The sequence below is a fragment of the Williamsia limnetica genome (assembly GCF_003217475.1).
Taxonomy (GTDB): Bacteria; Actinomycetota; Actinomycetes; order Mycobacteriales; family Mycobacteriaceae; genus Williamsia; species Williamsia limnetica.
Window position 1 is genome coordinate 519,044 of record NZ_QJSP01000001.1, and the last position, 54,627, is coordinate 573,670.

At 65.7% G+C, this 54,627-nt stretch carries 55 protein-coding genes (1 of these 55 running past the window's edge); 29 read left to right on the forward strand and 26 right to left on the reverse strand.

Annotated features, from left to right (window positions below):
* Positions 1-14, forward strand: the final stretch of a protein-coding gene (locus DFR67_RS02465) for a glycosyltransferase family 87 protein (RefSeq protein ID WP_245937667.1). It extends 1,264 nt beyond the left edge of the window; the window shows 14 of its 1,278 coding nt (coding positions 1,265-1,278); its start codon lies beyond the left edge, outside the window; its stop codon occupies positions 12-14.
* A gap of 1 nt (position 15) precedes the next feature.
* Here the strand turns inward: DFR67_RS02465 and hemQ are convergent, their stop codons facing one another.
* The 3 genes from hemQ to hemE are packed head-to-tail and all read right to left on the reverse strand — an operon-like array spanning position 16 to position 3,179.
* Positions 16-711, reverse strand: a complete 696-nt coding sequence (hemQ, locus tag DFR67_RS02470) for a hydrogen peroxide-dependent heme synthase (RefSeq protein ID WP_110467912.1) — start codon at positions 709-711, stop codon at positions 16-18.
* Positions 712-771: 60 nt separating this feature from the next.
* The gene (locus DFR67_RS02475; protein WP_110467779.1) at positions 772-2,133 is read right to left on the reverse strand and encodes an FAD-dependent oxidoreductase; all 1,362 of its coding nucleotides are present in this window, start codon (positions 2,131-2,133) and stop codon (positions 772-774) included.
* Positions 2,130-3,179, reverse strand: coding sequence for a uroporphyrinogen decarboxylase (gene hemE / locus DFR67_RS02480; RefSeq protein WP_110467914.1), 1,050 nt, complete (start codon positions 3,177-3,179; stop codon positions 2,130-2,132). The genes DFR67_RS02475 and hemE overlap by 4 nt, the downstream gene beginning before the upstream one ends.
* Positions 3,180-3,297: 118 nt before the next feature.
* On the opposite strand from hemE, the gene DFR67_RS02485 reads away from it, so the two are divergent.
* Complete coding sequence (locus tag DFR67_RS02485) at positions 3,298-3,891, forward strand: DUF3000 domain-containing protein (RefSeq protein WP_110467915.1); 594 nt, start codon at positions 3,298-3,300, stop codon at positions 3,889-3,891.
* A gap of 10 nt (positions 3,892-3,901) precedes the next feature.
* Entirely contained in the window at positions 3,902-5,215 is a 1,314-nt protein-coding gene (locus tag DFR67_RS02490) for an HRDC domain-containing protein (protein ID WP_110467780.1), read from the forward strand.
* 22 nt (positions 5,216-5,237) lie between these two features.
* Here DFR67_RS02490 and dxs read toward each other — a convergent pair whose 3' ends face one another.
* The 3 genes from dxs to DFR67_RS02505 all read right to left on the reverse strand — a co-directional run bounded on the left by dxs (position 5,238) and on the right by DFR67_RS02505 (position 10,696).
* Entirely contained in the window at positions 5,238-7,205 is a 1,968-nt protein-coding gene (dxs, locus tag DFR67_RS02495; protein WP_110467781.1) for a 1-deoxy-D-xylulose-5-phosphate synthase, read from the reverse strand.
* A gap of 96 nt (positions 7,206-7,301) precedes the next feature.
* A complete protein-coding gene (locus DFR67_RS02500; RefSeq protein WP_110467782.1) occupies positions 7,302-8,678 on the reverse strand; it encodes a class I SAM-dependent RNA methyltransferase in 1,377 nt (458 codons plus the stop codon).
* Entirely contained in the window at positions 8,675-10,696 is a 2,022-nt protein-coding gene (locus DFR67_RS02505; protein WP_110467783.1) for an APC family permease, read from the reverse strand. The genes DFR67_RS02500 and DFR67_RS02505 overlap by 4 nt, the downstream gene beginning before the upstream one ends.
* Before the next feature lie 164 nt (positions 10,697-10,860).
* On the opposite strand from DFR67_RS02505, the gene DFR67_RS02510 reads away from it, so the two are divergent.
* Both DFR67_RS02510 and DFR67_RS02515 read left to right on the forward strand, forming a co-directional pair.
* Positions 10,861-11,529 carry a potassium channel family protein gene (locus DFR67_RS02510; RefSeq protein WP_110467784.1) on the forward strand — a complete coding sequence of 223 codons (669 nt, stop codon included), beginning with the start codon at positions 10,861-10,863 and terminating at the stop codon, positions 11,527-11,529.
* A 25-nt stretch (positions 11,530-11,554) separates the two neighbouring features.
* Complete coding sequence (locus tag DFR67_RS02515; protein ID WP_110467785.1) at positions 11,555-12,226, forward strand: potassium channel family protein; 672 nt, start codon at positions 11,555-11,557, stop codon at positions 12,224-12,226.
* Here the strand turns inward: DFR67_RS02515 and DFR67_RS02520 are convergent.
* Both DFR67_RS02520 and DFR67_RS02525 read right to left on the reverse strand, forming a co-directional pair.
* A complete protein-coding gene (locus DFR67_RS02520; protein ID WP_110467916.1) occupies positions 12,201-12,851 on the reverse strand; it encodes a DUF3159 domain-containing protein in 651 nt (216 codons plus the stop codon). The genes DFR67_RS02515 and DFR67_RS02520 overlap by 26 nt on opposite strands.
* Before the next feature lie 109 nt (positions 12,852-12,960).
* Complete coding sequence (locus DFR67_RS02525) at positions 12,961-13,332, reverse strand: OB-fold nucleic acid binding domain-containing protein (RefSeq protein WP_110467786.1); 372 nt, start codon at positions 13,330-13,332, stop codon at positions 12,961-12,963.
* 110 nt (positions 13,333-13,442) lie between these two features.
* On the opposite strand from DFR67_RS02525, the gene DFR67_RS02530 reads away from it, so the two are divergent.
* A complete protein-coding gene (locus DFR67_RS02530) occupies positions 13,443-14,162 on the forward strand; it encodes an alpha/beta fold hydrolase (protein ID WP_110467787.1) in 720 nt (239 codons plus the stop codon).
* 18 nt (positions 14,163-14,180) lie between these two features.
* On the opposite strand, the gene DFR67_RS02535 is transcribed toward DFR67_RS02530, so the two are convergent.
* Together DFR67_RS02535 and dut are read right to left on the reverse strand one after the other, a co-directional pair.
* Entirely contained in the window at positions 14,181-15,026 is an 846-nt protein-coding gene (locus tag DFR67_RS02535; RefSeq protein ID WP_110467788.1) for a DUF3710 domain-containing protein, read from the reverse strand.
* 1 nt (position 15,027) lies between these two features.
* Entirely contained in the window at positions 15,028-15,531 is a 504-nt protein-coding gene (dut, locus tag DFR67_RS02540; protein WP_110467789.1) for a dUTP diphosphatase, read from the reverse strand.
* 31 nt (positions 15,532-15,562) lie between these two features.
* Here dut and DFR67_RS02545 point away from each other — a divergent pair, with 31 nt between their 5' ends.
* Positions 15,563-16,087 carry a DUF3093 domain-containing protein gene (locus tag DFR67_RS02545; RefSeq protein WP_245937681.1) on the forward strand — a complete coding sequence of 175 codons (525 nt, stop codon included), beginning with the start codon at positions 15,563-15,565 and terminating at the stop codon, positions 16,085-16,087.
* 74 nt (positions 16,088-16,161) lie between these two features.
* Here DFR67_RS02545 and DFR67_RS02550 read toward each other — a convergent pair whose 3' ends face one another.
* Positions 16,162-16,461 (reverse strand): DUF4193 domain-containing protein, encoded by a 300-nt coding sequence (locus DFR67_RS02550; protein WP_020107433.1) that lies wholly within the window; start codon positions 16,459-16,461, stop codon positions 16,162-16,164.
* 429 nt (positions 16,462-16,890) lie between these two features.
* Here DFR67_RS02550 and cei point away from each other — a divergent pair, with 429 nt between their 5' ends.
* Positions 16,891-17,571 (forward strand): envelope integrity protein Cei, encoded by a 681-nt coding sequence (gene cei, locus DFR67_RS02555; RefSeq protein ID WP_110467791.1) that lies wholly within the window; start codon positions 16,891-16,893, stop codon positions 17,569-17,571.
* Positions 17,572-17,593: 22 nt separating this feature from the next.
* Here cei and DFR67_RS02560 read toward each other — a convergent pair whose 3' ends face one another.
* Positions 17,594-18,454, reverse strand: a complete 861-nt coding sequence (locus DFR67_RS02560) for an inositol monophosphatase family protein (RefSeq protein WP_110467792.1) — start codon at positions 18,452-18,454, stop codon at positions 17,594-17,596.
* A gap of 155 nt (positions 18,455-18,609) precedes the next feature.
* Between DFR67_RS02560 and ppgK the strand changes: the two genes are divergently transcribed.
* Together ppgK and DFR67_RS02570 are read left to right on the forward strand one after the other, a co-directional pair.
* A complete protein-coding gene (gene ppgK, locus DFR67_RS02565) occupies positions 18,610-19,404 on the forward strand; it encodes a polyphosphate--glucose phosphotransferase (RefSeq protein WP_110467793.1) in 795 nt (264 codons plus the stop codon).
* A 141-nt stretch (positions 19,405-19,545) separates the two neighbouring features.
* Positions 19,546-20,928: an RNA polymerase sigma factor gene (locus DFR67_RS02570; RefSeq protein WP_110467794.1), complete on the forward strand. Its 1,383-nt coding sequence runs from the start codon at positions 19,546-19,548 to the stop codon at positions 20,926-20,928.
* Positions 20,929-20,959: 31 nt separating this feature from the next.
* Here the strand turns inward: DFR67_RS02570 and DFR67_RS02575 are convergent, their stop codons facing one another.
* On the reverse strand, positions 20,960-21,844 hold the full coding sequence (locus DFR67_RS02575) for an alpha/beta fold hydrolase (RefSeq protein WP_110467795.1): 885 nt from the start codon (positions 21,842-21,844) through the stop codon (positions 20,960-20,962).
* Between the two features lie 137 nt (positions 21,845-21,981).
* Here DFR67_RS02575 and DFR67_RS02580 point away from each other — a divergent pair, with 137 nt between their 5' ends.
* Positions 21,982-23,061, forward strand: a complete 1,080-nt coding sequence (locus DFR67_RS02580) for a DUF5685 family protein (protein WP_110467796.1) — start codon at positions 21,982-21,984, stop codon at positions 23,059-23,061.
* A 17-nt stretch (positions 23,062-23,078) separates the two neighbouring features.
* Here the strand turns inward: DFR67_RS02580 and DFR67_RS02585 are convergent, their stop codons facing one another.
* A complete protein-coding gene (locus DFR67_RS02585; protein WP_110467797.1) occupies positions 23,079-23,645 on the reverse strand; it encodes a hypothetical protein in 567 nt (188 codons plus the stop codon).
* A gap of 122 nt (positions 23,646-23,767) precedes the next feature.
* Between DFR67_RS02585 and DFR67_RS02590 the strand changes: the two genes are divergently transcribed.
* Positions 23,768-24,976 (forward strand): sensor histidine kinase, encoded by a 1,209-nt coding sequence (locus DFR67_RS02590; RefSeq protein WP_110467798.1) that lies wholly within the window; start codon positions 23,768-23,770, stop codon positions 24,974-24,976.
* Positions 24,973-25,692, forward strand: a complete 720-nt coding sequence (locus DFR67_RS02595; protein ID WP_110467799.1) for a response regulator — start codon at positions 24,973-24,975, stop codon at positions 25,690-25,692. The genes DFR67_RS02590 and DFR67_RS02595 overlap by 4 nt, the downstream gene beginning before the upstream one ends.
* A gap of 5 nt (positions 25,693-25,697) precedes the next feature.
* Here DFR67_RS02595 and DFR67_RS02600 read toward each other — a convergent pair whose 3' ends face one another.
* Entirely contained in the window at positions 25,698-26,051 is a 354-nt protein-coding gene (locus DFR67_RS02600; RefSeq protein ID WP_110467800.1) for a DUF952 domain-containing protein, read from the reverse strand.
* A gap of 17 nt (positions 26,052-26,068) precedes the next feature.
* Positions 26,069-27,052, reverse strand: a complete 984-nt coding sequence (locus DFR67_RS02605; protein WP_110467801.1) for an EamA family transporter — start codon at positions 27,050-27,052, stop codon at positions 26,069-26,071.
* Between the two features lie 265 nt (positions 27,053-27,317).
* Between DFR67_RS02605 and DFR67_RS02610 the strand changes: the two genes are divergently transcribed.
* On the forward strand, positions 27,318-27,524 hold the full coding sequence (locus DFR67_RS02610; RefSeq protein ID WP_110467802.1) for a DUF7455 domain-containing protein: 207 nt from the start codon (positions 27,318-27,320) through the stop codon (positions 27,522-27,524).
* A gap of 92 nt (positions 27,525-27,616) precedes the next feature.
* Here DFR67_RS02610 and DFR67_RS02615 read toward each other — a convergent pair whose 3' ends face one another.
* Complete coding sequence (locus DFR67_RS02615; protein WP_245937683.1) at positions 27,617-29,290, reverse strand: DEAD/DEAH box helicase; 1,674 nt, start codon at positions 29,288-29,290, stop codon at positions 27,617-27,619.
* Positions 29,291-29,388: 98 nt separating this feature from the next.
* Here DFR67_RS02615 and DFR67_RS02620 point away from each other — a divergent pair, with 98 nt between their 5' ends.
* Complete coding sequence (locus DFR67_RS02620; protein WP_110467804.1) at positions 29,389-30,705, forward strand: YihY/virulence factor BrkB family protein; 1,317 nt, start codon at positions 29,389-29,391, stop codon at positions 30,703-30,705.
* Between the two features lie 12 nt (positions 30,706-30,717).
* Here the strand turns inward: DFR67_RS02620 and DFR67_RS02625 are convergent, their stop codons facing one another.
* Positions 30,718-30,954, reverse strand: coding sequence for a DUF3039 domain-containing protein (locus tag DFR67_RS02625; protein ID WP_084838687.1), 237 nt, complete (start codon positions 30,952-30,954; stop codon positions 30,718-30,720).
* Between the two features lie 110 nt (positions 30,955-31,064).
* Here DFR67_RS02625 and DFR67_RS02630 point away from each other — a divergent pair, with 110 nt between their 5' ends.
* From DFR67_RS02630 to DFR67_RS02640, 3 genes are all read left to right on the forward strand, one after another.
* Complete coding sequence (locus tag DFR67_RS02630; RefSeq protein ID WP_110467917.1) at positions 31,065-31,409, forward strand: DUF3099 domain-containing protein; 345 nt, start codon at positions 31,065-31,067, stop codon at positions 31,407-31,409.
* Positions 31,406-32,965: a DUF7782 domain-containing protein gene (locus tag DFR67_RS02635; protein ID WP_110467805.1), complete on the forward strand. Its 1,560-nt coding sequence runs from the start codon at positions 31,406-31,408 to the stop codon at positions 32,963-32,965. Before DFR67_RS02630 ends, DFR67_RS02635 begins: the two co-directional genes overlap by 4 nt.
* Positions 32,966-33,067: 102 nt before the next feature.
* Complete coding sequence (locus DFR67_RS02640; RefSeq protein WP_110467918.1) at positions 33,068-34,036, forward strand: sigma-70 family RNA polymerase sigma factor; 969 nt, start codon at positions 33,068-33,070, stop codon at positions 34,034-34,036.
* 106 nt (positions 34,037-34,142) lie between these two features.
* Here DFR67_RS02640 and DFR67_RS02645 read toward each other — a convergent pair whose 3' ends face one another.
* Positions 34,143-36,860 carry a bifunctional acetate--CoA ligase family protein/GNAT family N-acetyltransferase gene (locus DFR67_RS02645; RefSeq protein ID WP_110467806.1) on the reverse strand — a complete coding sequence of 906 codons (2,718 nt, stop codon included), beginning with the start codon at positions 36,858-36,860 and terminating at the stop codon, positions 34,143-34,145.
* Positions 36,853-38,130 carry an acetoin utilization protein AcuC gene (locus tag DFR67_RS02650; protein ID WP_110467807.1) on the reverse strand — a complete coding sequence of 426 codons (1,278 nt, stop codon included), beginning with the start codon at positions 38,128-38,130 and terminating at the stop codon, positions 36,853-36,855. Before DFR67_RS02650 ends, DFR67_RS02645 begins: the two co-directional genes overlap by 8 nt.
* A 305-nt stretch (positions 38,131-38,435) precedes the next feature.
* Here DFR67_RS02650 and DFR67_RS02655 point away from each other — a divergent pair, with 305 nt between their 5' ends.
* Positions 38,436-39,119, forward strand: a complete 684-nt coding sequence (locus DFR67_RS02655) for an iron-dependent transcriptional repressor DtxR (RefSeq protein ID WP_110467919.1) — start codon at positions 38,436-38,438, stop codon at positions 39,117-39,119.
* A 12-nt stretch (positions 39,120-39,131) separates the two neighbouring features.
* Positions 39,132-40,124 (forward strand): UDP-glucose 4-epimerase GalE, encoded by a 993-nt coding sequence (galE, locus tag DFR67_RS02660; RefSeq protein WP_110467808.1) that lies wholly within the window; start codon positions 39,132-39,134, stop codon positions 40,122-40,124.
* Between the two features lie 12 nt (positions 40,125-40,136).
* Here galE and DFR67_RS02665 read toward each other — a convergent pair whose 3' ends face one another.
* Both DFR67_RS02665 and DFR67_RS02670 read right to left on the reverse strand, forming a co-directional pair.
* Complete coding sequence (locus tag DFR67_RS02665; protein WP_110467809.1) at positions 40,137-41,474, reverse strand: DUF4192 domain-containing protein; 1,338 nt, start codon at positions 41,472-41,474, stop codon at positions 40,137-40,139.
* A 118-nt stretch (positions 41,475-41,592) separates the two neighbouring features.
* A complete protein-coding gene (locus DFR67_RS02670) occupies positions 41,593-42,282 on the reverse strand; it encodes a hypothetical protein (protein ID WP_146240347.1) in 690 nt (229 codons plus the stop codon).
* Between the two features lie 160 nt (positions 42,283-42,442).
* Here DFR67_RS02670 and DFR67_RS02675 point away from each other — a divergent pair, with 160 nt between their 5' ends.
* Genes DFR67_RS02675 through DFR67_RS02685 form a run of 3 tightly spaced genes read left to right on the forward strand, consistent with a single transcriptional unit; the run spans position 42,443 to position 45,271 of the window.
* Positions 42,443-43,579 carry an SPFH domain-containing protein gene (locus tag DFR67_RS02675; RefSeq protein WP_110467811.1) on the forward strand — a complete coding sequence of 379 codons (1,137 nt, stop codon included), beginning with the start codon at positions 42,443-42,445 and terminating at the stop codon, positions 43,577-43,579.
* Positions 43,580-43,583: 4 nt separating this feature from the next.
* On the forward strand, positions 43,584-44,795 hold the full coding sequence (locus DFR67_RS02680; protein WP_110467812.1) for a TFIIB-type zinc ribbon-containing protein: 1,212 nt from the start codon (positions 43,584-43,586) through the stop codon (positions 44,793-44,795).
* Complete coding sequence (locus tag DFR67_RS02685) at positions 44,777-45,271, forward strand: hypothetical protein (protein WP_110467813.1); 495 nt, start codon at positions 44,777-44,779, stop codon at positions 45,269-45,271. The genes DFR67_RS02680 and DFR67_RS02685 overlap by 19 nt, the downstream gene beginning before the upstream one ends.
* Positions 45,272-45,296: 25 nt before the next feature.
* On the opposite strand, the gene DFR67_RS02690 is transcribed toward DFR67_RS02685, so the two are convergent.
* A complete protein-coding gene (locus tag DFR67_RS02690) occupies positions 45,297-45,923 on the reverse strand; it encodes an MBL fold metallo-hydrolase (protein WP_110467814.1) in 627 nt (208 codons plus the stop codon).
* Positions 45,920-47,008, reverse strand: coding sequence for an S-(hydroxymethyl)mycothiol dehydrogenase (locus DFR67_RS02695; RefSeq protein WP_110467920.1), 1,089 nt, complete (start codon positions 47,006-47,008; stop codon positions 45,920-45,922). The genes DFR67_RS02690 and DFR67_RS02695 overlap by 4 nt, the downstream gene beginning before the upstream one ends.
* 273 nt (positions 47,009-47,281) lie before the next feature.
* On the opposite strand from DFR67_RS02695, the gene DFR67_RS02700 reads away from it, so the two are divergent.
* From DFR67_RS02700 to DFR67_RS02715, 4 genes are all read left to right on the forward strand, one after another.
* A complete protein-coding gene (locus DFR67_RS02700) occupies positions 47,282-48,265 on the forward strand; it encodes a proteasome assembly chaperone family protein (protein ID WP_110467815.1) in 984 nt (327 codons plus the stop codon).
* A gap of 27 nt (positions 48,266-48,292) precedes the next feature.
* Positions 48,293-50,800, forward strand: coding sequence for a DEAD/DEAH box helicase (locus tag DFR67_RS02705; protein ID WP_110467921.1), 2,508 nt, complete (start codon positions 48,293-48,295; stop codon positions 50,798-50,800).
* A gap of 61 nt (positions 50,801-50,861) precedes the next feature.
* Positions 50,862-51,503 carry a DJ-1/PfpI family protein gene (locus tag DFR67_RS02710; RefSeq protein WP_110467816.1) on the forward strand — a complete coding sequence of 214 codons (642 nt, stop codon included), beginning with the start codon at positions 50,862-50,864 and terminating at the stop codon, positions 51,501-51,503.
* Entirely contained in the window at positions 51,500-51,943 is a 444-nt protein-coding gene (locus DFR67_RS02715) for a MarR family winged helix-turn-helix transcriptional regulator (RefSeq protein WP_110467817.1), read from the forward strand. The genes DFR67_RS02710 and DFR67_RS02715 overlap by 4 nt, the downstream gene beginning before the upstream one ends.
* 10 nt (positions 51,944-51,953) lie before the next feature.
* Here the strand turns inward: DFR67_RS02715 and DFR67_RS02720 are convergent, their stop codons facing one another.
* Complete coding sequence (locus DFR67_RS02720) at positions 51,954-52,892, reverse strand: hydrogen peroxide-inducible genes activator (protein ID WP_110467818.1); 939 nt, start codon at positions 52,890-52,892, stop codon at positions 51,954-51,956.
* Positions 52,893-52,989: 97 nt separating this feature from the next.
* Between DFR67_RS02720 and DFR67_RS02725 the strand changes: the two genes are divergently transcribed.
* Both DFR67_RS02725 and DFR67_RS02730 read left to right on the forward strand, forming a co-directional pair.
* Positions 52,990-53,577: a peroxiredoxin gene (locus DFR67_RS02725; RefSeq protein ID WP_110467819.1), complete on the forward strand. Its 588-nt coding sequence runs from the start codon at positions 52,990-52,992 to the stop codon at positions 53,575-53,577.
* Between the two features lie 2 nt (positions 53,578-53,579).
* Complete coding sequence (locus DFR67_RS02730) at positions 53,580-54,110, forward strand: alkyl hydroperoxide reductase (RefSeq protein ID WP_110467820.1); 531 nt, start codon at positions 53,580-53,582, stop codon at positions 54,108-54,110.
* Between the two features lie 127 nt (positions 54,111-54,237).
* Here DFR67_RS02730 and DFR67_RS02735 read toward each other — a convergent pair.
* Positions 54,238-54,627 (reverse strand): transposase (locus tag DFR67_RS02735; RefSeq protein WP_146240348.1); only part of this gene is annotated, 390 nt, incomplete at its 5' end.

Sequence of the window (54,627 nt, forward strand, 5' to 3'; positions counted from 1 at the left end):
CGGCCGGGGTATAGCTCAGGGCAGAGCGGCGATCAGCTGGTCGACCTCGACGCGGGGCCCCGTGAAGAACGGGGTCTCCTCGCGCACATGCATCCGGGCTTCGGTGGCGCGCAGATCACGCATCAGGTCGACGATCCGGTGCAGCTCGGGTGCTTCGAACGCCAGCAACCACTCGTAGTCGCCCAACGCGAACGACGACACCGTGTTGGCACGAACATCCTTGTAGCCGCGGGCCTGCTTCCCGTGGTCCGCCAGCATCTGACGACGCTCGGCGTCGGGTAGCAGATACCACTCGTACGACCGCACGAACGGGTACACGCAGATGTACTTGCCCGCCTCTTCGCCTGCGAGGAAAGCCGGGACATGGCTCTTGTTGAACTCTGCGGGTCGGTGCAGCGCCACATTGCTCCACACCGCGGTGCTCGCTTTGCCCAGGACCGTGGTCCGGCGGAAGTCGGCATACGCGGCCTGGATCTGCTCGACCTCTTCCGAATGCCACCAGATCATGAAATCGGCGTCTGCGCGCAGGCCCGAGACGTCGTAGATCCCCCGAACCACCACGCCTTTGTCGGCCAGCGATTCGAAGAACGACCGCGCATCGGTCACTGCCGCGGTCCGGTCATCTCCGAGTTCCCCAGGGCGCACGGAGAACACAGAGAACATCAGGTAGCGGACGGTGGCATTGAGTTCGGCATAATCGAGGCGGGTCATGGATTTCATACTGCCACCCGAGGCGGGCTCGACCTGCGTGCAGGTGGACCTGTCAGAGCCTCATCCCGCGAGATCGGCGACGAGCAGGCGAGCGACGGTCTCAGCACGCCCGATGCATGCAGGTACCCCCACGCCGCTGTAGGTCGCGCCTGCCAGCACGAGCCCGGTGGGCCGGTCCCGATCGACCGTGGCGACGAGATCGGCATGTCCCGGGGCGTAACGCGGAATACCTCCGGGCCAGCGTTGCACCACGGCGTCCCGAAGCCGCGCACGTGCGTCGCCCTCTCCGGTCAGCGCCATCACGGTACTCAGATCGGTTGTGGCCCAATCGATCAACTGCCGGTCATCCACGCCGGACACTCCGGCGCCGTAGCGGCCGAACGATGCCCGGACCAGCGCGCCACCGGTGGCGAGATGGTCCCATTTACGAGAACTGAAGGTGAATGCTTTTGCGCGGACCACGGTCTCGTCCCCGGCCACGAGGACACCCGACAAGTGCGGTAGCTCGACGCCGGTGTCGAGGGCCATCGCCACCACCGCAGAACCCGATACGTCGACCCCGGCCAGCGGGTTCGCGATCTGGTCCACCGAGGCGAAGATCTCTGCGGTCACCGGCGCCGGTAGGGCGCACACCACACCGTCGAACGATTCACCATCGACCGACCAGCCGCGGTTCGTCCGGCGGACCTCGCCCACCGAGGTGCCCGAGCGTACTGTCGGCGCCCCCTGCCGCAGGAGTTCGTCCACCAGCACCGGGTATCCCCCGCGCAACGCACCGAACACCGGACCCACTCCGGCCGCGGCCCCCAGCAGCCCCGTGACGGCTGCCGACAGACTGGGGGCACCCGCATCCAGACGCATCGCCAAGGCCGGCATCACCGCCCGCAATCCCAGATCATCAGAGCGCGCCGAGTACACACCCGACAGCATCGGATCGACGCTACGGTCGACCACCGATCGTCCGAAGCGGTCTCCGACCAGTTCGCCGATCGAGATGTCCTGACCGGCCCGCCATCGCAGTGCACGACTGGGTTCAGTCGCCATCAATCGCATATCACCGGGCTCGACGAGGTGGGACACGGTCGCCGGGTCGGCGGGGATGCCCATGAGCGTGGGCCGCGCCACCGGATGCAGCGTCGCCTGCGACAAAATATTCGGTCCCAGGGTCCCCGGATGCACCAGCAGACCGGTCAGGCCCAGCTCGTCGACCAGTGCAGTGGCCTCCGGTCGCCGCACGAGGAAGGCCTCGGCCCCGACGTCGACAGACGTTCCACCGACCTCGGCGGCGTGCAGGGTCCCACCGAGAAGGTCTGACTTCTCGATCAACTCGATCACAGCCGAGTCGCCGAGCAGCCGGCGCAGGCGATACGCCGCGACCAGCCCTGAGATGCCGCCCCCCAGAACCGCAACCCGTGGGGTCACAGGGAGTGCACCAACTCCACCACCCTGGTCAGCACCGTCGGATCGGTCGGGGGCAAGACACCATGGCCGAGGTTGAAGATGTGCCCGATCGCGCCGGCGTCAAGGGCCCGGTCGGCCTCGGCGGCGATCCGGCGGACCTCACGCTCGACGACCTCCCACGGCGCAAAGAGGGTTGCCGGATCCAGATTTCCCTGGAGAGCCTTTCCCGGGCCGACCCGGCGGGCGGCCTCGTCGAGCGGGATGCGCCAGTCCACACCGACCACGTCGGCACCGGCGGTACCCATGTCGTGAAGCAACTCCCCTGTCCCGACGCCGAAATGGATACGGGGTACGTCGTAAGCAGCCAACTCGGCGAAGACCCGCGCCGAGTGGGGCCGCGCGAACGTGTTGTAGTCGGCCACCGACAACGCACCGGCCCAGGAATCGAACAGTTGAAATGCGTCGACACCGGCGTCGAGCTGGACCTTCAGGAACGCGATCGTGATGTCGGCGAGCTTCCCGACCAGTTCGTGCCAGACGGCAGGATCGGAGTACATCAGCGCCTTGGTGTTCTCGTAGTTGCGGCTCGGGCCACCCTCTACGAGATAGGACGCGAGGGTGAACGGCGCACCCGCGAACCCGATCAGGGCCGTGTCCCCGAGCTCTGCCTTGAGCATCGTCACCGCACGCGAGACCGCACCGACGGCGTCCGGGGTGAGCAGGGGGAGCCTGCGAATGTCTTCTCTGGTGCGAATGGGCTCGGCGATGACCGGGCCGACCCCCGACACGATGTCCAGGTCGACGCCCGCGGCCTTGAGCGGGACGACGATGTCGGAGAAGAGAATCGCGGCGTCGACACCGTGCCTGCGTACCGGCTGCAGCGTGATCTCGCAGACGAGTTCGGGATCGAAGCACGACTCGAGCATCCCGCGTCCCACGCGGATCTCGCGATATTCCGGCAGGGAGCGGCCTGCCTGCCGCATGAACCACACGGGGCGACGATCGGGTCGCTGCCCGCGGGCGGCCGCGACCAGCGGCGAGAGGGCGCGGGCATGTTGTTGAGTCATCATCCGACATGCTGCCATGACCACGCCCCTGGCCGTGAAGGCCCACCGCCTGCGGCGACCGCAGATCGACTCGGCGCGCCTCCGCAGCGTCGGCACGGCGGGGCCCTACGGTCGAATGGTGACCACATCCGGAGCGTCGACCGAGCCTGCGGTTTTCCGCAGCGCGATCGAATCGATGCATGCGGCCAAGGTCCGGTCAGAGATCGAACTCGGCAGCATTCGTCCCCCTCAGCGCCTTGCGCCCTACAGCTATGCCGTCGGCGCCGAGGTGACCCAACCAGAAGCCGACGACGTCGCCACCGATTCCGACGGCACCGCATTCGGCCGCCTGATCCTGCTCTACGACCCCGACGGTCACGAGGCCTGGAACGGAACGATGCGGTTGGTGGCGTTCATCCAGGCCGAGGTCGAAGCCGTGCTCGCTGCGGACCCACTGCTACCCGAGGTGGCCTGGAGCTGGTTGACCGAGTCCCTCGAGAAGTCCGAGCACGTGGAGATCACTGCGCTCGGGGGCACTGTCACCTCCACCACGTCGGTACGCTACGGCGACATCTCCGGGCCCCCACGAGCACACCAGCTCGAATTGCGGGCGTCATGGACAGCCACCACCGATGAACTGAACGGCCATGTGGAGGCGTTCTGCGAAGTGCTCTCCCTCGCCGCGGGCCTGCCACCATCCGGTGTCACGCGGCTCGGGTTCGCCGAAGCGTGAACCCATCCACATGACCGAATCAACCGAGCCTCCGCCGCCGGCTGACGTCGGCACCTCCCCCATCGACGACGATGTACCCGCGGTCGGCGATGCACCTGCGGTCGATGACGGTCCCCCGCCGATACCTCTCACCGAACCGGCCGACGGCGTTCCGCCGGTGCTGACCACCCCCGCCGAGTTCGCCGAGGCGGGCCGCGTACTCGCTGCGGGCACCGGACCCATCGCCCTCGACACCGAGCGGGCCTCGGGCTTCCGGTACTCCGGGAGGGCCTATCTCATCCAGATCCGGCGGACCGGCAGCGGTTCGATGCTCATCGACCCGATCGATCATCCCGACGCCCTCGGCCCGATCGCAACGGCGCTCGACGGCCCGGAGTGGATTCTCCACGCCGCAGACCAGGACCTGCCGTGTCTGCGCGAGCTGGGCTTCCGGTGCGCCGCGCTCTATGACACCGAACTGGCAGGCAGGTTGCTCGGGATCCCCAAGGTGAATCTCGCGGCGATGGTGGAGCACTTCCTCGGGCTCGGTCTCGTCAAGGGTCATGGCGCCGCAGACTGGTCGCGACGTCCACTTCCGGCCGATTGGCTCAACTACGCGGCCCTCGACGTCGAGGTCCTCATCGAACTCCGAGACGCGGTACAGGCCGCTCTGGTCGAGGCCGGTAAAGAGACCTGGGCGGCGCAAGAGTTCGCTGCCGTCTTGGCCAGGCCTGAACCCGCGCCGCGTCCGGACCGGTGGCGGCGTGTGTCGAAGATCCACACGATCAAATCGCCCCGCACCCTGGCGGCAGTTCAGCAGTTGTGGATTGCCCGCGAGGATGTCGCACGTCGACGCGACGTGGCGCCGGGCCGGATCCTGCCTGATTCGGCCATCGTCGCGGCAGCGGTTGCGGATCCGAAAACCCTGGACGAGTTGTACAAACTGCCCGTCTTCGGAGGCCCGCGCCAACGCCGGCAGGCCGGGCGGTGGATGTCGGCACTCGAGACGGCGCGGCGCCTACCCGACTCCGAGCTCCCCCCTCGACGACCCCCGAGTACCGGGCTGCCCCAGGTCAATCGGTGGGAAGCCAAGTCGCCCGAGGCCGCAGCGCGGCTGACCGCAGTGCGTGCGGCGCTGACAGCGCTGGCCGGCGAGGTGAACACCCCGGTGGAAAACCTGCTGCAGCCCGAACTCGTCCGACAACTCTGTTGGGACGACGTACCGTCGGCAACTCCAGAGGCCGTCGCCGCGCGGCTCGCAGACGGTGGCGCACGGCCCTGGCAGATAGAAGTTACCTCAGCCGTGATCGCCGGCGCCCTCGCGGCAGCCCCACCGGCGGAATAAGAAAGTCCGCGCCGCGAGGCGTCTACTCAGGAAGGGCCTGTTGATCCGAGGCCTGCCTCGAGTCCTTCTCTCCGCGGCCTAGTTCGTTCTCATCCGATGACGACAATGGCGGTTGCATACCCGACACCATCGCTGTGATCGCACGAGCGACGTCCTGGGCGGTGAGGCCGAGTCGGTCGAGGATCTGGTTACGGGAGGCGTGTGCGAGGAACTCCTGCGCGATGCCCACGTCGCGAACCGGTGTCACCACCCCGGCATTGCGCAGTTTCTCGGATACCGACGAGCCCACGCCGCCGTGGACTCCACCGTCTTCGACGGTGACGACGAGGCGGTGTGCGCCGGCCAGTTCGACGATCGATTCCGGCACGGGCAGTACCCACCGGGGGTCGATCACCGTGGCCCCGATCCCCTGTTGGGCGAGGCGGGCGGCAGTGTCGAGGGCGAGTGAGGCGAAGGGACCGACAGCGACGATCAGCACATCGGCGTCATCGCCACGTGAGGGCTTGAACAGGACATCGATGCCGTCCTCGAGGCGTTCGATGGCTCGGATGTCCTCGGGCACCGCACCCTTGGGGAAACGAAGCGCGGTCGGCCCGTCGTTGACGTCGAGGGCTTCGGCCAGCTCTTCACGCAGCCGCACCGAGTCCCGCGGGGCCGCGACCCGCATCCCCGGCACGATCGCCATGAGTGAGAGATCCCACATGCCATTGTGACTGGGCCCGTCCGGACCGGTGACACCCGCGCGGTCGAGGACGAGTGTCACGGGTTGCCGGAGCAGCGCCACATCCATCAGCAACTGATCGAACGCGCGATTGAGGAACGTCGAGTAGACCGCGACCACCGGATGGAGTCCGCCCAGAGCCAACCCGGCTGCCGAGGTCAGCGCATGCTGTTCGGCGATCCCGACGTCGAACATGCGGTCGGGAAAGCGTTCACCGAACGCTGCGAGACCGGTCGGACCGGCCATGGCTGCGGTGATCGCGACAACGTCCTTGCGACGGCTACCCGCCTCGATCAGTGCCGCCGAGAACACCGATGTCCAGTCGGGCGCGGGCACGCTGGTCGATTTGCCGGTGGCCGGGTCGATGATCCCCGTGGAGTGCATCTGATCGGCAACGTCGTTCTCCGCGTGGTGATAGCCCATGCCCTTGCGGGTGACGGTGTGCACGATGACCGGCCCCCCAAAGGATTTGGCGCGTTGCAGTGCGCTCTCCAACGCCGTCTGGTCGTGTCCATCGACGGGACCGACGTACTTGAGGCCGAGGTCTGTGAACATCGCCTGTGGGGCGATCGCGTCCTTCAGGCCGGTCTTGAGCCCGTGCAACGCCGAATACGCCAACTCACCGAACAGCGGGAGCTTGAGCACAGCACGTCGGCCTTCGTCGAGCACACGCTCGTACCCCGGTTGTAGTCGTAGCCCCGACAGGTGGCGGGCGAAGCCGCCGATCGTCGGCGCATACGAACGGCCGTTGTCGTTGACCACGATCACCATCGGGCGATCGCCGCCTGCGATGTTGTTGAGCGCTTCCCAGCACATCCCACCGGTCAGGGCGCCGTCGCCGACGACCGGGACCACGTGGCGGACCTCGCCCGCCAACTCGAACGCCTTGGCCAGACCATCCGCATACGACAGGGCCGCCGAGGCGTGCGACGACTCGATCCAGTCGTGCTCGCTCTCTGCGCGTTCCTGGTAGCCGGTCAATCCGTCGCGCTGGCGGAGGGTGTCGAAACCGCCTTTACGTCCGGTGACGATCTTGTGGACGTAGCACTGGTGGCCGGTGTCGAAGAGGAGAGCGTCGTGCGGTGAGTCGAAGACCCGGTGCAGGGCCAGGGTCAACTCGACGACGCCGAGGTTCGGTCCGAGATGCCCGCCGGTCGCCGAGACCTTGGCGATCAAGAAATCACGGATCTCCTGGGCCAGCTCTTGAGTCTCCGGGAGGGTCAACTCGCGCAGATCGGATGGCGAATTGACCGAATTCAGCACGCTCATCTCTTCGGTGTCCTCTCAGGTGGGCGGCGAAGCGGAGGAACTACCGAACCGCCGCGATGCACCCGCCGGGCTGCGGCGGACGCGTGGCTACCCAGTCTACGGACCTGTCGCCGGAGCGGAGGACGGGCGCAGCAGTGCGATGGCCTCCATGTGGTGGGTCAGCGGGAACGCGTCGAAGCCGACCAGTGTGACGACTTCGTACCCACCACGCACGTAGTCGCCCAGGTCACGTGCGAACGTCGCCGGGTCGCAGCCGACAGCCACCACGAAGGCCGGGGCCGCGGCCACCACCTGTTCGACGACCTCGCGGCCCGCACCTGCTCGCGGTGGATCCAGGATCACGACGTCGGGGGCGGGCAGCGTTGCGAGCGTGGTGGCCACATTGCCGCGGTGAACCTGCACGCGGTGATCACCGGCGAAGGTCACCTCGGCGGCGCTGACGGCCGCCGCGTCTGCCTCGACGATGTGAACCCGGGCCGTCCCTCGCGCGTCGTCGTTCTCGTCGATCACGGCACCGGCCAGCACACCGGCGCCGCCGTAGAGATCCCAGACGACCACCGACCGCGGCAGGCCCGCGTCTCGCAGCATGGTTCGAACCGCCGTGCTGTAGCCGTCGGCAGCACGGCGATGGGCCTGCCAGAAGCCTGTGATCGGCAGCTCCCAACTGCGTCCGGCGACGACACGCCGCACCGTGGGCCCTCCTTCGAGGATCGACTCGTCGCGAGCGGTCGAACGCTGGGCACGGTCGCGCTGGACCTTCCGTCGGCCACCTGATGGTGTCCGCGAGCGGCGCACCCTGCGCACGTCGCCGGCCGTGGTGAGACCGGCGATCGAGGCGATGTGGCGGACCCCGTCGTCGCCCGCGGTGATCACCAGGTCGGCCCCCGGTTCCAGACCCTCGAGCAGATCGACCCCGTCGAGCAGACCGGGAAGCGGTTGCGCACAATCGAGTCGCCGGATCACCGAATGGGACTGATAGGCATGCATTCCTGCGATACCGGCGCTGTCGACGACCAGGCGCTCGCGGACCCGCCAGCCGGTTTCCGGTTCGGCACCGGCGGCGGGGTCGAGCGAGAGCATCTCGCCCTCCCACTGCACGCCACCCATACGACTCAACAACTCACCGAGCACGCCCGACTTCAACTCGCGCGCGTGGGATCCAGTCGTGTGTGAAAGGTCACAGCAACCGGCGCCGCCGTCGGGTGCACCGGCAGGGCAGGCCGCGACGATGCGGTGATCTGACGCCTCGACGATCTCGACTATCTCGGCGCGGACGAAGCCCTTTCCCCGGTCCTCGGAGACCCGCACCCGCAGGCGTTCGCCCGGCAGGGCGTGCCGGACGAACACGACTCGGCCGTCGTGGCGACCGACACACACGCCACCGTGCCCGAGCCGTTCGGTGGCGAGTTCGAATTCGTCGCCGAGCCAGCTGTTCTCGCTCGTGCGTTTCCGGGCTTCCGGGGTCTGGCTCACAGTGGTTCAATCCGTTCGCCGGGTAGCGTTCCCACCCCGCGACGGGTGTCTCCCGGGGCGATGTAGGTACGGTCGCGTTTGCGTCGATCAGACGAACTGAGCTGCCATGGGACCGACGTCACCATCACGCCCGGCTCGAAGAGCAGCCTGCCTTTGAGGCGCAACGCCGACTGGTTGTGCAGGATCTGCTCCCACCAGTGCCCCACCACATACTCGGGGATGAAGACCGTGACCACATCACGCGGCGATTCACGGCGCAACCGGCGGACGTAGTCGATGACCGGTCGGGTGACTTCTCGGTACGGGGACGCGATCACTTTCAGGGGGACGGTGATGTCACTGTCCTCCCACTGCGCCACGAGCTTCCGGGTGTCCCGGTCGTCGACGTTCACGGTGACCGCCTCGAGCTTGTCGGGACGGGTGGCACGGGCGAAGGCCAGCGCACGTCGGCTCGGCAGATGCAGGGTCGAGACCAGCACGATCGAATGGGTGCGACTCGGTAGCACAGCCTCGTAGTCGGAATTGTCCAACTCGGCCTGCACCGAGGCGTAATGGCGGTGGATGAGCTTCATGAGTCCGAAGATCGCCACCATCGCGACTATCGCGATCCACGCTCCCGCAAGGAACTTCGTGATCAGGACGATGATCAGCACCGAACCCGTCATGAGCAGGCCGATGGTGTTGATGATGCGGGACCGGATCATCCGGGCACGTGCGTTCGGATCGCGCTCGGTCTTCAGATGCCTGGTCCAGTGCTTGACCATGCCGATCTGGCTCAGGGTGAACGACACGAACACGCCGACGATGTAAAGCTGGATCAACGCGGTGACCTCGGCACCGAAGGCGACGATGAAGGCGATCGCCGCGGCCGCCAGGAACAAGATCCCGTTGGAGAAGGCCAAACGATCGCCGCGGGTGTGCAGCTGTCGCGGCAGGTACCGGTCCTGGGCCAGGACCGAACCGAGCACCGGGAACCCGTTGAAGGCGGTGTTGGCGGCCAGGACGAGGATCAGCGCGGTGACCACGGTCACGAAGTAGAAGCCGGGTGTGAACCCGCCGAACACCGCGTGGGCGATCTGGGCGATCAGCGACTTCTGCTCGTACCCCTCCGGCGCCCCCAGCAGATCCCTGGCCGGATCCGATACGTACTTCACGCCGATTTCCTTGGCCAGCAGGATGATGCCCATCAGCAGGACAATCGAGATCGAGCCCAGCAGCAACAGGGTTGTCGCGGCATTGCGGGACTTGGGTTTCTGAAAGGCAGGCACTCCGTTGCTGATCGCTTCGACCCCGGTCAGCGCGGCGCAGCCGGAAGAGAAGGCGCGTGCGATGAGGAACACGAAGGCGATCCCGATCAGATGGTCCTGTTCCGCCTTGATCTCGTAGCCTGCCGTTTCCGAATGGATGTCGTCTCCGAAGACGTATACGCGGAGGAAACCCCAGGCCAGCATCACCACCATGCCGACGATGAATGCGTAGGTGGGGATGGCGAATGCAGTCCCCGATTCGCGCAGGCCTCGCAGGTTGATCGACGTCAGCAGAACGATGGCGACCACGCAGAAGAGCACCTTGTGGGTCTGCACGAACGGTACCGCCGAACCGATGTTCTCAGCCGCTGAGGCGATCGACACCGCCACGGTCAGCACGTAATCCACGAGCAGTGCGCTGCCGACCGTCAGCCCGGCGGTCGGCCCGAGATTGGTGGTCGCGACCTCGTAGTCGCCGCCACCCGAGGGGTAGGCATGCACGTTCTGCCGATAGCTGGCCACCACGACCACCATCACGAGCGCAACGGCGAGACCGATCCACGGCGTGTACGTGTACGCGGACAAACCGGCCACCGACAGGACGAGGAAGATTTCCTGGGGTGCGTACGCGACCGATGACATCGCGTCCGAGGCGAACACCGGCAGCGCGATCCGCTTGGGCAACAACGTATGACCGAGGGTGTCACTTCGGAACGGTCTGCCGAGCAGCAGTCGTTTTGTGGCCGTAGAGGCCTTGGACACCTTTGACACCAGGCAAACAATAGGGCCTGCCGTGCCGTATAGCTACGTGGGTGGCGGTAGCGTTCACCAGAGTGCCGAGACGAAGCGAAGCGGAGCTCGACCAGAGAGCCGATATGAGGCGCAGCGGAGCTTGATGGTGGTGCCGACCCGGATGATGTCAGCGAGGAGTTCTCATGCGTGTGGTGGTGATGGGGTGCGGCCGCGTCGGGGCGAATCTGGCCGTGAAGTTGCAGGTTGCGGGCCACGACGTCTCGATCATCGATCGGGATCCGACTGCCTTTCGCCGGCTCCCGGACGACTTCGGCGGCACCACGGTCAAAGGTGTCGGATTCGATCAAGAGGTGCTGCGACGCGCGGGCGTCGAGGGAGCAGACGCCTTCGCCGCGGTGTCTTCCGGTGACAACTCGAACATCATCGCCGCCCGGGTGGCACGCGAGACCTTCCACGTCCCCAAGGTCGTCGCACGGATCTACGATGCCAAGCGGGCCGCCGTCTACGAGCGACTCGGCATTCCGACGGTCGCGACCGTCCCGTGGACCACGGATCGGTTCATCTCTGCGCTCGGTGAGGCCGATGCCGACGAGGTCGCCTGGACGGAGCCGGCAGGAGAGGTCGCGATTGTCCGGCTGACCGTCCACGAGTCGTGGGTGGGGACGTCGGTGACGCTGTTCCAGGAGAACACCGGTTCACGTGTGAGCTTCATCAACCGACTCGGACTGCCCTTGCTGCCAGGTCCCAAAGCGGTTCTACAGCAGGATGACCAGGTTTTCGTGGCGGCGCTGGTCGACAATCTCGAGAAAGTCCGCTCGGTCGCCGCCGGTGTCGCGCCCGAGACCGACTGACCCCGCAGATACGTAGGAGAACAACATGAAGGTCGCCATAGCCGGTGCCGGCGCGGTGGGACGTTCGATCGCTCGCGAACTCATCGCGAACTCCCACGACGTTTTGCTGCTCGAACGCAACCTCGACCACATCGACGAAGAATCGGTACCGGGTGCCCGATGGGTCAGCGGCGACGCCTGCGAGCTCGACAATCTCGAGCGGGTGCAACTGCACAAGTTCAACGTGGTCATCGCGGCCACGGGTGACGACAAGGCAAACCTCGTGGTCAGTCTCCTGGCCAAGACGGAGTTCGCCGTCGCCCGGGTTGTTGCGCGGGTCAACGACCCGCGCAACGAGTGGTTGTTCGACGATGACTGGGGTGTCGACGTCGCTGTGTCGACCCCGCGAATGCTGGCGTCGCTCGTCGAGGAGGCGGTCTCAGTGGGCGATCTGGTCCGGCTGATGACCTTCCGGCAGGGTCAGGCCAACCTCGTGGAGATGACCCTCCCCGACAACACCCCGCTGGCGGGCAAGCCGGTCCGCAAGCTGAAATTGCCCAGGGATGCAGCACTCGTCACCATCTTGCGGGGCGGCAGGGTGATCGTCCCGGTGCCCGACGATGCAGTGGAAGGTGGGGACGAACTCATCTTCATCGTGCCCGCGGAGGCCGAGGGCCAGCTGCGGGCGGCGATCATCGAGCCGGCGGCTCCGGCGTGATTTCGACCGCTGGGGGGCCAGGTGCGTCGCGGGCAGGATCGGACCGGTCGCTGTCCTCGTTCTTCTGAGCCCAGCGGACCAGCAGCACCGTGGCGATGACGGCGGCCGCGGTCAGCGGCCATCCCATCGCGATTCTCGCTATCGCGAGGGCTCCGGTCTCATCGTGGTCGTAGAGGAACGACTGCACCAGATAGCGGACTCCGAACAGCACGGCCCAGATCGCGGTCGCGATGTCGTAGGCGATGAGGGTCCGGCGATGTTTGCGCCAGGCTGTTCCGTTGCCGTTCAGGGCATTCCAGATGACCCCGACCAGCGGCCAGCGCACCAGGATCGACAGTACGAAAACTCCCGCGTAGAGCAGCGTGGTCCAGATCCCGAACAGGAAGAAACCCTTGGCGTCCCCGGTTCGGTGCGCGATGAACGCGCACACCCCCACGCCGATCACGCCTGAGATGGCCGGCTGGATGGGTTCGCGCCGGACCAACCGGACAATGAAGATCAGCAACGACACGCCGAGTGCGGCATAGATCGCCACCGTGAGATTCCAGAGTGAATTGGCGGGTACGAAGACCAGGATCGGGATGGACGAATAGATGAGGCCGGAGACCCCGCCCATCTGCTCCATCACGGTGAGCGCGGCGGGATCGACGTCTTTGGGCGCAGGGTCGTCGCCGGGTAGCTCGGGACCGCCGGACGACTGCGAATCCGCTCCCTGATCAGCTCTCGAAATCAATTCAGCTCTCACCGAGCAATTCGTAGTACGGATTGAACATGATCTTGTGACCGTCGTGCTCGCCGATCCGCCCACGAACGGTCAGGGTCCGGCCGGGTTCGATACCAGGAATCCGGTTGCGGCCGATGAACTTGAGGGTGACGACGTCGGTGCCGTCGAAGAACTCGGCCACGATGCCCGTCTTCATACTCTTCGAACACGTCTCCACGGAGCGCAGTTCACCATGCATGGTGACCTCGTCTCCGGCCGTACAGTCACAGGCGCGCTGGGCACCGGTCTGTTGCGACTGCTTCGAGATGGTCTCCGCATCGAGCTGCTCGAGGTCCTCGGTCAGCCTGCGGGTGAGGCGTTTGAGATATCCGCCTGCAGTCATTGCGCTACGCACCTTCCCGATCGCTCGGGCTAGTAGTTGTCACGGGTCTGTGCTCACGCCAGAGTAGACCTCTGCCCACCTGACTTCCACCCGCGATGCAAGATCATTGCATGCCGCGACGCCAGCCCCCGTCTCCGACCCGCCGCGCCGTCGAAACGGTGATCGTGGCCCTCCCCGGGACCGGTTCCGACGCCGATTTCGCGGCCAGGGCCTTCGCGAACACCGACCTGCCCGTCATTGCCGTCGATCCGGACGGCACCGGCTTGATCAGCGGTTATCGCCGGGCACTGGACGACGCGGCGCGCAGATGGGGCCCGATCGTGGCCGCCGGGGTCTCGATCGGCGCCTGTGTGGCCGTGCACTGGGCGATCGACAACCCCGAGCAGTGTGCGGGCGTGCTCGCGGCCCTCCCCCCGTGGGTGGGCGACCCCGCCACCGCACCGGCGGCGCACAGCGCGCACCTGACGCTCGATCTGCTGCACCGGCTGGGTCTGGAGGAGACGATCACGTCGATGGAGCAAGGAAGCCCGCCGTGGCTGGCGGCAGAATTGGCCCGATCGTGGCGGGCTGTCGGAGACCAGCTCGAGCCGATTCTCGCCGAGGCGGCGACGTACCACGCTCCGACGACGGAAGCGATATCGCGACTGCGGGTACCGCTGGCGATCACCGCGGCCACCGACGATCCCGTACATCCTTATGCGGTCGCGCAAACGTGGCGGGCACACGCCCCCACCGCAACACTCGCCGACATCACCTTGGCCGAGCTGGGCGCCGATCCTTCCGTCCTCGGTCGCCGGGCGCTGGAAGGCTGGCGATCGCTCTGTCCGTGACGGACGGACCGGGTCCGACTAGCGCTGTGGACGGTTTCGGAGTTGCTGCATCGCCGACCCACTCGAGACCGGGCCGGTCTTCTTCTGCTCTGGTTCGGCGTCTGGCTCCGGCGCAGGCGCAGGCGCCGGGGGCTGCGTGCCCTGGACCCGAACTGTGGCCTGGGCCGACTGGGCCTGAGCGCCACTGTCATTGGGTGCGGGCGCTGCCGATGCGGCCATCTGGCCAGAATCGGCCATCTCCTGTTGGGCTGCGGCAACCTGCTCGGCGAGCACAGGAGGCAGCACGATCGGCAGCGGGGTCCGCGGCGGGTGCGGATCGTCACCGCGACGCACGACCGTCTCACTGACCACCGCACGCGCCACCTTCGCCAGCGCCTCCGCGCCTGCTGTCGGGGCGCTCGCCACGGCCCTGATCATCCACCGGTAGCCGTCGACGCCGATGAACCGGTGAACACCACCGGGCACCGTGGCGACGACCTCGCGGCCCCAGAATCCCGTTTCGATCGCCGTCTCGGCGCCTTCGGTCCGCAGGGATTCGGTCAGCTCGACGACCACGTCGCGCCACTGCCCGCTCGACTTGGGTGCCGCGAAGGCTGCGACGGTGATACGCCCGTGCGGGGTGACGAGATACACCGACTGTGGCTGATGGTCCGCCGACATCTCCACGGTGACCTGACCGCCCTCGACGACGGGGACCAGTACCGACCCGAGGTCGAGATGGGAGTTCTCGAAACGTGACTCGGGCGCCAGGTCCCCTATGTCGTAGGGCCCCTGGCCACTACCGATGACCTGCGGTCCGGACTCTTCCGGGGCGCTCGGCGCATTCTTGCCGCCTCTGCGGCCACGACCTCGCTCACGTGCCATCTCAACTACCCTCCGGCGCGCCAGCGCCCAATATTGCGTGTCCGCCACTGGAGCCGTATCCGCCGGCCCCTCGGCTCGTGTCGTCCAATTCATCCACCTCGACGAAGTCAGGCAACTCGACCCGTTGCACCAGCAATTGCGCGATGCGGTCACCCCTGCTGATCGAGATCGGGGTGTGCCGGTCGAGGTTGATCAGGCAGACCTTGATCTCCCCGCGGTATCCCGCATCGACCGTGCCCGGCGTGTTCACGATCGACAGACCGGCACGCGCGGCGAGGCCGGAACGAGGATGGATCAAACCCACTGTCCCCACCGGTAGCGCGATCGCGATCCCGGTCGGGACCAGTTGCCTGCCACCCGGTTCGAGTACGAGGTCAACGGCACTGGAGAGGTCGACACCGGCGTCGCCCGGGTGTGCGCGAGCGGGCACGTCGAGACCTTTGTCCAGACGCCGCAACGCCACGGTCGATACATCGGCGGGGGTGCTGCAGGAGTCGGTTGCCACATCGGAAGACTACGCTGGCGCCGTGCCACCTCTGCCATCACCCGACCCCGCCGGAGACCCGTCCGGCTCACCGGCGACCGCTGCTGCGGGCCAATTCGACGAACGCCTCCACGTACCACTGTGGTGGTGGCTGGGTGCGGTCGTGATCACCGGGATCCTCGGCTACGAGATCCAGCTCTCGTTGCACGAGAGTTCGCTGAGCTGGATCGCCTACGCCGTTCTGGCGCCATTGGTGGTCTGGATGCTGTGGTCCATGGGACGAACCCGGGTGTGGGTGTCCGGGGATGAGTTGTACGCACACAAGGCGCATCTGCCGATCGCGATGATCGCCCGCGCTGCGGTCATCCCGGCCAGCGCCAAGAGCGCCGCGATGGGACGACAGCTGGATCCGGCCGCATTCCTCGTCCACAAGTTCTGGGTGAAAACGATGGTGCTGTTGGTGCTCGACGACCCCGACGATCCGACGCCGTACTGGTTGGTCAGCACTCGTCACCCGGAAAAGCTGGTGGCCGCGCTGGGCTTGCCAGACGCGGCCACCGAGGCTCCGGGCCGATAGTTCTTGCCACCGCGCATCCGCGCGGCACGAGGGAGAATCCGATGACTGGCGGATCCGACCTCGCTACTGCGTGATCAGGCGCAGTCGACGCAGATCCGGGAGTTCCCGTTCTCCGTCGCCAAACGGCTGCGGTGATACACGAGGAAGCAACTGGTGCAGGTGAACTCGTCGGCCTGCTTGGGGATCACCCGCACCGAGAGTTCCTCACCCGACAGATCGGCGCCCGGGAGTTCGAACGATTCGGCGGTGTCGCCTTCGTCCACATCAACCGAGGCCGCCTGTGCCTCACTTCGTCGCGCCTTGAGTTCTTCGAGCGAGTCCTCGGAGACCTCGTCGGATTCGGTACGCCGCGGCGCATCGTAATCAGTTGCCATAATTCCGCCTTATGTAGAAGCACCTGCGACTTCGGGTTCCCGATGTGAGCGGGTTCCAAAAGTCCCAACAAGCCGCGCACTTCCCCTTTTGCAAAGTCCGCGACAATGCCTTTGGGACAACGACCCATCTCGGGGTATTCGTTGCCACTGCCAGGCATGGATTTTGTGATTTTCGCCACAGTTGATCGGTAGTCCGAATTTCAGGCTGTCCAATCCGAGGCGGCCGAAGCCTAGCCCAGCTGCCTCTGAGAGTCAACAACAACCGGGACACCAGAACATTCCCGAAGCGGGATGTGCGACGGCGGTCGGTGAGAGACGACCCGTCGACACCGGCTGCCACCGACTGCCGGTTGGCGCCGTAAGCGGGCGGCATACGTTTACAGTTGACTCGCTCGTGCACATCTCCGGCGGAAGGCATCTCGAGAACCCATGGTTTCCCAGATCACCTATGGCTATCCCACCGATGACCGTGGCCGACCCTTCCGCCGCCGGCGCTACCTCCCGGCGATCATCGTCGCCGTGGTCCTCACCCTCATCGCCGCAGTCGTGTGGATCAGTGCGTTGTCGACCTCCGAGGCAACCGCTGCGCCCACCGACTGCCCGTCGCCTCCCGCGCCGTCGGCGGCGCCCGACTCCGCCGCGCCCGCCGTCGGAACCACTGCAGGCCGAGACGAGATGCTGCAGGTACCCCCAGCGGCCCTGGCGAGCTTCCAGATTCGCGTCCTGAACGCAACCGACGAGCAGGGTATGGCCCAGACGGTTCTCGACGATCTGACCTCTCTGGGGTTCCAGGCCGCCCCCGAGGCCGCCTACGGCGACGACACCCTGTACCCGGACCAGAACTTGAACTGCTTCGGGCAGATCCGCTTCGGCGACGCCGGCAAGGCTGCTGCGGCAGCGTTGTGGATCGCGGCCCCGTGCACCGAACTGATCAACGACGGACGCCCCGGCAACGGGGTTGATCTGGCGATCGGCGAACACTTCAGCGAATCCGAGCAGAACCAGGATGCGCTCGCGGTCCTGGACACCCTTCGCGCGGCCAACCCACAGGATCCCAACACCGGCGCCGACCCTGCGGTCATCGCGGCCGTCCACGAAGCATCCTGCTGACGACGCCTACGGATTGGGCGGGTCAGACGGGAATAGGGTCCAGCGCGCCCAGGTCGGTGAGCAGGGCGGTCAGCTCGCGGGCGATGCCCGGTGCCATCGCCAGGGTCACGTCTCCCTGAGCACTCCGTGAGGTGGGTGCGGGTAGCCGCACGACGGCGCCCGCTTCCTCGGCGATCAACGAGCCCGCAGCCCAATCCCATGGGCTCAGCCCGTGCTCGTAATGGGCGTCCACCGCTCCGCTGGCGACCATGCACAGGTCCAGGGCCGCGGATCCGATTCGCCTCACGTCACGGATGTGCGGCAACAGCGAGGCAATCAGTGAGCCCTGGATCGACCGCCTGGACGAGGCGTACCCGAAGCCCGTCGCGATCAGCGCCAGCCCGACGTCGTCGATGCCGTTGCAGGTCAGCCTGACAGGCCCACGACCGTCATCGGAGAACGCGCCACCACCGCGGGTTGCCGAATAGGTGATCGCGCGCGCCACGTCGACCACGGCGCCGGCGACCGTGCGGCCGTCCACCTGGGCACCGACCGATACGGAGTAGGCGGGGATGCCATAGAGGAAATTGACGGTGCCGTCGATCGGGTCGACCACCCATCGCACTCCGGCGGGGACGGCGATCGAACCACCCTCCTCCTCGCCGAGGACCGCATCACCGGGCCGCAGCTCCGCCAGCAGGCCACGCACCAGCGCTTCGGATTCGGTGTCGACGACCGTGACCGGATCGGTGTCGGTACTCTTCGTCGACACGGCCTGCGACACAGAACCTTCCGGCGCATCCGACCCGAACACCTCCGGCCGTCTGGTGCGAACGTGGTCGGCTGCCTGCTCGGCAACCCGCACCGCGACAGCGGTCAGTTCTGCCGGATCTGTGGTGGACACCGTTACATGTGAGCACACGCCCGGTCGCGGTCGAGTACGGACCCGGCTGATACCGATCCGGCAGACGTCGCGCAGAACCGGCACCCGCTGACTAGCCTGAACGACGGCGCCCTTTTCGGGCGTGCGCCGTCACTTCTAGCTGAGGAGTTGTCCACGTGTCCAGTGAATCCGGGGTTTCCACCGAGTCTCTGCCCGAACTTGCACAGCAGGGATTCGGCATCGACGTCGGTGGCTCGGGAATCAAGGGTGGGATCGTCGACCTCGTCACCGGCGAACTCGTCGGCGAACGCTTCAAGGTCCTCACCCCACAGCCCGCAACACCCGAGGCCGTGGCAGGTGGCATCCGCGAAGTGGTCGAGCATTTCGATTGGAAAGGACCCGTCGGGGTCACCCTTCCCGCGGTCATCACGGGCGGAGTCGCCCGAACGGCCGCGAACATCGACAAGGGTTGGATCGGGACCGACGTCTACCAGCTGCTCGCGGGGCAGCTCGGAGATCGGCAGCTGTCCGTCCTCAACGACGCCGACGCCGCAGGCATGGCAGAAGATCGCTACGGCGCGGGCAAGGACTACAAGGGCGTGGTGATGCTCCTGACGTTCGGCACCGGAATCGGCTCGGCGATCATGTTCGGCGGCACACTCATCCCCAACACCGAACTCGGTCACATGGAGGTCGACGGCAAGGAAGCCGAGCACCAGGCCTCGTCCAAGGTCAAAGAAGACAAAGACATGTCCTACACGAAGTGGGCAGGCGAGGTGTCGAAAGTACTATCGGCGTACGAGGCCCTGTTCTGGCCCGAAGTCTTCATCGCGGGCGGCGGAATCAGTCGGAAGTCGCACAAATGGATCCCGCATCTGACCAACAAGACGCCCGTCGTACCGGCGAGTTTGCTGAATACGGCGGGCATCGTCGGGGCGGCTATGGCAGTGGAAGCAGGGTTACGCCCGTAGGTGCCGTTACAATGGCATTCAGACCGGGTACCCCGGTCACCCCCAAGCCCCCAGCTTCGCCGAGTGAGACTCGGCGTGACACCGCCGCCGCGACGCAAGCAAACGGTCCGGTGTCGCGATAGATAGCCCGAAAGGTCGTACGTGGCAGCCACGAAAACCCGCCAAACCGAACCGGATACCGAACAGTCGGAATCGGACTCGGTGACAGCGTCGGCGCACAAGGCACCCGCCAAGAAAGCAGCCGCCAAGAAGGCGGCGGCCAAGAAGGCGCCCGCCAAGAAAGCTCCTGCGAAGAAGGCTGCCGCCAAGCGGCCGGTCAAGAAGGTCGACGGTGAGGTCGTCGACGGCGACGGCCTCGACGAGCCCTCGATCGACGAGATCGACGCGCCCGAGGACGAGTTGACCGAGGACGACGTCGCAGTTGTCGTCGTCGAGGACGAGGCTGACGCCGCCGGTCCCGCCGTCACCGCGGGCAAGGCCAAGGGCAAGAAGGCCGACGAGGTCGACGAACCCTCCGCATCGGACAAGGCATCCGGAGACTTCGTCTGGGACGAGGACGAGTCGGAAGCGCTCCGCCAGGCCCGCAAGGACGCCGAGCTCACCGCTTCTGCCGACTCGGTCCGTGCGTACCTGAAGCAGATCGGTAAGGTCGCCCTCCTCAACGCCGAGGAAGAGGTCGAACTCGCCAAGCGCATCGAGGCCGGCCTGTTCGCGACCGAACGGATGCGTCGTATCACGGAGGCGGGCGAGAAGCTCACCGTCGCCCAGCGTCGTGACCTGTCGTGGATCTCTCGCGACGGTGGCCGCGCCAAGAACCATCTGCTCGAAGCGAACCTCCGCCTCGTCGTCTCGCTCGCCAAGCGATACACCGGCCGCGGCATGGCGTTCCTGGATCTGATCCAGGAAGGCAACCTCGGTCTGATCCGCGCGGTGGAGAAGTTCGACTACACCAAGGGCTACAAGTTCTCGACGTACGCCACCTGGTGGATTCGTCAGGCCATCACCCGCGCCATGGCCGACCAGGCCCGTACGATTCGTATCCCGGTGCACATGGTCGAGGTGATCAACAAGCTCGGCCGTATCCAGCGTGAGCTGCTCCAGGATCTGGGACGTGAACCCACTCCTGAAGAGCTCGCCAAGGAAATGGACATCACGCCGGAAAAGGTGCTGGAGATCCAGCAGTACGCCCGCGAGCCGATCTCCCTCGACCAGACGATCGGCGACGAGGGCGACAGCCAGCTCGGTGACTTCATCGAGGATTCCGAGGCTGTTGTCGCGGTGGACGCGGTGTCGTTCACGTTGCTACAGGATCAGCTGCAGTCCGTGCTGGAGACACTGTCCGAGCGTGAGGCCGGCGTCGTGCGTCTGCGCTTCGGCCTCACCGACGGCCAGCCACGCACTCTCGACGAGATCGGCCAGGTCTACGGGGTCACCCGCGAGCGCATCCGGCAGATCGAGTCGAAGACCATGTCTAAACTGCGCCACCCGTCACGGTCCCAGGTTCTGCGCGACTACCTGGACTGACACTCCCGAACACAGATCACAGAGGGGCCGGCTATTCGTCGGCCCCTTTGTCGACGGCGGTGGCCATCCAGTCGAGGAGGTCATCGCGCACCTCGGTCCGGTTCGTCTCGTTGAGGATCTCGTGGCGGGCGCCCTTGAACACCCGAACGGTCACGTCTTCGAGACCACCCGCCCGCAAATGTGCTGCGAGCAGATCCACCAGTCCCCCGCCGCCGTTCACCGGATCACGATCGCCGACGGCGATGAGGATCGGTAGATCGGCACGGATGGTCGCCACCGCTGCTCTCTCCGCGATCCGGCGGGCCGCGACGAACATCGCGCGGCCCGATTCCTGATCTATCCCGAATCCGCAGAGCGGGTCGGCCACGTACGCGTCCACCACCTTCTCGTCCCTGGACAACCAGTCGAAGTCGGTGCGGGCAGGGGCGAACGGCGCGTTGAACATCGACAGATCCAGTTCGGCATCCAGGTCGAGAGCCGGTTCGAGCCCATCCAGCGCTGCGGTGCCGCTGAGAACCACCGCGTCGACCTTCGCACTTCCGCCGTCGAGCAGGAATTGCTGCGTCGCGAACGACCCCATGCTGTGGGCGAGCAGAATCAGCGGCAGGTCCGGGAACTCACCGCGGGCGGTGTCGACGACGCGCCCGATGTCGGAAACGAGTCCGGCCCAGCCGTCGGGGCCCAGATCCCCGAGTTCGCGCCCGGTCAGCTGCGACCGGCCGTGCCCGCGGTGGTCGTATCCGAAGACCACATAGCCGTCGTCGACGAGTGCCTGAGCGGTTTCCTCGTAACGCCGGATGTGCTCGCCCATGCCGTGTACGAGCACCACCACGCCGACTGCTTCCGACGACGGATCCCATCGGACCGCCGAGATCCGGACGCCGCGACCTGCCGGAACCGCGAACTCTGATGACATGTGCTTCCTCTCGACTGCCTGTGTGCGCGGGCATCAGAAGTGCCCCACTGCCTGCTGATCCGTATTCTGATCGATCAAATGGGTTAATTCCCGCTTTCTGCCAGGCTCGGCGCGCTGCGTTGTGCTTGTATGGCTCCATGTTCGGCGTCCTGAGCCCCTGCGTGACCCACCTCGATTCCGAGCTCGGAGCACAATGGCGCGCTCACATGTGCGGAGTTTGTCTGTCCTTACGCGCCGATCATGGGCAGCTCGCCAGGCTCACCACCAATACGGATGCGATCGTGGTGTCCATTCTCGTTGATGCGCAGCAACAGTCGCCATCGGACATGGTGACGGCGGGACCGTGTGCGCTGCGAGGAATGCGTACCGCTCAGGTCGTCGCACCGGCCGAGCTCAGTGTCCGACTGGGGGCGACCACGTCACTGACCCTCGCGTCCGCGAAAGTCATCGATGTACTGGCTGAACAGCAGACCGGTCTCGGGCCACCCTCCGCACTGCGTTCGCGCGGTGCCCGGTTCGCGGGACCACGGTTACGGGACAAGGCGCTCGCCGACGACCGGGTCGCCACAGCCATCGGAGGTCGCGCGTTGCTCGACGAGGTGGCGGGGCAGGCCGATGTCGAAGTGAGCGGGGCGAGCCTCGACGAGATAACCGACGGCGCAGCCAGGGCGGCGGGCGCAGTGTTCGCCGCCACCGCGGACCTGGCGGGAGCGCCCGGCAACCACGCGGCGCTGGAGCAGATCGGATACGACTTCGGCCGCTGCGCCCACCTGCTCGATGCCGCCGAGGATCTCGAAAAAGACGCCAAAACAGGCGCTTTCAACCCGTTGATCGCGACTGAAACCAGTCTCGAGCAAGCGGCTCAGGACTGCAGGCGGTTGATCTCGGCAATTCGCGCCGCCACCGACACGCTGGTGTTGCGCGACGACCGGCTGCTTCGAATGTTGCTCCTCGGTGGACTCGAACGCGCGATGACCCGAGTGTTCGGTCACCGCCCCGACGCTGTCTTCACCACCCCGGGTTCTCCGACCCGGCCGCCGAATCGCCCGCCGCTGCCGCCCTTTTATCAGCGCATCCTGCCGTGGATGGGTGTCTACTGCACCGGGTACGCATGCTGCGCCGACCACACCAATCCCTGCAACGGAAAACGCCATCAAGCGGGCTGCAAAGGGTGCGACTGCTGCGACTGTTGTGACTGCTGCGACTGCGACTGTTGATCGCCCGGACCGCGGTATCACCTCGGGTCGGAGAACGAGCGCTTGTTGTCCCCGATGTCGAACAGTGACCACATCGGTCCGGTGAGAAACCAGATGACGGTGATGACACCCAGCGTCGGAAACACCCCATAGAGAGCGGACGCCTGCTCGGGATCGGCCACCGCGTGCGCCAGCCCGACCACCGCGATCCCCGAAATTGCTGCTGCGCAGAGCCATCGCCCGAACGCCGCCACTTCTCGGCGGAACGCCTCCGGACCCTTTGACGGACGCCGCGGGGGCGGGGGTCCATCGGCGAACCAGTGAGAGAACCTGACATCGGCCCACGCGATGACCGAATGCCCGAAGGCGACGGTCACACCGAGGTATATCCCGGCAAGCCGATGAACCATCTCGACCGTACTGCCCCGGTGGATGTCGAGTGCGACGGCGACCAGCAGGAGCATGTCGAGGATGGGGACCGCCGCGAGCACGACTGTCGACATCGTCCGCAGGTGCAGCAGGTAGCGCAGGGACAGGCCACCGAAGACCAGCACCCAGAAACCGATTTCGCAACCGATGATCACGGCCAGGATCGGTGAGTTCATGGTGTCGAGTGTGCGGGCGAGATGATGGTCGGCGCATCCGCCAACCGGGTGAGACGCCGGTCATCAATCCGTAGGACGACGACTGTGCCCGGCGTGTGCTGTGATGGAAATCGGGAGGTGTGATGACACGGGTACGGATCGATCCGGACCGCCAACGCGACGTCGCGATCGCGGTCGCCTTCTTGGTCGCCGGCATCGTGTTGTACCTCGGCGATCTCCGATATTTCTTCGGGCCGACGGCGCTCAACACCGCACTACCGCAGTGGCTTCCATTGGTCACCTTGGCCATTGCCTGCTGCTCTCAGGCGTGGCGTTCGTATCGACCCGCGGTTGCACTCACCGGTGTCGTCGCGGCCTTGATCATCGACGCGTTCTGCGGGCCGACCATCGCCGTATGGATTGTCTACTCCGATGTGGTCTACGCAGTCGCGAGATACGGTTCCGATCGGCTACGACGGGTCATGCTGCTGGTGAACTGGCTGATCGCTGCCATCGTGCTCACGGTGGCGCTGACGGGTTCCGGCGACTGGCGGGTGGCGTTGCTGGCCATGGTGCTCGTGGCCGCCCTCATCGCCTCTCCGGCGTCGTACGGCCACGCCATCAGGCAGCACCAGATCGCCGCCGACAGCGAACGCGACAGGGCGCGCGCGGTCGAGGCGCTGGCCGCCCGCGATCAAGAGGTCGCGGTCGCCTCGGAGCGGCGGCGGCTGGCACGCGATCTCCACGATGTCGTCGCGGGACAGTTGTCGGGCATTGCACTGCAGTCGGCTGCGGCCCTCGAGACGACCGACGACACCGTTCGCGACTCGGTGCTGCGCTCGGTCAGGTCCGCGAGCGTCGAAGCACTTCGTGAGATGCGCACGATGATCGAATTACTCTCCGGCCCTGATGATCTCGATACCGCCGCCACCGCGGACCTGCACCGGATGGACCGGCTCGGCGATGCCGCCCGTGCGTGTGGTTCGACGGTGGACATGCGCGTTGAGTCCACCAGACTCTCCCCCGCCAGCGCCATCGTGGCCTACCGGATCATCCAGCAGGCCCTGACCAACGTCGCCGCACACAGTCCTGGCGCAGACGTTGATGTCACTGTGCGCCAACGATGTTCGTCGGCAGCAATTACGGTGTCGAATACCGTCGGGGCTGATGTCGCGATCCCTGACCGCACCAGGGGCCACGGCATCGAGAACATGCGGGTGCGCGCAGCGTCGGTCGGCGGCACAGTGGACATCAGCATCGTCGACCGTCGATGGCAGGTCGTCGCCGAGCTACCGACACCAGACCTCCGCCGCTCTGGAGAATCGGATCATCTGCCAGGATCGCCGTCATGACAAGCGTTCTGATCGCCGACGATCATGCGGCCATCCGCGCCGGGCTGCGCATGCTGCTCGAGACGTCTGCCGATATCGAGGTGATCGCCGAGGCGACCGACGGCGACCAGGCGACCAGGCTGGCCGCGCGATACAGACCGGACGTCGTCCTCATGGACATCCGGATGCCGGGGACCGATGGAATCGAGGCAACCAGCAGCATCTGCGCAGCCGGGGATTCGAAGGTGCTGATCTTGACGACATTCGACATCGACGACTACATCTTTGCGGCGTTGCGGGCCGGGGCGTCGGGGTTCATGCTCAAGACCGCCGACGCCTCGGAGTTGATCGCCGCGGTGTCCGCGGTGGCTCGCGGCGACGCCGCGCTCGCACCCGAGGTGACCAGGCGTGTGATCGATCAGTTCACCCGCGGGTCGGGCGATACCGCACCGGCGAACACCGCCGGTGCGTCCGCCAGGCCGGACATCTCGGAGCTGACCCAACGCGAACGCGAAATTCTCGCCACTCTGGGCGCGGGATTGTCGAACGCCCAGATCGCCTCGGCCCTGTTCATCGGTGAGACCACGGTGAAGACGCACGTCTCCCGGGTGCTGAGCAAACTCGCGCTCCAGTCGAGAGTGCAGGCAGCGATCGTGGCCCGCGAGCACGGACTGACCTTTTGTTCTGGGCCATCGGGTCGATCGCCCGCGACGTCGAACGACAAGACGCGGCCGTGAACCGGCTAGTGCAGTTGCGGGAACCGTCCCGAGTCGTCCATGTCGTAACGCTGCACTCCCACCACGGCTCCGGTGGGCAGAGCGCCGTACAGATGCGGGAACTGCAGGCCCGCCGGGTCCGGCGGATCACCGTCTTCCCAGACGATCTCGGCGCCCACACGTAGCGGGTCGATACTCAGCAGGACCAGATCCGCCTGGTCGCGGTAGAGCAAATTCGCCGGAATGTGCACCTGCTTGCGCTCGGAGAGATGCACAAAGCCCTGCGTCTGAAGGGAGGCAGGTTCGATGGACCCCGTAGTCCTGGCCTCGAGCCAGTCGGAGATCGAGCACAGATGAACCAGATGTACGTCGCCGCTCACCCCTCCAGCCTGCCGTATCAGCCGGTCCCGGCGCCAGAGGCAATATCGGCCGTGCGAGAGGTGAACACGATCGCGGCGATCACCAGAGCCATGCCTCCCAACTCGGGCCAGGTGGGAATCTGTGCAAGGGCGACCGCGCCGACCACCGCCGCGGTGACAGGGAGCAGAGCCAGCAACAGCGCGAACTGTGAGCGACCCAACTTCGACAGGACGATCTGGTCGAGCAGGTACGGAATTGCGCTGGAGAGCACGCCGAGGCCGATCCCGATGAGCAGGATCCGCCAACTCCACAGCGCGCCGGGGTTCGCCGCGCCGCTGATCGCGATCACCACGGGCGCGGCGAGGGCGCCGGCGACCGTCAACCCGATTGCGAGGTCGTCGATGCCGTCACGCCAGGCAACCGTCTCCCGGACTGCCACGCCGGTCGTCGGGTCCCCTGCCCTCCGCCGGGCAGATCCGCCGGAGACCGCCTTGCCGACCACTATGTAGGCGGCCCACAGGCCTGCAGCCAGCAGCGCGAACAGGACACCCGTCGGCGAACCCTCGAGACTGGCGCCGCTGAGCAGCACCACCCCCATGAGGACGGCGACGACGGCGAAGCCGTCCGAAAGCGTTCGCGAGCCCGCTGCCGCCACCACCACAGGTCCCAGGAACTCGATGGCAACAGCGACGCCCAGATCTATCGAGTCGATGGCGAGGTAGAACGCCATGTTCATCCCCAGTGTCACGAGTCCGAACGCCGCGGCCGTCAGCAGACGCCGCGGTGGGAACCGGACGCCCACCCGTGGCCATCGGCGCGCGGCGAACGGCCACCACACCGCGAACAGCACCACACCGGCGCCGCCGGCCCGCAACCAGGCGACCGATGCAGGGTCGAGTTCCCCGAACAGCGGGACCGCGAGCGAAGCTCCGATGTACTGGCACACGGCGCCGATCACGAAGAGAACGGACAGCTTCGAGAGCCCACTCGCCGACCCTGAGGTTTCGGCAGCGCGCGACATTGCAACACTGTAGGTGGGTCACACGTCGTCACCCGCCACCGGGAAACCGGAATCGCGTAACGGGTTGAGATCTGCCTCATACCGAAAACACGGTCAATGTTGCCGATCGCAGCCCAGCTGTTACGGGTGAGTGACGACACACCGGAGGGCCCCCGGGAACAAAGCCGATTGCCAAATCGTCTGAAAGAGTGAGAGTGGATGCACCACCCCGGCGCATCAGCTCGCGAAGGGACCGCGTAATCGCAGGCCCTGGACGGAGGAAAACATGTCAGACACCATCACCACGCCCCCGATCCACATGCCACTGACCACTGCCGACCGCTGTGATCGTTGCGGTGCGGCGGCACGTGTACGCGCGGTTCTCTCCACAGGTGGAGAGCTGCTGTTCTGCCGTCATCACTTCAACGAGCACGAGGCACGCCTGATCGACATGGGCGCGACCGTGGTCACCAACGAAGACGAGCTGGTCTAACAACCTCAGTCATCACGCCGCCGCGGTTCACTTCATGTGAACCGCGGCGGTGCTGTATGCGCCTCATCTGACCGGTCGTCGCGCGCCCACGGTCAACGCCACTTGCGCAGAGCCTCGATCCTGGCCTGCAACTGATCCGCCGTGGCCATGGCCGTCGGTGGGCCACCGAGCCGCTCCCGTAGGTCGTTGTGCACCTGTCCGTGAGGCTTGCCGGTGCGGTGATGATGCATCGCCACGAGACTGTTCAGCTCGCGGCGCAGTGCCGTGAGCTGTTTGCCCACCGACGGTTCGTTCGTCTGAACCGGCGCCGGCGCCGGCTGTGCGCTGCGCGCCTCGATCTGTGTCGCCTGGCGCTGCTGAAGCAGGTCGCGTACCTGATCGGCGTCGAGGAGCCCTGGCAGTCCCAGGTAGTCGGCTTCCTCATCACTGCCCGAGAATGTCGCCGTCCCGAACGACGACCCGTCGTAGATCACCTGGTCCAGTTCGGCGTCGGCGTGCAGCGATTCGAATCCCCGCTCGTCCTCGCCGTCTTCGTCTTTCTGCTTGTTCGCATCGTTGAGCAGCGCGTCGTCGAGCCCCTCGGACTCCCGATGCGGCTTCCCGAGGACGTGATCACGCTGGGCCTCGAGTTGCGCGGCCAGCTGCAGCAGCACCGGAACCGACGGCAAGAAGACGCTGGCATTCTCGCCCGGTCGCCGGGACCGCACGAATCGGCCGATCGCCTGCGCGAAATACAGCGGTGTCGATGCACTGGTGGCGTAGACGCCGACGGCAAGACGCGGTACGTCCACCCCTTCGGACACCATCCGCACGGCGACCATCCACTCGTCCTGCGACTCACTGAACTCGGCGATCCGACTCGACGACTTCGGGTCGTCCGACAGCACCAGCGTGGGCATCTTGCCGGTGATCGCCTGGAGGAGTTCGGCATAGTCGCGAGCCACGGTCTGATCGGTGGCGATCACCAGCCCGCCGGCGTCGGGCATCCCGGACCCCCGTAACTGCCGCAGCCGGGTGTGGGCAGCCTGGAGCACCGCAGGGATCCAGTCGCCGTGGGGGTCGAGGGCGGTGCGCCATGCTCGCGCGGTGTGCTCGGCCGAGAGCGGTTCGCCCAGCCGGGCGGTGAACTCCTCGCCGGCGTTGTTCCGCCAACTGGCCTCACCTGAGTACGCCAGGAAGACCACCGGCCGCACGACACCGTCGGCCAGGGCGTCGGAGTAGCCGTAGACGTAGTCGGCGACCGAACGGCTGCCGCCGCCGGCCTCGGGCTCGTAGGTGATGAAAGGAATCGGACTGTCGTCGGAGCGGAAGGGCGTACCGGTCAGTGCCAGCCGCCGGGTCGCGTCGGAAAACGCTTCCCGAATCGCCTCACCCCAGCTCTTCGCGTCTCCACCGTGATGGATCTCATCGAGAATGACCAACGTCCGGCGATTCTCGGTGCGGACGCGGTGTCTCGCAGGGTGGGTCGCGATCTGTGCGTACGTGACGACCACGCCGTGATAGTCCGAGCTCGTCTGTCCCGCCGAATTGCTGAACCGGGAGTCCAGCGCGATACCCGCACGTGCCGCGGCGGCCGCCCACTGGTGCTTGAGGTGTTCGGTCGGGGCGACGACGGTGATCTGGTCCACCGTGCGATCGGCGAGCAGCTCCGCTGCGATCCGCAGGCCGAAGGTCGTCTTGCCGGCGCCCGGCGTCGCCACCGCGAGGAAGTCCTTGGGCGCCGCCGACAGGTATTTGGTCAGCGCGCGCCGCTGCCAGGTACGCAGCGGAGATGCCGCGGGCGCAGGGGTCGGTTCGGTGGTGACCTGGGATCCTGAGAGGGCAGAGGGTCGGGTCACGACAGGGCACAACTCCTTGACAAGCGATGAGGTTCTTCAATCCGGGCCAACCGGTCCGGCCGGATGGCATCTGCGCCACTGCGACGGACGGTTCGGCGCACTGCGCACGCGCCGCCGGGGCACCGCAAAATGTTACCGCGCCGAGCGGCCATCAGCCCACAGCGTCGGCGGCGCGGCATCTCACATCGCGCTCGATCTTCCGTAATGCTGGTGTCATCACACAGCCAACCGAACCCTCCCCCGAACCTGCGACGCCGGACCCGTCGCAGGTCGATGACGCCTGCCAGCAGACAGGCGACCGCCCGCGCGTACTCAAGAGCCTGCCCTGGATGCTTTGGCGCACCATCACCAAATCGTGGGACGACTCGATCTTCGCGATGTCCGCCCAGGCTGCCTTCTGGCAGACGCTGTCCCTGCCCCCGCTGCTCCTCGGTCTCCTCGGTTGCGTCGGCTACGTGGCGAACTGGTTCGGGCCGAACACCGAGGAGATCATCCAGGACAGGATCATCAGTTTTGCCGAACGCACCTTCAGCCAGAACGTGGTCGACGAGATCATCACCCCGACAGTCGACAACGTGCTCGTCAGCGGACGCGCCGAGGTCATCTCACTGGGATTCGTGTTGTCGCTGTGGGCGGGGTCGTCGGCGATGTCGAGCTTTGTCGACTCCATCGTCGTGGCACACGGCCAGCACAACGTCCGGCACGCGGTGACGCAAAGGCTGTTCGCACTGTGGCTATACGTGTGTTTCCTCGTGCTCGCCGTACTCACGCTGCCCCTCGTGGCGCTCGGGCCCGCCTACATCCGCGAGGTGATACCGGACTCATGGCATCCGGCCAGTACGGTCGCCATCGAGTATGGCTACTACCCCGCAGTGGCCCTGCTCCTGCTCGCCGGACTGACGACGCTGTACCGCGTCGCTCTGGCCAACCCGCTGCCGTGGCACCGGCTCGTACCAGGCGCACTGCTGGCCGGTCTGGTGTTCTGGTGCGCCAGCGCGATCCTGCGGTGGTATCTGGCGACGATCACCCAAACCGGGTACAGCTACGGCGCGCTCGCCACGCCCATCGCCTTCCTGCTCTTCACCTTCTTCCTCGGATTCGCCATCGTGGTCGGCGCCGAGTTCAACGCGATCGCCCAGCAGCTGTGGCCGGCCAACCCGACCAAGATCGATCAGGTCCGTGACTGGGTATCCCAGCAGACCAGCGACATCACCGACCAACTCAAAAGCGTCCCGACGTGGTTGCCGTCCGGTCCGATCCGACGTGGCGAGTCATCATCGACCACGCCGGGTCCCGCGCCGGCGAAGGACGATCCGTCGGTGGAGTCGGACAAGCCGCACTGATGGAAAGACGCGTCACTCGCCCTTTTTCATGCGCGAATAGATTTTCTTGCACTTCGGGCACACGGGTGAGCCTGGTTTGGCCGACCGGGTGACGGGGAAAGTCTCACCACAGAGGGCGACGACGATGTTGCCCATCACGGCGCTCTCGACGATTTTGTCCTTTTTCACATAGTGAAAGAACTTCGGGGTGTCGTCCTCCGTCGTCTCGTCGGTCGTGACTTCTGGCTTGTCGAGGGTCTGCGTATCCACCATGGGGTCAATTCTGCCCCCAGAGACCGCGGTCGGCCAATATGCACGTCGCCGCGGACCGGCAGGACTGCAGGTGGCCGTCCGGCAACGAAAGTGGGACAGTGGAAAACATGGCTCCGAAAGAACACGCGCCGGAGACTTTTCTCATCACCGAGGCTCAAACCTCCCTGGAAGAACAGCACCGGGCCCGCGTACGCAAGTACCTGACGTTGATGGCGTTCCGTGTTCCCGCACTGGTTCTTGCCGGGATCATTTACGGGGCGACACAGAACGGATTCCTGGCGCTCGGAGTGATCATCTTGTCCATCCCGATCCCCTGGGTCGCGGTGCTGATCGCCAACGACCGACCGCCCCGAGCCAAAGGTGAAGTCCCTCACTACAAGTACGGCCCCGAGGGCACCAACCAGCTCACAGAGAAGCGGTCGTTCTTCGGTCTCGATCGACGCGAGGGGTGAGCGCCCCGGATTCAGCCGGCGAGTTGTACTCGCTGGCAGCTGGCCTGCGCATCGCATTCCAGAACGCCGATTACACCACCGACGGGGTGCTCGACCTGCTCGGTGACGAGGCCCACGGGGCGCTCGGGCGTGGCGAGCCGGTACCTGTACGGCGTGCATGCGCCGACAGCGGCAGCCTCGGAACCCTCATCCGCCTCCTACTGCTCGGCGACACCTGCACCCGGTCACAGGTGTCGGCGGCTTTGTCCCCGGTGGGCATCGACGAAGCGATCGGCGCCGGCCTGCTGGACGCCGACGGAGCCGGGGTCTGCGCGGCCGTCGATCTACGTCCGGTGGACCTCGGGTCGGGCAATCGCTGGCTGTTCTCCGACCTCGACGGCACGATGCGTCGTAAGGCGATCACCGAAGACCACGTGCTCGGCGTCGGACATGCGTCACTGTCGCTGCTGAGAGCCACCGCGACGAATCCCGTCGGATCCGTCCTCGACGTCGGCACCGGCTGTGGCGTCCAGGCGATCCACGCTGCCGACTTCGCCGGTCACGTCACGGCCACCGACATCACCGATCGCTCGCTCGCGATGACACGCGCGGGTGTCGCCATCAACGGCATCGACCCCGCGAGGGTCACGTTGTCAAAAGGTGCGTGGTTCGGACCGGTCGGTGGCCGGCAGTTCGATCTGATCGTCGCCAACCCACCTTTCGTCGTGGGTCCACCCGAGGTCACGCACACCTACCGCGACTCCGGCCTCGACCTCGACGGGGCGAGCGAACTCATGTGTCGCACCGCTCCGAAGTTCCTGACCGAGGGCGGCAATGCAGCGATGCTGGCCTCCTGGGTCATCACCGACGACGACTGGCGAGCGCGGATCTCACCGTGGATCCCGGACACCGGAGTCGATGCGTGGGTGGTGCAGCGCGATGTCGCCGATCCCGCACTCTATGTGGGTACCTGGCTACGCGACGCCGGTCACGACCCCCGCGACCCCGCATCCGCAGAACTCGCGGACCGATGGCTGCGACACCTCGACAGAGCCGGGGTGTCGGGTATCGGTTTCGGCTTCGTCTTCCTGCGCCGGACCGACGAGCCGACGGACCTGCTCGCCGAGGAGCTGGGGCACTCGTTCGACGATCCTCTCGGTCCCGAGGCCGACGACTACTTGCGCCGCACCGCGTGGCTGCGGACCCACGACCTGATGAGCGAGCGATTCTGTGTCGCGGATGGCGCAGCCCTCGAACGGGTCGCGACCCTGAACCCCGACACCGGATGGCAGGACGTGGTCATGCGAATCCACCGCCCCGACGGTCCGCGGTGGAGTCACGAGATCGACACCCTGGGCCAGGCACTGCTCGCAGGCCTCCGTCCGGACGGGCTCACGCTCGGCGAGATCACCGAACTGCTGTCTGTCGCCACCGGAGACGAACGGATCGACGACGACGCCGTGGAGAACCTTGTCGAGGGATTGATCCGCCACGGAATCGTCCTGCCGGCGCGCTGGAACAACGACTGCCGGGAAACCTCAGGGCACTCTCAGCAACTTCTCAGACCCTTTATCTGAAAAGCCTGGTCACAGCGTCGGCGTCTGGAAACCTTCGCGGAACTATCTGGGTGGCCCCCTCCGTTGAACCAAGTGAAGACAACCGCACTTGAGGAGGCCGACATGTCCAGCCCCACCACCATCCGTCCGGCGATGACCGAACAGGACCTGGATGCGCAAAGCCCGGCCGCGGACCTTGTTCGCGTCTACCTGAACGGGATCGGCCGCACCGCACTTCTCAATGCCGAGCAGGAAGTGGAACTGGCCAAGCAGATCGAGGTCGGTCTCTACGCCAAGCACGTCCTTGCTACCAGGAAGCGTCTGTCGGCGGTCAAGAAGCGCGACCTCGCAACGCTCGTCCGCGAAGGTGAGATGGCTCGCTCCCACCTGCTGGAGGCCAACCTGCGGCTCGTCGTCTCGCTGGCCAAGCGCTACACCGGCCGCGGCATGCCGCTGCTCGATCTGATCCAAGAGGGCAACCTCGGGTTGATCCGCGCCATGGAGAAGTTCGACTACGCCAAGGGCTTCAAGTTCTCGACCTACGCCACCTGGTGGATCCGTCAGGCCATCACCCGCGGCATGGCAGATCAGAGCCGCACGATCCGGCTACCAGTTCACCTCGTCGAGCAGGTCAACAAGTTGGCGCGTATTAAGCGCGAACTGCACCAACAGCTCGGGCGTGAGGCGACCGATGACGAGTTGTCCTCGGAGTCGGGCATCCCGGCCGAGAAGATCGCCGACCTCCTCGATCACAGTCGTGACCCGGTGAGCCTGGACATGCCTGTCGGCAGCGACGAAGAGGCGCCGCTCGGCGACTTCATCGAAGACGCCGAGGCCACGTCCGCGGAGAATGCGGTGATCGCGGGACTTCTGCACACCGACGTCCGCACGGTCCTGGCCACTCTCGACGAGCGGGAGCAGCAGGTGATCCGGTTGCGCTTCGGGCTCGACGACGGGCAGCCGCGCACCCTGGACCAGATCGGCCGCATGTTCGGTCTGTCCCGCGAACGAGTACGCCAGATCGAGCGCGAGGTCATGTCCAAGCTGCGTCAGGGCGACCGCGCCGAGCGGTTGCGCGCGTACGCCAGCTGATCTCCCCAGCACTTCTCTCTCACCGGCCCAGCCGCCACTGAATCATCAGTGGCGGCTGGTGCGTTGTGTGCACCGTGCGAGTCGGCCCGCGACCCCGGGGGCACCGTCAAGCCAAACGGCGAGGACCCGAATCGTGTTTGGTCGGCACCGCGCCCACACGCATCCGCGCTGCGAGCACCGCTACGCCCCCCGGGGTCGCGTGGATGGGGTCGCAGACCACGTCGCGGGCCTCCGGGATGTCGTCGACCAGTGCCGAGATACGGGTCACCAGATCGATCAGGGCGTCTTTGTCGACCGGCTCCTGCCCGCCGTAACCCGAGAGCAGGGGCGCCGATCGCGGTGCCGCGATGAGGTCCGCGGCGTCGTTTTCCGTCAGCGGTAGCGCGCGGTAAGCGCGGTCACCGAGGAGATCGCTGGTGACCCCCGCCAGACCGAACGACATCAGTGAACCGAATGATGGGTCGTCCCGGACCCGGATCACCGTGCTGATCCCTTTCGGGGCCATCTGCTGCACGTGCAACCTGGACTCGCCGGTAACTTCCGACAACTCGACCACCGCCAGTTCCACCGAGTGCTGATCAGGAAGGTCCAGTCGCACACCCTCCCTGTCCGCGCGCCCCCGCCAGCTCGGCGAAAAGGCCTTGACCGCCACCGGGTACCCGAGTTCATTTGCTGCCGACACACTTTCGTCGACACTGCTGACCTCCCTGAACGGCACTATGTGGATCCCGTAGCAGGCAAGGATCTGAACGGTGCGGTCATCGTCGAGTTCGGTGACCGCACCCCCCGATGCAGCGACCGCCTCGCGGACCAGACGGCGGGCGGTGTCGGGATCGGCGTCTGCGGGCCTTCGCACCTCGGACGCCGGCCGGGACTTCCACTGGGCGTATTGCCAGGCATGTCCGAGGGCTTCCGCTGCTCGCTCCGGACCGGGGAAAGACGGTATGGACCCTCGCGTGGGGGTGCCATGGGCGCCGAGTACCGACAGGTTCTGCGGAATGCCTTCCACAGCCAGGAATGTGGTCACCACGGGTTTGTCGGCGTCGGCCATGCCCGACATCAGCGCTCCTGCGTAACGGTCGACACTGACCGCGACCGGAGGCACGAACACTGCGATCAGCGCGTCGACGCCCTCGTCCGCGGCTGCGGTCCGCACAGCCTCCTCGAATGCCTCGGGTGACGCGCTCGGCCCGAGGTCGACCCGTTGGACGACTTCGAGACCGAAGTGGCTCCCGGCCTCCTGGGCGAGCACACCGAGCGCCGTCGAATTGCCGACGATGCTCACGCGCGGCCCGCGCGGGAGTGGCTGGTACGCGAACACCGTCGCGCAGTCGAAGAGCTGGGGGATCGTCGCGACCTGGATGACCCCGGATTGTGCGAGCAGCGCCCGGGTGCTCTCGTCGTCGAGCGAGTGATCGACGGCGGCCATCGCGGGCGGGACAGCTCCCCGTCCTGATTTCACCGCGACCACCGGCTTGCCGCTGGCGACTCTGCGTGCCAGCCGGGTGAACTTTCTCGGATTACCGAAACTCTCCAGGTACAGCAGGACGACTTCGGTGTCCGGGTCGGTGTCCCAGTACTGCAGCAGATCATTGCCGGACACGTCGGCGCGGTTGCCCGCGGAGACGAACGTCGACAGACCGAGTTGCCTGCGGGCGGCGGCATCGAGAATGGCGATGCCCAGGGCACCGGACTGGCAGAAGAACCCGACCGTGCCGCGACCGGGGACCAGCGGTGCGAGAGTGGCGTTGAGGGACACCTCCGGGTCGGTGTTGGCCACCCCCAGAGCATTCGGCCCGACCAAACGCATGCCGTGTTCCCGGATCGATTCCACCAGCCGATGCTCCGACTCGAGGCCCGAGTCGCTGGTGTCGCCGAATCCGGAGGACAGCACCACCATGGTCTTGACGCCCTTGTGCAGACAGTCGTCGAGGACCTCCTCGACGGCGTCTGCCGGGACGGCGACGATCGCGAGGTCGACGGGGTCGGGAATGTCACGCACCGTCGAGTAGGCGCGAATGCCGCGGACTGCCCGGTGTTCAGAGTTGACCGGGAAGACCGGGCCGGTGAAGCCGCCGGCGATCACGTTCGCAAGCACCGCGTTACCGACTTTGAGACGGTCCACGGAGGCTCCGATGACCGCAACGGACGTCGGGCGCAGCAGATTCGCGACGCTGCGCGCCTCCGATCCGCGCTCGCGGGCGTTGCGCACCGACAGCAGCGCCTCAGACGGGTCGATCGTGAACTCCACGTGAATGGTGCTGCCGTCGAAGCTGCGACGCACCTGGTACCCGGCGTCACGGAACACCGCGACCATGTTGGGGTTCTCGGCCAGCACTTCTGCCTCGAACCGCTCGAATCCGCATTCGGCTGCGGCGCCTGCAAGATGCTCGAGCAGGATCGGCCCGAGACCGCGGCCCTGGTGCTCGTCGGCCACCACGAAGGCGACTTCCGCGGTGCGGTCCTTGCCATCGGCAGCCAGGCCTTCGTAGATGCCGATGGCGATGATCTCCCCACCGAGCAAACCGACGAAGGCGACGCGACTGTAGTGGTCGACGGTGGTCATCCGGGCGAGCTCGCGCGGCGGGATGTGCGGGAACGGACCGAAATACCTCAGGTATCGGGTGCGTTCGGACAGCGCTGAGTGGAAGCGGACCAGTCCGTCGGCGTCCTCGGGCACGATGGGACGCAGGTGCACCACGCCACCGTCACTGGCGAGGACGTCTGCGATCCAATGCCTCGGGAAGTCATGTGGTCCACGTTTGTCCGGGGGGATCGGCACCTCTCGCGTGCCGCTGCTGTTCGTTTCTGGCAGGTCAGTCACGGGGATCCTCCGGGTCTAGACCACACAATGGGTAGACGGCACGCCGGGTAGCCATGATCGTGGCGTCGGTGCGGGTCTGCGCGGCGTCGGTGATGCCGTCCATCAGCGGACCGCCGCCGTCACCATCCCAGGGCAGATAGTCGGTCTGGCCACCGTCGGTCATGACTGCGACCGGCTCGGCGCGCAATGTCTCGTCGAGCATTCTGGCCTCGGCTTGCGCCGCAGCACACCAACTCTCGTCGATCACGGTGTCCGGAGAGAGGTCCGCTCCGGTCACAGCGGAGATGAGGTGGGTCCAGCTGCGTGGTACGACGTTGATGATCCCGTATCCACCGCCACCCACCGCGAGCCATCGGCCCTCGCTGTATTTGTCGGCCAGGTCGCGCATCGCGTAGATCGCCGCACGCTGTCCGTCGACCGTCAGCGACAGGTCGGTGAGGGGGTCCTGGAAGTGACTGTCGACACCACACTGGCTGACGATGATCTGGGGCCGGAAGTTCTCGATGACACCCGGCACGATGGCGTTGAAGGCTCGCAACCACAACCGGTCGGTGGTCTCGGGCATGAGCGCGATGTTGACCGCACTCCCCCGCCCGTCCTGTTCGCCGACCTCCTCGGGCCATCCGCTGCCCGGCCACAACGTTGCAGGATGCTGGTGCAGCGAGACCGTGAGCACGCGGGGATCTCCCGCGAACACCTTTTGCACGCCATCCCCATGGTGCGCGTCGATGTCGATGTATGCGATCCGGTCGTAGCCTTGTTCGAGCAACCAGCGAATCGCCACCGCGCAGTCGTTGTAGATACAGAAACCCGCGGCGTGGCCCGGCATGGCGTGGTGCATTCCGCCGCCGATGTTGACGGCGCGGCGCACCGATCCGGAGGCGATGGCGGCGGCCGCCGCCATCGTGCCGCCCACCAGCACACTGGCAGCGCCGTGCATACCTTCGAACACCGGGTTGTCGACACTACCCAGACCGAACAACCGCTCCAAGACGTGCGAAGACCCGCCCACATAATCGTCGACCGCCGATGCGCTGCGGACTGCGTCCAGATACGACGCGGTGTGCACCGTTTGCAGCAGCCTGTCGTCGACTGCCGTGGGAGGGATCGAGGAAACACCGTCGAGGACCCCCAGCGACTCAGACAGTGACATCGTCAGTGCCAGGCGGATAGGGTTCATCGGGTGCGTGGGCGCCCATCGGTAGCCGAGGAAGTCATCGCTCCAGATCACCGCGGATTGCGCGTTCGCCGGACCGGCGTCAATGCTCATGCTCCGAGCCTAGTTGGCGGAGACGGAGCTTTGCCGGAATGACGGAGACGAAGCTTGGCCGAACGCCGGAGATGGAGCGAAGCGGAACTCGACCCGACGACGGAGATGGAGCGAAGCGGAACTCGACCCGAACGCCGGAGATGGAGCGAAGCGGAACTCGACCCGAACGCCGGAGATGGAGCGAAGCGGAACTCGACCCGAACAACATGCGGACTGCGCGTGTGACGCGTCACGGTCGCGGGAAGGGTTGACCGAAACCGGACGTTGTTACAGGTAGCCTGGACAGGACGAAAGGGATGGGGATCGTGAACGAACTGATCGACACCACTGAGATGTATCTTCGGACGATCTACGACCTCGAGGAAGAAGGCATTGTTCCCTTGCGGGCACGCATTGCCGAGCGCCTGGAACAGAGCGGTCCGACGGTGTCGCAGACGGTAGCTCGCATGGAACGCGACGGACTGGTGCTCGTCGCCGGAGACCGCCATCTCGAACTGACCGACAAGGGACGCAATCTTGCGGTGTCGGTGATGCGTAAGCATCGCCTCGCCGAGCGGCTGCTCGTCGATGTCATCGGTATGCCGTGGGAAGACGTACACGCAGAGGCGTGCCGCTGGGAGCATGTGATGAGTGAGAACGTCGAGCGTCGTCTGCTCGAGGTGCTCGATCACCCGACCACTTCTCCGTATGGCAACCCGATCCCCGGGCTCGATCAGCTCGGTTACTCGACTCTCGTGCCTCCCGTCCCGATGACACGTATCTCGGAGCTTCCGCAGGGCGAGCCCGTCGCTGTCATCGTGCGGAGGTTGTCGGAGCACGCTCAGGCCGACATCGAGTTGATCAGCGCGCTGCGCGAAGCGGGTGTCGTTCCCAACGCTCGCGTGAGCGTCACCGTGAACCCGACGTCGATCGTGATCAGCACCCCGGGACATCAGGGGCTGCAGTTGTCCGAGGAGATGGCACACTCCGTCCAGGTCGAGAAGGTCTGACCCAGTATTTCGATGAAACTTCTCGTCACCGGCGGAGCCGGCTATGTGGGCAGTGTCTGTGCTCGGTACTTGATCGAGCACGGGCACGATGTGACCATCATCGACAATCTCTCCACCGGCAACGTCGATTCGCTTCCGGAGAGCGCCACGTTCATCGAAGGCAACGTTCGTGATGTTGCTGCTGATGTGTTGGGGTCGGCCGCTTTCGACGGCGTTCTCCACTTTGCGGCGCAGTCGCTCGTCGGTGAATCCGTCGAGCATCCGGAGCTGTACTGGCACGGCAACGTCGTCGAGTCGTTGGCACTTCTGGAGGCCATCCGCGCCACACGGACACCACGACTGGTGTTCTCGTCGACGGCCGCGACGTACGGCGAGCCCGACTCCGTCCCGATCCTTGAATCCGCCCCCACCCGTCCGACCAATCCGTACGGCGCAACCAAGTTGGCCATCGATCACGCGATCTCGTCGTACGCTGCTGCGCACGACCTCGCAGCGATGAGCTTGCGATACTTCAACGTCGCGGGCGCGTATGGCGGTGCGGGCGAGAACCGCGTCATCGAGACCCATCTGATCCCTCTGGTGCTCCAGGTCGCGCTACGTCATCGCGAGCACATAAAGATGTTCGGTACGGACTACCCCACTGACGACGGTACGGCGATCCGCGACTACATCCATGTGCACGACCTCGCGCAGGCTCATGTCCTGGCGCTGGAGGCCGCCGTACCCGGTCGGCATTCGATCTTCAACCTCGGAAGCGGAACAGGTTTCTCTGTACGACAGGTGATTTCGGCATGCGAAGAGGTCACCGGATTGGAGATCCCGGTCGTCGACGCTCCGCGTCGCGCTGGTGACCCGGCAGTGCTCATCGCTTCGAGTGACAAGGCCATCGCCGAATTGGGCTGGTACCCAGAACACACCGACTTGTCGGTGATCGTTGCCGATGCCTGGGCTTACACCACATCGCTGGGCGACCGCGCGCACTCGGCGGGTCTCGCGAACCGCTGACCGCTCGCAGCATCACGCGGCCGGCCGCAGCACCGGTGGCGGCAACTCCACGCCAAGGGATCGGGCCACTCCGAAGCCTGTCTCAGCGCACCGGTTGATCACGCCCGGCGGTATCCCACGGATGAGGGCGTCGTTGTACAGGGTCGCCATGGAGTATCCCGGGCTGGCTTCCAGAGCGAGATCGAATGCGGTGCCGGCCATCGCCCCGTTCCCGTGGACGTAATGCACGAAGCCCAGCAAGGTTGCGGCGGCGGCTTGTCCGCGACCGCGCAACTTTCTTGCGGCCTGCGTCCACAACTGTTCGGCACCGGCCCAGAGGTCTGTGACCGCCAGCGACACCAGCGCGTCTCTCACGTACAGCTCGCGCAGCGCCTTGTCCAACCTCTGCAGGTCGTCGCAGCACAGTGGCTCACCCGCACGGTCGACCAGGCCCACAACGAATTCGAGATCAGAGCGTTCCTGTGCTCGTCGCAACTGATCGATGAGCACGTGCAGCGGGAACCGTCCGGCGGCATCGCTTGCGGCGACGTCCGGCGCGCAGTGGTCGTGGGCGAACTCTGTGAGAACGGTCGGCGCGATGGTGGTTTGGTCGAGTGAACCCGAAACGATCTCCCAGTCGGCGACTTCGATCTCGCCGACACCGGAGGCGTTCCGGTGTTCGTCATTCCCGTCCTGCTCGTCTTCCCCGTACTGCTCGTCGCCGGTGCGTCGGATGTCGGCGAGTTCTGCGTATGCCAGGTCATCCGCCGCGGAGATGGCGTGCGCTTCACACGTGGTCGTCGAACAATGCGGCAACGGCGAAAGGGTGTCGATCATCTCACCGCGAGTCATGAGGACACGTCTGCCCCTGGCCACGGCGCGTGCGATCGCCACCGGACTGATCATGGGGTCACCGACCACACCAGAGGTGATCGGTTCAGGACCGCATTCCTCGGTCCGACTGTCCCACACAGTCTCCCAGGGTGAACCCGCTGAAATTGCCGGCGTGGCAAAAGCACCATGGAGGCCGCCGACACAGTACAGATTCTGGTCGATGATCGCGGCGAGACGACGATATGCCCCGTCGTCGGATGCCCGGGTGTCGTCGATGATCACCGCGATCACGCGGTCCACTCGATAGGACTCGCACACCCTCGCCAGGTGTCCGATGACACCGAGCATGGTGGCTGTGGGTACTCCGTCCGGTTGCAGGCTCAGGTCGTGGCGCATCGTCGTGCCGATCTCGTCGCCGTCTCCGGAGAAGGTGATCAGCACCAGTGACCGTTCGGGAACGAAACCGAGCAGAGCGGGTATGGCGGTGACCAAGGCACCGGGGCCGGAGACCGATGTTGCGTAACTGTCAGATGTCATGGACCGATCGTCATCCCGCGGCACCAGCCCTCGAGGCGACCGACCAGCGTGAGAATGCAGTTATCCCGAGAGTGTCACTCCATCCACAGGACGGGCTGTAGCGGCCGGGTCTGGTCGGTCAGCCGCGCGAGCGTGTCAGCGCCGTGGTGTAGAGCTGATCCAGGGCTGCTCCGTCGGGCGGACGTTGCCCCGCCGCCACCGACGTGACGTAGACGCGCACGCCGTCGTTTTGAGAGAGGAGCGCGGTCATCGTCTGGGTCATCGCGCCAGAAGTCGTCACCCGCCGGAAGGCCAGCGATTCGTCCGATTGCGCCGGCGACGCCGGAAGCAGCGTGGTCGCCACCGTTGCGACGGCCCCCTGGACGTCTGTCGTATACGTCGGACACTGCTCGATCTGTGACTTCAGTTGCGCGAGGGGGGTATCCACGAGCACCGTCAGGGCTGTGAGCACACCCGCATTGGCACCGGGCCCGGTCGCGACGAAAGCGATCGCGTCCTGAGGCTCGGACGGCAACTGTTGCGGCGCACAATTGGGTGGATCCACGGTACCGCCGGCGGGAACGCCCGCCGTATCGCCGATGATCGCACCGAGCTGACCCCCGGTCACCTCCGACGCGGCGTACCCCCCGGGGAAGTCCGCGGGGGTCACCGACCGCTCCCGGATATCGATCGTCTGGTTCGAGCTGTTCGGTGCCGTCTGCGCCGATCGGGTCGCGGCACTGGGATCACCGTCGACCTCGGTGGTGCATCCGCCCAGGAACACCGTCGCCACGACCGCGACCGCCGCCGCCCGGCGTACGGCTTGCATCGAAAGGACCCTACTCACCCAACCACTGTCCCACCGCATCAGAGCCAAGTGTCCCTGCGACACGACTAGACTGCCCAGTAGTACCCGCACCGGCCTGCTGTTCTGCAGCGACCCGGCCGAACACCGCGACGCAGCGAAGCCGCTAGGGAGAGCACCGAATATGGGGATCATCGGCAAGATCAAGGGTGAGCTCGTCGATATCATCGAGTGGATCGACGACTCACGCTCGACATTGGCCTGGCGTTTTCCGCGCTACAACAATGAGATCAAGAACGAGGCCGAACTCATCGTTCGGGAAGGTCAGCAGGCGGTTTTCGTCTATCGAGGACAGCTCGCCGATCGCTTCGGGCCCGGACACTACACGCTGACGTCGGAGAACCTGCCGATCCTGAGCACGCTGCAGGGCTGGAAGCACGGCTTCAACAGTCCGTTCCGGTCCGAGGTGTACTTCATCAACAGCCGGCCGGTGACCGACCTCCGCTGGGGCACCGCCAATCCGGTGACGGTCCGTGACCCGGATTTCACGATGGTGCAGGTCCGCGCCAACGGTTTGTGTGTCGTTCGGGTGGCTGATCCTGAGATTTTTCTCCGCGAGGTCATCGGCACCGACAGCGCGGTCGATGTGGATGAGATATCGGAGTTGCTCCGGCGAGTCATCACCCTCGCCTTCTCGGACATGATCATGGAGACCCGGCTCGGTGTCATCGATCTACAGGGTCGCCAGGTGGAGTTGTCCGACAAACTGCGGGCGTTCGTCTCCGAGCGGGTCGACGACGAATTCGGGTTGGCCATCGATTCGATCACCATGAACATCTCACTGCCCGACGAGATCACGTCTGCCATGACCCGCGGCGTCGCCCGCGGCGTCGAGGAGGGCGGATTCCTCAACAACGTCGGCGATCTGGGCCGCTATCAGCAGGGCAGGGCGGCCGACGCAATGCTCGCGGCTGCACAGAACCCCGGTGGCGGCGCCATGGGCGACATGATGTCGGCCGGAATGGGTGTCGCCCTTGGTAACCAGATGGCCGGTCAGTTCGGCCAGGCGGCACAGCCCGCTCCCGCGGCCGGTCCCCCACCGCTGCCCGGGGCGGCCACGTTCCACATCGACAACGGGGGTCAGCCCGCCGGTCCGTTCAGCGTCGCCCAATTGCAGGGTGCAGCGGCCTCAGGGCAGTTCACCGGGTCCACGTTGGTGTGGAGTCAAGGAATGCCAGGCTGGGTTGCAGCGGCCTCCGTGCCCGCGCTCGCCGGGCTCTTCGCCACACCTCCCCCGATCCCGACAACTCCCACCACCTAGGCCGATGAACGATTCGCACATCCCGCCGCCACTGCCCGACGGTTCGACCGACTCCCCGCCGCCGCTGCCTCCGATGCCGCCGCGTCCTGCCGCGTCCGATCCAGACCGGGCGCTGTTCCAGGTCACCGAGCAGACCCGGACATACCCGTGTGAGAACTGCGGCGCTCAACTGGTGTTCGACCCGACGACGCAGAATCTGCTGTGCCTCAGTTGCGGTCGATCGCACGCCATAGTCCTCGACCCGGCACGCCGGGTCGTCGAGCACGATCTGGCATCGACGATGACGCAATTGCGCGGTCTGCTCGCCGCGGCGCCGCCGGCGACGACTTCGGATTCCGAGCGGGAGATCGTCTGCCAGAGCTGCGGCGGCAGAACAACATTCACGGGCACCCTGACCGCGACCCGATGCCCCTACTGCGCCACCCCGATTCAGCGTGATGACATCCACGCAGCGCCGACCAGGCTCCCCGTGGACGGGATCCTGCCATTCCAGGTCGATGACACACACGGCCGGGAGGTGATCGAGAAATGGATCAACAGCAGGTGGTTCGCCCCGACCGAGTTCAAGAAATACCGGGAAGTCGGTGCATTCACCAGCCTCTACGCGGCCTACTTCACCTACGACGCCGACACGACCACCTCGTACACGGGAATGCGTGGCGACAACTACACCGTGACCACCGGCAGTGGCGACAACCGGCGCACCGAGACCCGTACCCGCTGGAGTCACCGATCGGGCGTGGTGGGCAACAATTTCGATGACGTCGCGGTCTTGGCGAACACCGGCTTCGACACCGAACGGGTACACGAACTCGAACCGTGGCCGACCGGGCAGGCGACTCCCTTCAGTCCGGAGTTCATTGCAGGCCACCTGTGCCGCACCTACGATCTCGACGCCGATCAGTGTTTCCCCGTGGCTCAGGGCAGGATCAACGCGGGCATCGACGCTGCCATCCGCCGCGATATCGGTGGGGATCACCAGCGGATCAACAACAAGGACACCCGGTACAACTCGCTGACGTTCAAGCACGTACTGCTGCCCATCTGGCTGCTGACCGTGATCTATGCGGGAACTCCGTTCCAGGTCTTCATCAACGGCGTCACGGGTGAGGTCCAGGGGCAACGTCCTTGGAGCAAGGTCAAGATCGCGTTCGCGGTCCTGGCGGCGCTGATCGTGATCATCGCGATCGTGGCGGCGTGGGCAGCGTGGGCGTGACCACCGTCGTCGTCCTACTCGTGATCGCTGCCGCGCTCGCGGCCGCAGCCGGCGTGTTCATGATGACCAGGCGTATCCGGGACGGAGCCCTGCGCGCGAACGAGATCATCCCGGGCCAGGCGACCAACGCGCCCGCCTCGTGGTCTGGGTCCCATGACCCGGAGGCCAGGCTGCACCGCCGGATACGTGATGCGTTGTCGCTGTTGCGTTCAGACCCGCACGCGGACTACGACGGCGGCAGGATCGACGCCCGGGTGCGACTCGAGATCGCCGCGACGGAACTGGACAACCGACTGATCGCGGCGTCGAAGTCGCCGCAGCGTGTACGGGAACCCGTTGTGGCGCAGGCAGGTCTCGCTGTCACGGAGCTCGAGAACCTCGCGGCAGAGATCTCCGGAGGGGCAGACCTGCAACTCGAGCGGGTCGACGCCGTCATTCACCGCATGACGTCGCCGCCCCGACTCGACAGCCCCTGAGCAGCACACCGATCGCCGCGCGTGATCAGCTCCCCCGTTTGATCCATTCCTCGAGGTGCGGCGATTCGTCGCCGACGGCGGTGGAGTCGCCGTGTCCGGTGTTGACCTTGGTCTCGGCGGGCAGCGTGAAGATCTTCGTCTGGATCGATTCGATGATCGTCGGAAACGACGAGAACGACCGTCCGGTCGCGCCCGGGCCTCCGGAGAACAGGGTGTCGCCGCTGAACAGGACACCGAGTTCGGGCGCGTAGATCGAGCACGATCCGGGCGAGTGCCCTGGGGTGTTGATCACGACGAGGTCGGTGCCGCCGACGGTGATCTTCTGTCCGTCGGCGAGTTCACCGGGCGCGATGTCGGGATGGGTTTGATCCCAGAGCATGCGATCGCCCGGGTGCAGGAGCATCGGGGCGCCCGTGCGTTGCGACAGCTCCGGCGCGACGGTGACGTGGTCGTTGTGGCCGTGGGTCAGCAGAACCGCCGCGACCGTACGGCCTGCCACCGCATCGATGATCGGGGTCGCCGAGTGTGCGGCGTCGATGATAACGACCTCGGAGTCGTCGCCGATCAGCCAGATGTTGTTGTCCACGTCCCAGGTGCCACCGTCGAGGCTGAACTGGCCGGAGGTGACGACATTCTCTATGCGCACGGTCACAGGACCACCACCGAGCGCAGGACTTCCCCGGCTTCCATCTTGTGGAAGGCGGCTTCGACGTCATCGAGGCCGACTCGTTCGGACACGAACTTCTCCAGCGGCAACCGGCCCTGCTGGTACAGGTCGACGAGCATCGGGAAGTCACGCTCGGGCAGACAATCGCCGTACCAGGACGACTTGAGCGCGCCGCCGCGGGAGAAGAAGTCGATCAGCGGCAGTTCCAGTGTCATCTCCGGTGTGGGCACCCCGACCAGGACCACGACACCGGCCAGATCGCGGGCATAGAACGCGGTCTTGTAGGTCTCCGGGCGCCCGACCGCGTCGATCACGACGTCGGCACCGTTGCCGTTGGTCAGATCTTGGATCGCGGTGACGACGTCGTCGACCTTCGAGCCGTCGATGGTGTGGGTCGCGCCCAGGCCGGTGGCCCATTCGAGCTTGCGGGCGTCACGGTCGACCGCGATGATCGTCGTCGCACCGGCCAGGCGGGCACCGGCGATGGCCGCGTCCCCGACACCGCCGCAGCCGATGACCGCGACGCTGTCGCCGCGGATCACACCGCCGGTGTTCATCGCCGCCCCCAGGCCGGCCATCACGCCGCAGCCGAGAAGACCGACCACCGCTGGATCGGCGTCCGCGGCGACCTTGGTGCACTGACCTTCATGGACCAGCGTCTTGTCCGCGAACGCTCCGATGCCCAGCGCCGGGGTCAGAGCGGTTCCGTCCTGCAGGGTCATCGGCTTGCTGGCGTTGTGGGTGTTGAAGCAATACTGCGGGCGGCCACGTTTGCAGGCCCGGCATTCACCGCACACCGCACGCCAGTTCAGGACCACGAAATCGCCGGGCTCGACGAGGGTGACCTGGTCACCGACGGTCTCGACGATCCCCGCGGCCTCGTGACCGAGCAAGAACGGATACTCGTCGTTGATGCCGCCCTCGCGATAGGCCAGGTCGGTGTGGCACACGCCGCACGCCTGGATCTTCACGACCACATCGCGTGGCCCCGGATCGGGAATGGTGATCGTCTCGATGGTCGTCGGAGCACCCTTACCCGCCGACACCACACCGCGAACCTGCTCTGCCATGACTGCCTTTCGCCGCTGTTCCTGGTTCTCGCTCGGCACCAACCCTAGCGATAGTGGGATGGCCATGCGTGCATGGATGGTCGCCGAAACGAACGGCGACGGCCGGTGTTCGCACTGAGCGAACGCACTGGTGGGAATCCCGCGTGGACGTTGACTGTTGATACTCACGAATCCATGAAAGGGACGTCAGCTCGCGCCGGGATTGGTGAGCAGGGGTGCTCATGGGAGACAATGAACGACACACCGCACGACTGGGCAGCGAGGAGGTTCGCCATGGACGAGAAGTCCACGCTCTACGAACTCGAATTCCCAGCACCACAACTGGCAGATGACGAGGGTGACGGTCCGGTGCTGATCCACGCCCTCGAGGGATTCGCGGACGCCGGGCATGCCATCAAATTGGCGTCCGACCACCTACGACAGAGTCTCGACTCCGAGCTGGTCGCCACATTCTCGACCGACGAGCTGATCGACTACCGGTCGCGGCGTCCCCTGATGTCCTTCACCGGCGACGAGTTCACCGCTGCAGCCATGCCGGAGCTGACCCTGCATGCGATCCGTGACAACAACGGGACCCCGTTCCTGCTGTTGTCCGGCGCTGAACCCGATCTGCGCTGGGAACGTTTCGTCGCAGCAATCGGGGCGCTGTCGGATCAGTTCGGGGTGACCTCGGTGATCGGACTGAACGCCATCCCGATGGGCATCCCGCACACGCGGCCGTCGACGATCACCGCACACGGGAACAGCAAGGATCTGATCGGCTCGTTGCCCCGGTGGGGTTCGGAGCTCAAGGTACCCGGCAGCGCGTCCATGTTGCTCGAACTGCGGCTGGGTGAGCGGGGCCTGGCCACCGCGGGCCTGTCGGTCCACGTTCCGCACTACCTGTCGCAGGCCGAGTATCCAGCAGCGTCCCACAAACTGCTGGAGTCACTCGGCGAGGTGACGGGTCTGGATCTGCCGACCGCGGCCCTGGCCAATGCGGCCGAGAAGGTACGCACCCAGGTCGACGCCGAGGTGTCGGGCAATCAGGAGGTCGAGTCGGTGGTCGCCGCGTTGGAGACCCAGTACGACACGTTCAACCAGGCACAGCAGGAGAAAGCGTCTTTGCTGGCCGCCGAGGGCGACCTGCCCACCGGCGACGAGCTCGGAGCAGAGCTCGAACGCTTCCTGGCCGACCACGCGCAGAACGAGGCCGCGACCGAAAACGACGCGGAATCCCGTGACGGTGACGACAAGGGTGACGGCGCTGCGGGCTGACCGACTTCGGTGCCATAACCTGCAGTGGTGACCCAATCGCCGCAGGTCCGGCCCCTCGAGTTCCCAGCCGACACAGAGCCTGATCTCGATGAGCTGTACAGCTCCTTCACCGCCTGGTGGGCGGACCGGGGAATCTCGCTGTACCCGCATCAGGACGAAGCTCTCATCGAACTCGCGGGTGGATCGAACGTCGTCATCTCCACTCCCACAGGATCGGGGAAGTCGCTGGTCGCCAGTGGTGCGCTGTATTTCGCGGCGGCCCAAGGGCGTAGGGCGTTCTACACCGCGCCGATCAAGGCCCTTGTCAGTGAGAAGTTCTTCGATCTCTGTGCGCAGTTCGGCGCCGACAAAGTCGGGATGCTCACCGGCGACGCCTCGGTGAACCCGACGGCGCCCATCATCTGCGCCACCGCGGAGGTCGTCGCGAACATCGCGCTTCGTGAAGGCGAGCAAGCGCCGATCGGCGTGGTGGTGATGGACGAATTCCACTACTACGCCGAACCCGACCGCGGCTGGGCCTGGCAGGTCCCGCTGATCGAACTGCCCGGTAGCCAGTTCGTGCTGATGTCGGCAACTTTGGGCGACGTCGGCTTCTTCGTCGATGACCTCCGGCGCCGTACCGGCCGCGACACCGCTGCGATCACCGGCACCACCAGGCCTGTCCCCCTGGATTATTCGTATTCGACCCGACCGGTGCACGAGACCATCGAAGAGCTGATCCACAAGGACCGCGCGCCGGTATACGTCGTCCACTTCACCCAACTGTCTGCGATGGAACGGGCCCAGTCCCTGCTCAGCGCCAATATCTGCAGCCGTTCCGAACGCGACGCCATCGCCGAAGAGATCGGCGATTTTCGCTTCAGCACCGGCTTCGGGAAGACACTGTCGAAGACCGTCCGTGCCGGCATCGGGGTTCACCACGCCGGGATGCTCCCCCGCTACCGGCGTCTGGTCGAACGCCTCGCCCAGCAGGGTCTGCTGCGCGTCGTGTGTGGCACAGACACTCTCGGAGTCGGTATCAACGTCCCCATCCGCACGGTGTTGCTGACCGGACTGACCAAGTACGACGGCGTCAGGCAGCGCCATCTGAAAGCGCGTGAGTTCCACCAGATCGCCGGGCGTGCGGGTCGGGCCGGATTCGATGTACGCGGTTTCGTGGTCGCCCAGGCGCCCGACCACGACGTCGAGAACGCCCGATTGGTCGCCAAGGCGGGCGACGATCCGAAGAAGCTCAAAAAGATCCAGCGCAAAAAGGCACCCGAGGGTTTTGTCTCGTGGGGCGAGGCCACCTTCGAAAAACTCATCGTCGCGCCTCCTGAACCACTTCGGTCCCGGTTTGCCGTGACCACCTCGATGTTGCTGGAAGTGATTGCTCGCCCCGGAAATTGCTTCATCGCGATGCGACATCTGCTGGAAGACAACCACGAGACACGCGCCCGGCAGCGTTGGCACATCCTGCGGGCGCTGCGGCTGTACCGGTCGCTCATCGACAGCGGTGTGGTGCGCCGTCTGGAGAATCCGGATGAATACGGCCGCCTTGCCGTCTTGGCGGTCGATCTTCCGGCGAATTTTGCTCTCAACAACCCGCTGTCCCCTTTCGCTCTGGCGACGTTCGAGTTGCTCGACATCGACTCGGAGACCTACACGATCGACCTGATCTCGATCGTCGAGGCGACGCTGGACGATCCACGACCGGTTCTCATGGGTCAGCAGAAGAGCGCCCGCGACGAGGCGATCGCGCGGATGAAGGCCGACGGGGTGGAGTACGAGGAGCGGATGGAGCTGCTGGCCGACGTGACCTGGCCGCGTCCGCTACGTGAATTCATTTTCGAGGCCTTCGGGATCTATCAGCAGGGTCACCCTTGGCTCGCGGATACGCCCCCGCGACCCAAGTCAGTGGTGCGTCAGATGATCGAGGAGGGTATGGACTGGGGAGACCTGATCTCCCGGTATTCTCTCGCCCGCAGCGAAGGCGTGGTCCTGCGCTACCTGACAGACGTGTATCGCACGCTGCGACAGAGCATCCCGAACTCCGCCCGGACCGACGAACTCGACGATGTCGTCGAGTGGCTGGGTGACCTGGTCCGCCGGGTCGATTCGAGCCTGCTCGACGAGTGGGAGCAACTCTCCCACCCGGACGACGGGCCCGTCGATCCGCTCGCCGCAGGACTGCCCACGCCCGGACGGGCACCGAACACACGGGCCATTCGAGTGCAGTTGCGGAACACGATGTTCAGGTACGTCAACCTGTTGTCGCGACGCGCCTGGTTCGATCTGCAGTCCGCCTATCCCGACCTCGACTGGGCCGACGAGATGGCTGACTTCTTCGACGAGTACGGCGACGTCGGCGCCGGCCCGGCGGCGCGAGGACCTGCACTGTTCAGCGTGACGCGGGAGGACGATCACTGGGTCGCCAGGCAGGTACTCGACGACCCCGACGGACACCGCGGGTGGTCGCTGCTCGCCCGGTTCAGCGCCCCCGACTCTGCTGATGACGAACCCGAACTGCAAGAGATGGAGATCGTTCCCGGCTGAGCGACCGACCGGAGCACTCAATCCATTGACAGCATGTTGTCAACTATGACAGCATACTGTCATGACTTCAGCAACCGAACCGCTCACCGTGCATCTTGCCGTGTACAACACTCTCGCCGACTGGGAGACCGGTCACGCGGTCGCGCACATCAACAACCCCGAGTACCAGACCCGCCCCGGGAGGTACCGGGTCCGCACCGTCGGACCCACGACGGAGCCGATCACCACCACAGGGGGCCTACGCATCGTGCCCGACATCGCACTCCCCGATCTGGATCCGCAAAACAGCGCCATGCTCATCCTGCCGGGAGCTGCGGACTACATGACCGGCGGTCTGACCGAATTCATCGATGCCGCAGCCGGTTTCCTCGACGCCGGAGTGCCCGTGGCGGGCATCTGCGGCGCCACGGTCGCGATGGCCCACCGCGGTCTACTCGATGGTCGCCGCCACACGAGCAACGCAGCGGAGGCGTTGTCCTGGACCGGATACTCGGGTGCGGCGGATTACGTGGACGAACCGGCAGTCACCGACCGCAGTCGTTCCGGTCATCTGATCACCGCCGCAGCAATGCATCCGGTGCCTTTCGCAAGGGAGATCTTCGCCGAGCTCGACCTGTATTCACCCGAAACCCTGGCTGCCTGGACGAAGCTCTACAGTGGCGACCCGGCCGGCTACCACGAGTTGATGGCCGCCAATTCATGAGCGACCCGCAGCAACTGCTCAGCGAATCGGCACTCACCACTTTTCGCCTCAACGGGCAGTTCCTTGCCGTCGCCGAAGCGCTCGCCGCACCCGCCGGCCTGACCGCCACGCGATGGCAGGTGCTGGGCGCTGTGCTCTCAGAACCACTGTCGGTCTCCGATATTGCCCGCGAGATGGGGATCACCAGACAGAGTGTGCAACGCACGGCCGACCTCCTCGCCCGGCAAGGCCTGGTGACCTACCGCGACAACCCAGCGCACCGTCGGGCGAAACTCGTCGAAGTGACCGAAGCCGGACTCACCGCAGTCCGGCTGATCAATCCCGGGCACCGCGACCTGGCCCGTCGGCTCGGTGAGCTCATCGACGACACCGCCTGGGCCGCCGCACTCTCGGGACTACAACAACTCTCAGACGCCTTAGAGCAGCTCGACCACACGTGATACGCGGCGGCTAGGCCGACTTCACAGCGCCCAGGCCCGCACCGGTGATCGTTCCGGCGATCATCGCCGCCAGCTGGCGGTACTCGTCCTCACGACCGCTGGTTGCGCGCATCACCAGACCGATTCTGCGGCCCGGTCGCGGTCGGCCGAACCTCGCGATCGCCAGAGCGCCTCTCGCCGTTTCGGTGTGGACCGCCGTCTGCGGGATCAACGTCACCCCGAGTCCGCCCTCCACGCACTGGACAGCGGTCGCGAGCGATGCGGCTCGCGTCGGTCCGACGTCCGGGCGCACCCCGGCCAGCCGGCATACCTCCAGCGCCTGATCGCGCAGGCAGTGGCCTTCGTCGAGCAGGAGAAGGGGCAGGTCCGCCAGCGCCGCGGGATCGACTCGACTTCGGCCCGCCAACGTATGCCCGGGAGGCAACGCCAGCACGAAGTCCTCGTCGTACATGGGGATCTCGATCATGCCGGGTGCATCTGCGGGCAGTGCGATCATTGCGGCATCAATCGAATTGTGTCGCAACGCGTCGAGCAGCCGCGACGTCTGGTCTTCGACGACGCGGACGGCGAGTTCGGGTAACTTCGCTGCGAGATCACGCAACATGGACGGAAGTACATACGGCGCAACGGTGGGAATGAGACCCAACCGCAGGGTGCCCGACAACGGCTGCGCGACCCCGACCGCTGCCGCGGTGAACATGTCCACCGCCTCGATGGCCGCGGCCGCGCGAGACAGAAGCGCCTCGCCCTCACTCGTCAAGAAGACACGCCGGGTCGATCGCTCGACCAAACGCAACCCCAACCCGGTTTCGAGTGCAGCGAGCGCCTGCGACAGGGAGGGCTGGCTCACACCCAAACCTTCTGCTGCCAAGCCGAAGTGGCGTTTGTCTGCGATGGCCGCAAACGCTTTCAACCCAGCGATCGTCGGCTGATAACTTTGATCGGTCATGCCTATCACTATAGTGCTACTCATCACGTTTGCTTTTGACCGATTTACCGGCAAGATTGGTAGCACTGCGTAAGAACGTGACATCTAAGGAGAAATCTTGTCTTTGCTGACCATTGGCGACCAATTCCCTTCATACAATCTGACGGCCGTCATCGGTGGAGACCTCTCGAAGGTCGACGCCCAGCAGCCCGACGACTACTTCACGACCATCACGAGCGACGACGCGGCGGGCAAATGGCGCATCGTCTTCTTCTGGCCCAAGGACTTCACGTTTGTGTGCCCCACCGAGATCGCGGCATTCGGAAAGCTGAACGACGAGTTCGCCGATCGTGACGCCCAGGTTCTCGGCGCATCCGTCGACAATGAGTTCGTCCACTTCCAGTGGCGTGCACAGCACGAGGACCTCAAGACACTCCCCTTCCCGATGCTGTCGGATCTCAAGCGTGAACTGGCAACGGCGGCAGGCGTTCTGAACGCGGACGGTGTCGCTGATCGCGCGACGTTCATCGTCGACCCCAACAATGAGATCCAGTTCGTCTCGGTCACCGCCGGCTCGGTCGGCCGCAACGTCGACGAGGTCCTCCGGGTGCTCGACGCACTGCAGTCGGACGAATTGTGTGCGTGCAACTGGAAAAAGGGTGATCCGACCATCGACGCAGGCGAACTGCTGACTGCGAGCGTCTGAGCATGAGTATCGACAACTTGAAGGAAGCCCTTCCCGAGTATGCAAAGGACCTGAAGCTCAATCTGGGGTCCATCTCGAGGACCACGGTCCTCAAGGACGAGCAACTCTGGGGAACCCTGCTGTCGACCGCAGCCGCCAGCAAGAACGCTCGCGTGCTCAAGGAGATCGCCGACGAGGCCGCCGACAACCTGTCGGCGGAGGCGTACAACGCCGCACTCGGCGCCGCCTCGATCATGGGCATGAACAACGTGTTCTACCGCGGTCGCGGATTCCTAGACGGTAAGTACGATGACCTGCGGCCCGGGCTACGGATGAACATCATCGGTAACCCCGGCGTGGACAAGGCGAACTTCGAACTCTGGTCATTTGCAGTGTCGTCGATCAATGGTTGCGGCCATTGTGTTGCAGCGCACGAGAACACGCTCCGCGAAGCGGGTCTCGACCGCGAGACGATCTTCGAGTCGCTCAAGGTTGCCTCGATCGTGGCAGGCGTCGCAGCCGCACTGAGTACCGCCGAAGTGCTCGTCGGCTGATCGCCGCAAACCCACCTACTACAGTCAAACCCACCTGTTGCAGAGGCTGTTGCCTAATCCCCGCGGGCGTGTTTGATCGTGGGGGCGTGGCCCGATCGGGGATTGGCCCGGGGCCTTGGCCCCGGGGTTAGATGGTGGCGAGGTTGTTGACTTTCACGTAGCGCAGGAAGTTGGTGGCTGCGGCGGAGAGGATGAGTTCAGATTGTGCGGCTGCGAGGCCGCGTCGGGCGAATCGTCGAAGGGTTCGTCGGTCTTTGAGGTGGGCGTTGACGGGTTCGATGATCCCTGCGCGTTGGCGGTAGTGGGCGGTTCCTTCGTCGGTGCCGATGCGTTCTTGCATCTCTTCGATGGCGGTCCGGTCGTATTTCCCGGGCTGGGTGACTGCCGTTTTCTTCGATGCTGCAACATCTTTGGCTTTGCCGGGCGCGATGAGTCGGGTGGGTCCGGCGGCGGCGAGGTTCTCTCGTGAGAAGTAGCCGGCGTCGGCAAGGACGGTCCCGATGACCCGATCATGACC

Bases quoted from the DNA above. Each gene is read 5' to 3' on its own strand.
- hemQ (WP_110467912.1), bottom strand. From the start codon at position 711: ATGACCCGCCTCGATTATGCCGAACTCAATGCCACCGTCCGCTACCTG.
- hemE (WP_110467914.1), bottom strand. From the start codon at position 3,179: ATGACTCAACAACATGCCCGCGCCCTCTCGCCGCTGGTCGCGGCCGCC.
- DFR67_RS02490 (WP_110467780.1), top strand. From the start codon at position 3,902: ATGACCGAATCAACCGAGCCTCCGCCGCCGGCTGACGTCGGCACCTCC.
- dxs (WP_110467781.1), bottom strand. From the start codon at position 7,205: ATGAGCGTGCTGAATTCGGTCAATTCGCCATCCGATCTGCGCGAGTTG.
- DFR67_RS02510 (WP_110467784.1), top strand. From the start codon at position 10,861: ATGCGTGTGGTGGTGATGGGGTGCGGCCGCGTCGGGGCGAATCTGGCC.
- DFR67_RS02515 (WP_110467785.1), top strand. From the start codon at position 11,555: ATGAAGGTCGCCATAGCCGGTGCCGGCGCGGTGGGACGTTCGATCGCT.
- DFR67_RS02520 (WP_110467916.1), bottom strand. From the start codon at position 12,851: ATGGAGCAGATGGGCGGGGTCTCCGGCCTCATCTATTCGTCCATCCCG.
- DFR67_RS02525 (WP_110467786.1), bottom strand. From the start codon at position 13,332: ATGACTGCAGGCGGATATCTCAAACGCCTCACCCGCAGGCTGACCGAG.
- DFR67_RS02530 (WP_110467787.1), top strand. From the start codon at position 13,443: ATGCCGCGACGCCAGCCCCCGTCTCCGACCCGCCGCGCCGTCGAAACG.
- DFR67_RS02535 (WP_110467788.1), bottom strand. From the start codon at position 15,026: ATGGCACGTGAGCGAGGTCGTGGCCGCAGAGGCGGCAAGAATGCGCCG.
- DFR67_RS02550 (WP_020107433.1), bottom strand. From the start codon at position 16,461: ATGGCAACTGATTACGATGCGCCGCGGCGTACCGAATCCGACGAGGTC.
- cei (WP_110467791.1), top strand. From the start codon at position 16,891: ATGGTTTCCCAGATCACCTATGGCTATCCCACCGATGACCGTGGCCGA.
- DFR67_RS02575 (WP_110467795.1), bottom strand. From the start codon at position 21,844: ATGTCATCAGAGTTCGCGGTTCCGGCAGGTCGCGGCGTCCGGATCTCG.
- DFR67_RS02580 (WP_110467796.1), top strand. From the start codon at position 21,982: ATGTTCGGCGTCCTGAGCCCCTGCGTGACCCACCTCGATTCCGAGCTC.
- DFR67_RS02585 (WP_110467797.1), bottom strand. From the start codon at position 23,645: ATGAACTCACCGATCCTGGCCGTGATCATCGGTTGCGAAATCGGTTTC.
- DFR67_RS02590 (WP_110467798.1), top strand. From the start codon at position 23,768: ATGACACGGGTACGGATCGATCCGGACCGCCAACGCGACGTCGCGATC.
- DFR67_RS02595 (WP_110467799.1), top strand. From the start codon at position 24,973: ATGACAAGCGTTCTGATCGCCGACGATCATGCGGCCATCCGCGCCGGG.
- DFR67_RS02605 (WP_110467801.1), bottom strand. From the start codon at position 27,052: ATGTCGCGCGCTGCCGAAACCTCAGGGTCGGCGAGTGGGCTCTCGAAG.
- DFR67_RS02610 (WP_110467802.1), top strand. From the start codon at position 27,318: ATGTCAGACACCATCACCACGCCCCCGATCCACATGCCACTGACCACT.
- DFR67_RS02620 (WP_110467804.1), top strand. From the start codon at position 29,389: ATGAGGTTCTTCAATCCGGGCCAACCGGTCCGGCCGGATGGCATCTGC.
- DFR67_RS02630 (WP_110467917.1), top strand. From the start codon at position 31,065: ATGGCTCCGAAAGAACACGCGCCGGAGACTTTTCTCATCACCGAGGCT.
- DFR67_RS02640 (WP_110467918.1), top strand. From the start codon at position 33,068: ATGTCCAGCCCCACCACCATCCGTCCGGCGATGACCGAACAGGACCTG.
- DFR67_RS02650 (WP_110467807.1), bottom strand. From the start codon at position 38,130: ATGAGCATTGACGCCGGTCCGGCGAACGCGCAATCCGCGGTGATCTGG.
- galE (WP_110467808.1), top strand. From the start codon at position 39,132: ATGAAACTTCTCGTCACCGGCGGAGCCGGCTATGTGGGCAGTGTCTGT.
- DFR67_RS02665 (WP_110467809.1), bottom strand. From the start codon at position 41,474: ATGACATCTGACAGTTACGCAACATCGGTCTCCGGCCCCGGTGCCTTG.
- DFR67_RS02670 (WP_146240347.1), bottom strand. From the start codon at position 42,282: ATGCAAGCCGTACGCCGGGCGGCGGCGGTCGCGGTCGTGGCGACGGTG.
- DFR67_RS02675 (WP_110467811.1), top strand. From the start codon at position 42,443: ATGGGGATCATCGGCAAGATCAAGGGTGAGCTCGTCGATATCATCGAG.
- DFR67_RS02680 (WP_110467812.1), top strand. From the start codon at position 43,584: ATGAACGATTCGCACATCCCGCCGCCACTGCCCGACGGTTCGACCGAC.
- DFR67_RS02695 (WP_110467920.1), bottom strand. From the start codon at position 47,008: ATGGCAGAGCAGGTTCGCGGTGTGGTGTCGGCGGGTAAGGGTGCTCCG.
- DFR67_RS02700 (WP_110467815.1), top strand. From the start codon at position 47,282: ATGGACGAGAAGTCCACGCTCTACGAACTCGAATTCCCAGCACCACAA.
- DFR67_RS02710 (WP_110467816.1), top strand. From the start codon at position 50,862: ATGACTTCAGCAACCGAACCGCTCACCGTGCATCTTGCCGTGTACAAC.
- DFR67_RS02715 (WP_110467817.1), top strand. From the start codon at position 51,500: ATGAGCGACCCGCAGCAACTGCTCAGCGAATCGGCACTCACCACTTTT.
- DFR67_RS02720 (WP_110467818.1), bottom strand. From the start codon at position 52,892: ATGACCGATCAAAGTTATCAGCCGACGATCGCTGGGTTGAAAGCGTTT.
- DFR67_RS02730 (WP_110467820.1), top strand. From the start codon at position 53,580: ATGAGTATCGACAACTTGAAGGAAGCCCTTCCCGAGTATGCAAAGGAC.